This is a genomic window from Flavobacterium sp. XN-5 (genome assembly GCF_008033395.2).
GTDB lineage: Bacteria > Bacteroidota > Bacteroidia > Flavobacteriales > Flavobacteriaceae > Flavobacterium > Flavobacterium hiemivividum.
The window spans coordinates 230,686-288,356 of record NZ_VOGZ02000002.1 but is presented as its reverse complement, the minus strand read 5'-3'; the positions used below and the strand labels follow the sequence as shown (position 1 = coordinate 288,356).

Genomic DNA, 57,671 nt, shown 5'->3' with positions numbered 1-57,671 from the left:
AATCATATTTTTGCTCTTTTGTTTTTATGAAGAACTTCTTTTTCTCATTGATACTTTCATAGTTAGGATTAGTACGAATGTAATGGGTATCAATTTTAAACAGTTCAAGATTGAAAAGCATGCAATTGTTAATAAAAAAGTGTGTTTCTCTTTTAAATAAATCGAAAGCAGTTAAGGGTTCTGCGATAGAGGCATGTCCAATAAATTCGGTTAAACTTCCATCTGTGTCTTTGAAAAATCCTTCCAAAAAACGAGTAAAATGATCTAATAGTGGTAAGAATAGTAGAACCGAAAATAGATTAATGATGGTCGAGAAAGTGACTAAACCTATGAGAGGATCTTTTACATTTAGTAAGTCAGTTATCAAGAATAGTAGAGGGTATAATAGTAGGAACGCAAATAGAGTGACAAAGACATTAAAAAGAAAATTCCCGAGCACAATTCTCTTTTTGGAAGCGCTGCCGCCTATCGCGCCAAGCATTACTTTAATAGTTGTCCCAGTTTGTGAGCCCAATATTATTGCGGCGGCAATAGGTAAACTGATAGCACCAACATGGATCGCACTAAGGGTAAGTGCCATGGTAACCGAGCTGGATTGAACCAATAAGGTGATAATAAAACCAATGAGTAAAAAGACAGCAAGATGCATCGACGCATATTGAGAAAAATCAAAAAGTTTTACCTGAGCTTCCATGGCGGTTTTCATGAAAGACAATCCTATAAAAAGCAACCCAAATCCGAAAAGGAAATAGGAGATATAGCGATAGTTTTTTCGATGACCAAAAAGGATAAGAATAAAGCCGCCTACGCAAACAACAGGATAAGAAACTACTTCTATGTCCATTTTAAACCCAAGAACAGCCACGACCCAGCTATCAAGAGTAGTACCCAAATTTGCTCCAAGAATAATAGCCATCGCATTTCGCATAGTAAAAACACCAGCGCCTACAAAGGCAAGCACCATGAATGAAACCATGGAGCTGCTCTGGAGAATTCCTGTCACTATCGCTCCGCCGGTAACCGCACCAATTCTGTTCTTAGTTATGCGTTGTAAAAAGAGTTTAAAAGTGCGTCCGGAAAGATTTTTTATTGATTCTTCCAGTAAGTACATGGCAAATAGAAAGAGGCCAACCCCTGCGCTGAGTTTGAGAATATGATAGAAGATATCCATAGCAGAAAATATACCTAAAGGTAAGAGGAAAATCTTTGATATGAAAACGAAAGGATAATTTGTAATTAGCGCTATTATCTGTATTCATAATTTTGTTTTGACAAGTGCTGTCTATGATTCAACATAATTATTAGGTAACATTCAAACTAATTACTACATAACACTGGTATTAGCTTAGTTGTATTTTGTTTAGTAAATTATTAACAAGAATATATTTTGTAAAAATTTCAAAAGAAAACTAATTTTTCATTAACTTTATATTTAAGTGTAAGTAAATCAGTTGTTTAATACTTTAAATTATTTAATTATGTCTGGAGAAACTTTTTTAATGTGGTTGCTTTTAGGAGTAGTTGCAGGATGGTTAGCAGGGCTGCTTATTAATGGTGGCGGTTTTGGAATTATCGGAAATATGGTTGTTGGTATTATTGGTAGCTTTCTAGGAGGTTGGATTGGCGGAAAACTCGGTATTTCAGATGCTGTGGTTGGCGGTTTTAGTTTTGCAAGTATTGCAACTGCTGTGCTTGGAGCTATAGTATTATTGTTTGTCGTTAGTTTAGTAAGAAGAGTATAGACGGCTTTAGAAATAGTTGTAGGTTCTCGAAGTCAATAGTTTTCTATTGGCTTTTGTTTTTAATTTTTACTGATTCCAATACATGACTATGATAAATACAATTATTGCAAAAATTCCAATTAAGGAACTGATAAAAAAATTATCAACCCATTTTTCAAGCTTGATTTCTTTTTTTAATTTTTGTGTTCAAATCGAAAAAAAGGACAAAATCGATGAAATAGTTAATAGCAATGCGACTATTTAGGTAAATTCATCAATTAGAATGTTTCTAGTGGCATCAGTCATATGAAGCGACTTAATTACAAAGAGACAAAAACCGAGTGGGTTAGCTGATGTATTTAGAATATGCTGAGAAGTTTTGTTTGCCAAAGTTGGTTGATTTTTAGAGAAAGTAGTTGCACTATTTAAGGAAGATAGAACAGTTAAATTTTATAAATAAAGGGTTTGTGATTTTCTAATACTCTACAATTGAAGGTCAAGTTCTTTAATTTGTTTTTCGAACGTGAGTGCATATTGATAGCCGTAGTCTAAAATTTCATCTGCTCTTTTTAAGTTAAAAAGGCTAAACTGACTCATGTTTGGCGGTTCAATGTATAAAGTACAGCTATCGATTTTACTCTGTACCGAGCTTTTCATGGCCAAATGAAAGCAGCGGTCAACAATATTATTCATGTGTACTTGATCTACCTCTTTCTTGATGGAGTTGACATAACTACCAATTATCACGTCGCATTGCCCAACTAAAGGTTCAATAGGAAAATTATTGAGTACGCCGCCGTCCACGTACAAAGTGTTATTGTAGTTTACAGGTTGGAACAACAAAGGCATACAAGAAGTCGCCATTAGGGATTGCGATAAATTTCCAGATGATAAGTAAACTAGTTCTCCCTTTAGAATATCGGTAGCGGTTATATACAATGGTATGTTGAGATCCTCAAAAGAATTAGTGGGAAAACTTTGTTCATAAATGTCATTGAATCCTTTCATGGCAAAAAAGCCTTGCCTCTTAATAAGAATGTTAGAGAAACTAAATATTTGCCCTTTTTTTAGAATACTGACAATCTCAGCGATAGAATAACCCGCAGCATAGAAAGCACCCGCAATTGCACCCGCACTAGTCCCTGAAATATGAGAGGGAACAACTCCAAATTCTTCCAACGCTTTTAAAACCCCTAGATGAGCAATTCCTCTAGCGCCACCTCCTGATAATACAATGCCAATTTTGCTTTTCATTTGCCTATATATTCTTCTGAACTAATATAAATAAAAAAGACTGATTACCAACAATAAACGTTGACAATCAGTCTTTTTGTGTTTTTTATAAAGATTCAATCGTTTGTTAATTTAGAATAGATTTTACAAACCTTGCATTAGCTATATATTACAGCGCAATAAAGTCGGCTGTTTTAGGAATTACATTCATTACTTCCATAGCAATTGCCGGAGTTGGATTAGCTATTTTTCTAAGTTTTGTATCCATCCACGCACCATCTACTGTTATTGTGGCGCACAATTGATCTTCGCCGTTTCTTAGCTCATGTACAATTGACCAGCGAGAAGCATCAGTTCTCATTTTAGAAATTTTAGTATGCATGAATATAGTATCTGCAAGTCCTATTTCTTTTCTAAAGATACACTCTTCTCTAAAAAGAATAGGGCCAAAAGAATTTTTTTGTAAAAATCTCATTGTCAAGCCAAGGCTTTCCAAAATTTCGATACGATGCTGCGCCCCAAAATCATAGTAAGCACTGTGTCTCACATGAAAGTTGGGATCTAAATCTGACCAACGAAAGGATAATTGTTTACTGAAAGATGTCATTATAATTTTTCTATTTAATTTTTTATTTTACAAAAGTTGGTTTTAACCACAGCCAAGTCGCGAGGTGTACCTGAAAATTGCGAGTGCAAAGATAAGAAAAAAAGGAGTTTTTATGAAAAATAGCAACTTTGTATTTGATGAACAATCTTTGTGAAGGAACAAAGAGAAAAGTTTCTTGTTGTCTAAATTTAGCTGTCGAAAACCAGTGGTATAAAGAGGCTAAATCTACTGTTTAGACTATCAGAAAAAAAGCGAGAACGACAATGATTTTAAAACTATATTTGCGCTTTGGTATTTTTGCCAAGACTGATCCCCCGTTTTTTATGATGACGAAAGATGAAATAATGCCTAAGACCGCAATAACTTCAGATGAAATTGATAGATGCATCGCTATATTGGCACAATTAAATTCGAATACCGACGAGATTTTCGATATTGAAAAAGATAAAAGAACGGCTTTGATTAAAGCGGCAGGAATGTTTTCGAGACCAGATCGCGACGAACTTTCCAGACGTAAAAAAGACGGAAGATTAGTAGCTAAACGCAAAAAAGAAAAGCAAGACAAAACCGCTCGTAAAGAAACGGGAATACGTCATGCTCGTGAAGCAAGTATATTTGTTGCGCCAAAACTATTGGCACATAATGATCTTGCTAACAAAGAGCAGTTAGAACTAGAAACACCTAGAAATTGCTATGTATGTAAAACGCCATTTACTAAAATGCATCACTTTTATGATACTATGTGTACAGATTGTGGAGATTTTAATTACGCCAAACGTTTCCAAACAGCAGATGTAAAGGGACAAATTGCAATTATAACGGGTTCTAGATTAAAAATTGGATATCATATTACACTAATGCTGCTTCGTGGTGGAGCAACCGTTATAGCCACTACTCGTTTCCCGGTGGATTCGGCTTTGCGTTTTTCTAAAGAAGAAGACTTTATGGAGTGGGGACACCGCTTGAAAATTCATGGATTAGATCTACGACATATTCCTAGCGTGGAGATTTTTTGCAATTTTATAGAACAAAAATACGAGCGTCTCGATATTCTTATCAATAATGCGGCACAAACCGTGAGACGACCAGCTGGATTTTATACTCATTTAATGGCTAATGAAGAACTGCCGATAAGTGACTTGCCAAAACAAGCGCAAAATTTATTATTAGACCATACTGATTGTTTACAGGAATTAAAAGTATTGACTTCTGGAGCTTCTTCTAATCAGAATATGCCGGTTACTTGGCACGGACCGGAACCTGGTATTGGTTTACGGGCTTCCGCCAAATTGTCTCAGATTCCATATAGTTTTGATAATACATTAGTAGCCAATGAAGTATTTCCAGAAGGGGAGTTGGATGCCGATTTACAGCAAGTAGATTTAAGAAAAACGAACAGCTGGCGATTGCGATTAGGACAAATCGAAACCACAGAAATGATTGAAGTACAACTTGTCAATTCAGTAGCGCCATTTGTATTATGCAATCGACTTTCGGAAATAATGAAGAAAGACAATACAGGAAAAAAGCACATCATAAATGTTTCGGCCATGGAAGGCAAGTTCCATCGCTTTTTTAAAGAAGCTCGTCACCCTCATACTAATATGGCCAAAGCGGCTTTGAATATGCTAACACACACCGCCGCAGGGGAATTGGCAAAAGACGGAATATTCATGAACGCTGTAGATACGGGTTGGGTAACTGACGAAGATCCTGCAGAACTTGCCAAAAAGAAACAAGAACTTGAAGATTTTCAGCCACCTCTCGATATTGTTGATGGCGCTGCACGAGTAATGGATCCTTTGTTTGACGGTATAAATACAGGAAAGCATTGGTGCGGAAAATTCTTAAAAGATTACAACCCGATACCCTGGTAATAAACTAAACTTCAATTTTTTCTTGAAATTACGGACACTTTATTGCGTGTCCGTAAACTTTTGTATATAAATATTTCAGCTAATTAAATACAAGCAAGAACTTGAAATATATTCTTAGTTTGGAATTCATTTTATAAAGTCCTCTTTAATTAAAAAACACCATAAGAATCAATTTACAAAACTTAATTTTTGTTTGATTCGACTATTTGTGTCTACGGAGTGTTTTAATGACTGTTTATGTATGTAATTAGTATTAATTATAAGGGTTTCCGATATAAATGGTTAATAGATAATTTCACTTTTATTTAAATAAAAAAGTGATTTTTTAAGGTTTATTTAACAAAAAAATAATAGATTTGGAATCAATAATGTTATTAAAAACCAAAAAGACTATTTATGAGATTTAACCATTTTTTTTTAGGAGTGTTATTTATGATAATAATGCCCACAGTGCTAAATGCCCAATCAATCAAAGGGATTGTATTGGATGAGAATGGACAAGCGTTGCCGTATGCTAATGTTGTTGATAAGGTAACTTCTACTGGAGTCACTACAGACGGTAACGGTAATTTTGAAATTAAGGTAAAAGGTTTTCCAGTTACATTAATCGCAAAGTATGTTGGATTTCAAAACAAAAGTATCGAGGTGACTAGTGATGGTGCTGCTATCACTTTTAAGTTAAGCCCTAATAACAGCCTAGATGAGGTTGTTGTAACGGGAAACAGATCAAAAGTGAGAAGTGTATTAAATTCAGCTGTACCAATCGATAAGTTGTATGCAGAAGATCTTAAATCAAGTGGGCAGGTAACATTTGATAAAATGTTAGCTTATAAAATTCCGTCATTTAACTCAAGTAGTCAAGCGGTTTCTGACGCGACTGCGCATTTTGACCCAGCAGATTTACGTGGTTTAGGCCCGAGTCGTACTTTGGTATTAGTAAACGGAAAAAGAAAAAATCAAAGTGCTTTAGTGTACATCAACGATACTCCAGGTAAAGGAGAAGTAGGAACAGATATGAAAAGTATTCCTTTTTCTGCTATCGAAAGAGTAGAAGTACTTCGTGATGGAGCTTCTTCTCAATATGGTTCAGACGCCATTGCAGGAGTAGTGAATATTATCTTGAAAAAACAAACTAATTTTACTGAAGTAAATCTTACATCGGGAGTAACTTCTGAAGGAGATGGTTTCAATTTTGGAGCAGATCTTAACTCAGGATTTAAAATTGCTGACAAAGGTTTTGTGAATTTTAATATTTCTTACTTAGACCAAAATAAAACGAACAGAGCAGGGAGACCTGGAAGAGACGGTTTATTTGAAGTTGAAGCAAACGATCCAACATGGGGAGATTGGTTAAGTAGAAATCCTGACTTAGGAATGAATATTGGGCAACCAGATTCTAAAATGGGAGCCTTTGTTGTTAATGCTGAATACCCACTTTCGGATAAAACGACATTGTATGCTTTTGGAGATATAAATATTAGAAAAGGAACAAGTTTTGCTTTGTACAGAGCACCTTACTGGGTTTCAGATCCGAATAATTTATTACATGAAGCGGGTACAACTTATAATGGTTTCCAACCTACATTTAATACGGATGTATTTGATAATCTTGGATCTATTGGAATAAAATCTAACATATTAGGTTTTAATGCTGATTTCAGTTTAACAGCAGGTTCTAATAAAGTGGATTATATAGTAGGAAATACATTGAATGTATCTTTGGGCGCAAACAGTCCTATAGAATTTGAAGTCGGTGGTTATACTTTTAGTCAATTAGTAGGAAATGCTGATTTTTCTAGAACTTTTGATAAGGTAACTTTCGGTTTTGGAACTGAATTAAGAAAAGAAAGATACGAAGCTAGAGCAGGTCAACCAGAATCTTATGCTGGAGGTGGTGCACAGTCATTCCCTGGAATTCAACCTTCGAATGCATTAAATGAAGATCGTAACAACTTTGGTATCTACACTACTTTAGATTACGATATGACAGAGGCTTTTTTAATAGGAGGATCTTTAAGATATGAGAAATATTCAGATTTTGGAGATAACTTTTCTTGGAAAGTAAACTCACGTTACAAGCTTAATGATGATGTTGCTATACGTGCATCTTATAGTACAGGATTTAGAGCTCCTGCTTTACACCAAATCTATTTGAGTAACATTCAAACATTAGTTTCTGGTGGTACAATTTCTAATCAAGGAACTTTTAACAATGTGGATCCAGCAGTGAGAGGACTTGGAGTTCCTCAATTGCACGCTGAAAAATCACAAAATCTTTCAAGTGGTGTTACTTTTAGATCAGGTGCTAATTTTTCTGCTTCGGTAGATTTCTACAATATTAAAGTGAAAGACCGTGTATTGTTTTCTGGAGAAGTAGGATTTGACGGCGATGATAATACAACAAACCCAGTTGAAAGAGTATTGCTTGATAATGATATTACAAGTATGAAGTTTTTTATCAATGCAGTTAATACAATAACAAATGGTGTTGATGTTGTTTTGAATTACAAAAACCTGGAAATCGGAACGGGTAAACTTGGACTTAGTTTAGCTTCTACATTTGCTAAAACTAAAATTGACGGACAAATTGCTACGCCATCGATTTTGAAAGCGAACGGATACGATATTTTTAACCGTAAAGAGCAAGGTAGAATCTTAAGTGCTAGACCTAATACAAAAGTTTTGTTAGGAGCTAATTATGATTTGAACAAAACAACGTTTATTTTTAATAATACTTATTTTGGAGAAGTGTCATGGCAACATGCTACTGATGTCTCAAAAGATCAAACTTTTGCAGGAAAAGTTATTACAGATTTAGGAGTTGCTTACAAATTTACATCTACACTTTCAGCTAATGTGATGGTAAATAATCTATTTAATGTGTATCCAGATCAATTGGATCCAAAAGGAGATGTTGCTACTGATTTAGGAGGTCGTTTTAAATACCCATGGGAAGTTAACCAATTTGGTTACAGCGGAACAACATTTACAGCGGGTGTAAACTTTAAGTTTTAAGAATCACTTAATAGACTATAAAAAAAAACGGGATTTATTCCCGTTTTTTTATGACTGTAATTTTCTTTTTTTTAATCTAAAATAGAATTGATTGAAGTCTCGTTATAAAAATGCTTAGTATATTAAAAACAGATAATTAAGTAGGTATTTTTTCGATGACGATGGCATCTCCAGCTGTATCATAGTATGTACACGTCATTTCGATAATATCAATACGCCAGTTAGCGATTCCAGATTGAGCTGCCTGTTGGCAAAAAGTAAAATAATCACTTTGCCCGCCTTGATGCATCACTAGAAACTCGATGAAACGTTCTTTATTAGCCATTGGCGCAATTCTAAGAAGGTTGTATTTTTTATCAGTACTTACAGCATACTCCTTGCTTCCATAATAAGAAACGCGTCCGTCATTGACATGAGTATCATATCCTTTTACACCTAAATTGATTAAGTCTTGAATATAAATTGGAAAATCACTTCCTGTTTGTACTTTATCGTGTGCTAGTTTAATTTGTTCTAGGGTAAACATTAGTTTCAGTTTTTAGTTTATAAGTTTGAAAATGGATTAATTATAGTCCGTTTTTAGTAATGAGTTCATCTATATTTTCGGTAATTCCAATAACTTATTGGGAATTTGAATCTATAATTTGTCGATTACACGATCTTTATAACTTTAGGATTATTATAACTATACTTTCAACTTGTTTTTATGATTTTTTATACGACTGTAACTGCTTTTAGTAGTCAAATAAGAATCAATTTGAAGTTTATGTTGTTCTATTTGGTATTTATTAAAATTATCCCATTTTGGAGCATAGCTTGTTTTTTGACCATACAAAGAATCAATACATACATTGTCGTCTTTATATTTGTCGTGTAAAACTTCTAAAACTTTAAAGAAAAACGCGTCGAGTAATACTATAGCGTCAAATTGAGCTTTAAGATTATCATAATTAGTGTCGGCGGGATTAAGTAATTGTAGTAAATCCAACAGCTCTTTCTTTTCGGTCTCATCAATTTCTGTTAAGTAACCGTATTTTAAAGTTTTATAAACTAAATTATTCCAAGCTACGCTATCATGTCCCCATTTAACATCAGGAAGGCTTAAAGAATGCTCACAGATTAAAACAATAGCATGCAGAACATCATTTAAATAATCTGCTGGAAACTCATCAAAGCTTCTAAATTCGAAACCACTTTGATACATTTTTTCCTGATTGAAATCAAGACCAACTTCTGGAAGTAATTGGTATTCCATTTCCAATTCTATTCGGTCTCTCCACCAGATGTTATCTTCTTTGTCAAAATTTAGTAGTTTTCTAAAATCATCGACCTTGTAAGTAAGAATTTTTCCTCTTGGCATTGCCTTATTGTAAGTTCCTACGCCAATATAACGAGACATGGCATTTCGCATAGATCCCATTGTGAAATTTTCATCCATGTCATAGGTGTCGCTGATCACTCCCATAATATCTGGACTTCCTAAAGTCGCTATAAAGAAAGGCTCAAACCATTGTAATAAATAAATCGCATTAGCATGTGTTTTATCGAAAGTATCGTAATCTACAATGCGGCTATTTTCTGTAAGAGTAGGTAAAGTAATATGAAAATGGTAAGTTCCATTATTAAACAAAACAAGGTTTTCTTGATTTGTCATAAACATATTAAGACCATTATTATAATCTGGAAAAGATAATTTTTCATTTAGAACACCTGACTCATTGATTTTATCGAGAAACAACTTTTTGGTTGCTTTTAACTCATTACAAGAGCCAACGATGGTTCTGTTTTCAAAATATTTTGTTACAAATTCGATAGAATCACCATCAAAATGCACAGATCCCATAGTTTTTTCTCTTTGGGTAATCATACTTTGAATATTATACGGCTGATTTTCTAGAAAAGTTTCCATGATAGATTTTCCAAGATATTCAGGATTGTCAATGGGCTCGGGTTTTGCTTCAGTAATTTCGTTGCTGGTCGCAATTGCAAGTACTGCCGGAATTGTTTTATGCTGGAAGTTAACATCAAGCTTTTCTAAGGAATGACTATTAATCATTCTACTTACTTTGTATTCTTTGTCTAAAGTGAAAGCGTTCTTCAATAAAGGAGCTAAGCTTTCTGGCTTATAGCATTTTCTATAATCAATACTATATTTCTCAAAACCAATTTTTTCTTGTATAAATTCACCAGATACTATTAAGGATTCTTCAAATTGCATGTAGGTTTCGTTTTCTAATCCAATTCCCCAGTAATATTTTGCTGTGTGATTTACTTTCATTTATACAAGTTGTTCTTTAATGTGTTAATTAATCTTTATAGTTATTCTTTTTGACTTTAAAACAAGATTTTTTAAGGTTTAAATCCTTTAAAAACAGTGGTTTATTCTGTTTTGTTTTTTTTGAATTCGCAATTATAAATCGATTTGTACTTTTAATTTACAAGAATTGATTCCAATTCTAAAATTTTAGTGTTTATACCCCTAAAACAACCGTTGAGAAAATAAAATTTTGTACTGTAATTGTAAAATATGTACTGTATGTAATTTATTTTATATCAATGATTTAAGCAGGAGGAAAGCCGAATTATAGTTTTTGCTATTCTTGTCATTTTCCAAAGTGCAAAAGTACTTAAAAATAATGTTATTTCCAACTAGATAATTGAATGAAAAATAACGAAAAAGTAAGAAGTTTTTATTTGAATGTTATTTAAAATGAAAAATCAATTTATTTAAAGATAAAATTGGTCAATATATTGATTTTAAAATAATTAAAACAAGGTAGCAAGTTGATTTTATTTTTGTTTTCGAACTGTTTTTTACTTAAAAAGTGTCATGTCTTTTAAGAGTAGCTAGGTATTGATTTTATCCAATTATTTATAAGCTTATTTAGTCATGATAGTAAAAAACAGAGGAAGAATAAAGTGCATTATTCCACCAATCTTTTCTAGCTTTTGAGAAGTAGTTGTAATTCAATTTTCCAGCTTGTGATTGCAAAGGATACACTACAACACCGTTTTCTCGATATGCTTTTTTTGCAGCTGTTTCTGGTACAACAGGAACGATATGTCCAGAGAGTCCTTTTTGTTTTCTTTTGGCGCAAATTATTCCTACACCTCCGTTAGTATTTACTTTGTTTTGCATTTCGTCAAGGTTATATATCCTTTTCCAGCCAAAACTTTCTCCCCATTTCAAAAACCAATCGTGGATCGCACTAGAATAAATTGTTTCTACAGTTTCACCATAAACGGCTTCTACGTTTTGCCCGTCAAGTATTTTTTTGATTGCATCGTCTGTCCACCAAACTGTAGGTAGATAAACTTTAGAGAAATAACAAAAATCAAATGAGTATACGTTGCAATAAGTATCTTCGACTGTTCTTTTATATCGAATGTTTGTAGTTACATCTAGTTTATCGATTAGGCGAGCGATACTTTCTCGTTTTGTTGCCGAGTTGGTTAGGTCTCTAAATGGAATACTAGAATCGCAAATAGGCGTGTACTTCATTAAGGTAGAGTCTAAACGGGAATTTATATGAGGTAAAAAACCGGCAATCTTTATTTTGCTATCACAACTTGAGTCAGTAACTATAGACTCAAAGATGTTAGTAGTGGTATCATTATTCATTTTGACTAATTTGATATATTATCTTATAATGCTCTAATCTGGACCGTATGTTATCTTGTTTATTAGATGAGCATTTCAATTACTAATTTTTATATAAAAAAAAGCTTTCAAAGTTTCGAGCGTTCTACAAATATTTAGAACTATCTAAGATGCCGCGGACCTAAAAACCTTTCTTTAAAAATTTAAAAGTAATAAAAAAAATACTAAAATGAGGGAATAGAATGTGTTTGTAAATTAAAAATAAAGCATTAGAATCTTGGGTTTCCTAATTTTAAATTTTGTCCTGCAGGCTGTTTTAAACTTTACTCTCTCCATTTAAATCAGTTGTAAGTACAAGACTCATATAGTCAAAAAACGGTCGTACCGATTTAAATAATTCGTTTACTTTGTTTATGAAATGGGGGTCAACTACTTCTTGATCAGTAAAATGATGTCTCAAGATAAATTGCTTGTGCCGTATTAAATCGATTGCTTCATGGTCTTTTGAAAACCCTCTTGGAGACGTTAGAACTTTATCGCCAGCCAACTCTGTAAAATTTTCCTTTATTGATTTAGAGTTAAAAATTTCACGCCAGGCGTCATGATTTAGTTCGATATCTTTTCTTATTCTTTTTAGGTCATCTGGATTAGGTGAGAAAAAACCGCATGCTAGAAAACTATTTTCGGGTTGGATATTCAAATAATACCCACCTCTTTTTAAGGAGGTAGCTCGTTGTAATCCTATTGCAAAACGAGCTTTATAAGGCAATTTGTTTTTACTAAATCGAACATCATTATAGATTCGGTACAGACTTTTTTTACCATAAGTATTTTCGATGGCGTCGTGAGAATTCATTAGAAGTATAAGTTGGTCAGCAAAAGCGATAATGTTATTTTGTGCTGTAGTATATTGTGTTTTATTTTCGGTAAACCAGTCTCTATTGTTATTCTTCTCTAGATTTTTTAAAAAAGTAATGCTGCTTGTTTTTATAGTGGAGTTTTTCATTTAATTGAATTTATAGGATATTTCATGGTTTTCATCTAAAATGGCGTTCTCCAAAAATAAGCAACTTTTCTATTGTAGTAGAAAGCGAAGAGGTTAAAGTTTTCTAGTTGTTTTTGGATTAAAAAGGTTTAGTGCTGATTTTCGATAATTGTTTGAATATCAAATTAAAAATATATAAACAAGATTGTTTGCATTTTTATTATGAAAACGATAGACATCATAAAAGGAATTCATGCAGGGAAGATGGTAGGGCGGGAATTAAAGAAAAGGAACATCAATAAAAGGCAGTTTGCGCTTTCCATAGATGTACATCCTCAAACTTTGGGTGCGATTATAAAAGGCATGACGTATGAATGTTAATTTGTCGCTAAAATTGAGGAAAAGCTAGAATTTGAAAAGGTTTCTTGATGACGCTTCAAGTTTTTTATGACATAAAGGAAGCCAAGAAAGACAAAAGTTATCAACCAGATATGTCGAAATTAAGAAAGGTACCTTTTTGGGACACTACTTTTGATAGAATTGATTGGAAGCAAAATAAAATTGCAGTTGTTAAACGTGTGTTTTCGAGAGGTACTGAAATTGAACAGGAAGAGATAATTCGTTTTTATGGTAAGGACGTAGTAGAATGTATTAAATTATTAGATCGCCAATTATAGTATAAATTGAAAAATCTTCTTTAGAAAACCGTTTCGCCTTTGCTTAAAGAGATTCTTATTGATTTGATGGATGAGTCTTTGTTTTCTCCTTTCAGGTTGATGGGAGGAATGGCTTTGAGTTTGCAAATAGGTTACAGCGTGTCGGTGGATATTGATTTTTTTGAAAAAATAGATAAAAGTTATAACTCCGCTAATACATACTTAAACTGCCACTCATACTGTGTTATTTTTTCAATGTCAGTCAATTCAAAATGTCATCTTGGCAGATTATTTTCCGCCATTTTAACATAAACTGACAATTAATAAGGAGCTTTTGGCTTGGCACAAAGATTGCTTTAGAGTCATCAAGTTATAAAAACAAGTATACAATAAATTAAATATATTAAAAATGGGTAAAATAATCGGAATTGATTTAGGTACGACAAACTCTTGTGTCTCTGTAATGGAAGGTAACGAAGCAGTTGTTATCCCTAATGCAGAAGGAAAAAGAACAACACCATCTATCATCGCTTTTGTTGAAGGTGGAGAGATTAAAGTGGGAGATCCTGCAAAAAGACAAGCGGTAACAAATCCTACCAAAACAATTGCTTCTATTAAACGTTTTATGGGTCATTCTTTTTCTGAAGTTTCGGCTGAAGCAAAAAGAGTTTCTTACAAAGTAGTAAAAGGGGACAACAATACACCACGTGTTGATATTGATGGTCGTTTATATACTGCACAAGAATTGTCAGCAATGACACTTCAAAAAATGAAAAAAACTGCTGAAGACTATTTAGGTCAAACAGTTACTGAGGCAGTTATTACTGTTCCTGCTTACTTTAATGATTCACAACGTCAAGCGACTAAAGAAGCTGGTGAAATTGCAGGTCTTAAAGTTATGCGTATTATCAACGAGCCTACAGCTGCAGCTTTAGCTTACGGTCTTGATAAAAAAGGAAAAGATCAAAAAATTGCTGTTTACGATTTAGGTGGAGGTACATTTGATATCTCTGTTCTTGAATTAGGAGACGGAGTTTTTGAAGTATTGTCTACAAATGGTGATACTCACCTTGGTGGAGATGATTTTGACCACGAAATTATTGACTGGTTAGCTGCTGATTTCTTAGCTGAAGAAGGTATTGATTTACGTTTAGATCCAATGTCTTTGCAACGTTTGAAAGAAGCTGCTGAGAAAGCAAAAATTGAATTGTCTTCTTCTGCTGAAACTGAAATCAACTTACCATACGTAACTGCTACAGCTTCAGGACCAAAACACTTAGTTAAAAAATTAACTAGAGCTCAATTTGAGAAATTAACTGACGCATTAGTAAAACGTTCTATGGCACCAGTTGCTAAATCATTGAAGGATGCAGGTTTAACTGTTTCTGATATTGACGAAGTTATTCTTGTTGGAGGTTCTACTCGTATGCCAAGAATTGCTGAAGAAGTGGAAAAATTCTTTGGTAAAAAAGCGTCTAAAGGAGTTAACCCTGATGAAGTTGTTGCAATTGGAGCAGCTATTCAAGGTGGAGTTCTTTCTGGAGATGTAAAAGATGTATTGTTACTTGACGTTACACCTTTATCTTTAGGTATCGAAACTATGGGTGGTGTTATGACAACTCTTATTGAGTCTAATACTACTATTCCAACTAAAAAATCACAAGTATTCTCTACTGCTGCAGATTCTCAACCAACAGTTGAAATTCACGTATTGCAAGGAGCTAGAGCAATGGCTGCTGATAATAAAACAATTGGTCGTTTCCATTTAGATGGTTTACCACCAGCTCCAAGAGGGGTTCCACAAATTGAAGTAACTTTTGATATTGATGCTAATGGTATCATCAAAGTTTCGGCAACTGATAAAGGAACTGGAAAATCTCACGATATTCGTATCGAAGCTTCTTCTGGATTAACATCTGAAGAAATCGAAAAAATGAAACAAGATGCTGAAGCTAACGCTGAGTCTGACAAAATCGCAAGAGAAAGAGCTGAAAAATTGAACGAAGCAGATGGAATGATCTTCCAAACTGAAACTCAATTGAAAGAGTTAGGGGATAAATTATCTGACGAAAACAAAGTAGCTGTAGAATATGCATTAACTGAATTGAGAATGGCTCACCAATCTCAAGACATTCCTGCAATCCAAACTGCGCTTGATAATATCAATGCTGCTTGGAAAACTGCAACTGAAGCAATGTACGCTCAAGGAGAACAAGGTCAAGGTGCTGCACAGCCACAAGCTGAAACGCAAGGAGATGATGTTCAAGATGTAGATTACGAAGAAGTAAAATAATTATTTCCGGTAGAGATGTTCTACGGTCCATCTCTACCTATATAATACAAAAAACCGAGCTAGAAATAGCTCGGTTTTTTTATGCGCTTTTTGTATTTTTTTTATGCATCATTTTCAGAATTACTAATACGTGTGGAAATGTGATAGCTGCAAGAAAAGAAAAAAACAGAGCATTAAATATCTCCTTATCTCTAAATAGGAAATAGAGAAGTCCGATTCCTAATAATGAAGCCAGCCAATACACAAAGGCGTTCCTAGAGTAGGCTATAAAGTTGCTAAAAGTAAATGAACCATAAATAAATTTTATTTGATCTAAAATAGAAGGAATACTATGCCAAATAATAAAGTAGATTGCAAACCCCCATATTAAACTCGAAGTTTTAAATATTATGGCAAAAACCACAAGCAAAAATAATTCTGTCTGTAATTTTTTTCGAAAGGATTCAAATTTCCAATAAAAATAAGCGCTTATACTTAGGAAGATCAATCCGCTAGTCATGAAGATTTCATTTATATATAACGTAGGTATTTTAAATCGTATAATCTCAGTTACGATCACTTTGACTTCATTGGAATGAAAGAAAAATAATAAAAATAATATAACGATTCCGTAAATGAAAGGGTAAAAGGTCAGGATGTATTTTGATGCTTTAAAATTTAAATAGAACCCTTGCTGATCGCCAAAGTGAAAGGCACTAACTAGAATAAACAGAAGCAAGGCTACTATCGGTATCAAATAGAATAATAATAGTCCAAAAAGTACTGCAATAACATAATAGAGTACTATTTTTTTAGATGAAATTTTATTTTTCGAATCGTTTGTATTCTTAATTAAAAGCAAATCATTAGCGCCATGTAGAATTCCAAAGCTAAAAATGAGGGAAAAACCAATGAATATTTGTATTTCTTTAGGGAAAAAGGAGTTGAGCCATAAGCAAAAAAAGCTTGCTACGATTGCAATATTTGTATATCTAAGCATTGTTAATAATTTTGTTTAAAGTTAAGTTAAAATAGTTAAACAAAAAACATTTTGTTTGTTTAACTATTCTTATATTTATATGAACAAAAAAAAATCAACCTTAAATTTTAACTATGACAAATTTTATGTTTATTTCAGGAATGGTATCAAAGTTATCTCCTACGGACTATGTAGGGTTTACTTTTTTCGTAGGGTGCATGGCAATGATGGCCGCATCTGCATTTTTCTTTTTATCACTGAGCCAGTTTGACAAAAAGTGGCGTACTTCAGTGTTGGTTTCGGGTTTAATTACTTTTATTGCTGCAGTACATTATTTCTACATGAGAGATTATTGGGCTGCATTTGGTGAATCACCTACTTTTTTCCGCTATGTTGACTGGGTATTGACGGTGCCATTAATGTGTGTTGAGTTTTATTTAATATTAAAAATAGCAGGAGCCAAGCAATCCTTGTTATGGAAAATGATTATCTATTCTTTAATCATGTTAGTTACAGGTTACTTTGGAGAAGTTGTAGATACAGCAAATGCTTCAGTGTGGGGAGCAGTTTCAGGATTAGCTTATTTCGCAATTGTTTATGAAATATGGTTAGGAGAAGCTTCAAAACTAGCGAAAGCTGCAGGGGGAAATGTACTTGCTGCACACAAAATATTATGTTGGTTTGTACTTGTAGGTTGGTCAATCTACCCATTAGGGTATATGATGGGGACAACTGGATGGTACAACGGAATAATTCCTGCTGGTAATATTGATGTTGTTTACAATATTGCAGATGCAATCAATAAAATTGGTTTTGGATTGGTAATTTATACATTAGCTGTCAAATCACAAACGAACTAAAAAAAATAATATTTTTTGTTTATTAAAACCGAGCTAGAAATAGCTCGGTTTTTTGTTTTACTTTAAAACATGATTTATCTCATAAAACAAAAGCAGCAGTGTTAATACCTTTGTTTATTACCATTATGAACTATTAGTAATTTTCGTCAGTACGTTTTTCAAAAACGTTAAGGTAGTATTGATTGAAAAAAGTTTTTTGTAATATTACCGTATATATTATTCTGAATGAGAAAAATAAAATATAAAAAGAGTCGAAAAGCACAGCCAAATCAGCTGGAATACACGGGAAGGCATAAAAAGATGGAATCGGAGATGCAATTGTTTGCGTATGACTCGGTCGAATTTATTGAATATGAGGGTATTGATGCTTTAGATTTAAAGGCTTGTATTAATGAACAAAAAACAAATTGGCTCAATCTACATGGTTTAAATGAAATTGAAATAATTGAAGAAATTGGGGCCTTTTTTAAAATAGATAATTTTCTGCTTTCGGATATATTAAATACGACGAGGAGAACAAAGCTAGAGGAATCTCCTGACACTTTGTTTTTTAATATAAAATCGATGTTGCCTACAGAGAATTCTGATAACATCAGCGTGGAGCAGATTAGTTTTTTAATAAGAAATAATGTTCTTATATCCTTCCAAGAAAAGAGAAGTGATTTTTTTTCGCATATAAGGGAACGAATTAGAAACCAAGTTGGTAGTGTTCGTAGTAAAAAGGCTGATTTTTTACTGTATTTATTGTTAGATGCTGTTATGGAGAATTTCTACATCACTATCGAAAATGAAGAAGACAAAGTCGAAGAATTAATAAATCTTTCTAAGAATAGTGCTGATCCCAAAATTCTGGAGCGAATTGAGAAACACCGTGATAATTTTAATTTTTTAAAACGTTCGATTGTTCCACTTCGGGATTCCTTGTATGCGATTAAAAGTTTGAAAGAAGACGAAGATTTTAAAGTTATCGAATTAGAAACCTTCAGCTATTTTTCGAGATTGCATCAAAAAAGCTTAGAGCTTTTAGAGCAAATTGACTCAGATATGGGGATGTTAGAAAGTGCATCTAATTTCTTTTTCTCTTCGCAAACGCATAAGATGAATGAGATTATGAAAACATTGACCATTGTATCTGCAATATTTATTCCGCTTACTTTTATTGTTGGAATTTATGGGATGAATTTTGATAATATGCCCGAACTAAGGCAACATAATGGGTACTTTACGGTTATTGGTGTCATGATTTTAATCGTAATAGGAATGGTTTTTTATTTTAAAAAGCGTCGATGGTTTTAACTATTAAAGAAGGTAAATATTCAATTTATATTAGAATTAAATTTAAAAACAAAAAATGAACAAAGCCATATACATAGCGACTTCTGAGCACAATAGTGGCAAGTCGATTATTACTCTAGGTTTAATGAGTATGCTAATTGGTAAAACAGCCAAAGTAGGTTATTTTCGACCTATAATTGAGGATTTTGAAGATGGGAAATTAGACAATCACATCGAAACTGTAATCTCTCATTTTGGTCTGGATATTGCATTTGAAGATGCATTTGCCATTACCAAAAGCAAGCTCATAAAAAAGAAAAATCAAGGTAGAATAGGAGAAGTTCTCGATCTAATTATCGATAAATACAAACGACTGGAAGAACAATTTGATTTTGTTTTAGTTGAGGGAACGAGTTTTAGCGGTGAAGGAACCGTAATCGAACTCGATATGAACGTGTTAATCGCTAAAAACTTAGGGATTCCAACAATAATTGTGGGTTCTGGAGTTGGTAAAACATTAGATGAGTTAGTAGACAGCCTTTATTTGGCATACGATTCCTTTCGAGTAAAGGAAGTCGAAGTGTTGGGAATTATTGCTAATAAAGTACAACCTGAAAACATTCAATTAGTAACTGATGGTTTGAGAGCAAGTTTGCCAAAAGAGATTTTGGTTAATTCTATTCCAATTATTCACAGTTTGAATAATCCAACGATTAAAGAAATTGTTGATGAACTAGGTGCCAAAGTGCTTTTTGGTGGTGAATTCTTAAATAATCAAATTGGGAATTTTAGTGTTGGAGCCATGCAGCTGCGCAACTATTTGTTACACCTGAAAGAAAATGCGCTAGTAATCACTCCTGGTGATCGTGCTGATATTATTTTGGGAGCATTGCAAGCCAATGAATCTGCAAATTACCCAACGATTGCAGGAATAGTTTTAACGGGTAATATAGTCCCTGACGACAGTATTCTTAAATTAATTGAAGGACTGACTAGTATTGTTCCTATTATTTCTGTTGAAGAAGGTACCTATCGAATAACCAATAAAATAGGCGATATCAAAGCTAAGATTTATGCTGATAATAAGCAGAAAATCGAGACTTCTATAAATACTTTCGAAAAGTATGTTGATTTGGATAGTTTGGCTAAAAAACTAAGTTCTTTTGAAGCAGAAGGGATGACTCCAAAAATGTTTCAGTACAATCTTGTGAAAAGAGCCAAAAAACATAGAAAGCATATCGTTTTGCCAGAAGGGAATGACGATCGAATTATTATTGCTGCCTCTCGATTGTTAACTATGAATGTAGTTGATATTTCTATTCTCGGAAATAAAAAACAAATTGAAAATAAGGTAGCAGAATTAGGTATAGCTTTCGATTTTTCGAAAATAAAAATCATCAATCCTATTGAATCTGAGAATTATGAGGACTATGTAAATACCTATTATGAGTTGCGCAAGAACAAAAATGTAACTTTGGGAATGGCGAAGGATTTAATGGAAGACGGCTCGTATTTTGGGACAATGATGGTGTATAAAGGCCATGCGGACGGAATGGTTTCTGGAGCAGCTCATACCACCCAACATACGATTTTACCAGCCTTACAATTCATAAAAACGAAACCAGATAGTTGTATTGTTTCTTCAATATTTTTTATGTGTTTAGAAGATCGAGTATCTGTTTTTGGCGATTGCGCCATTAATCCGAATCCAACTGCAGAACAATTGGCCGAAATTGCAATTTCTTCAGCCGATTCCAGTTTAGCTTTCGGTATTGAACCAAAAGTGGCTATGCTGTCTTATTCTTCTGGTTCTTCGGGAAAAGGGGATGAAGTAGAGAAAGTGAGAAAAGCAACTGAAATAGTGCGATTAAAACGCCCTGATTTAAAAATTGAAGGACCAATACAATATGACGCCGCCGTTGATATGGCGATAGGACAAAGTAAAATGCCAAATTCAGAAGTGGCAGGACAGGCAAGTGTCCTTATTTTTCCTGATTTGAATACGGGTAACAATACTTATAAAGCAGTACAAAGAGAAACCGGAGCATTAGCTATAGGTCCTATGTTGCAAGGATTGAATAAACCCGTAAATGATTTAAGCCGTGGCTGTACAGTGGATGATATTATCAACACAGTGGTTATAACAGCGATACAGGCACAAGGTCTTTAAACTAGTTTCAGGTTTGAAGTTTTAAGTTAAAATATTGTATACAAACGATATCTACCCAGTGTTCCTCCTTCCAGTACCTATTGGATGGAGTACACCAGGGAAAGTATTACAAACAACATCCATCTAGTCTCCCTCTCCTTTGGAGAGGGGCGGGGTGAGAAAAATTTAATATAAATGAAAATAGTAATTATAAATTCAGGGAGTTCATCCATAAAATACCAATTAATTGAAATGCCTTCAAGAGCTGTTATTTGTAGCGGTATGATAGATAGAATAGGGCTAGAAACTTCAAATATTACCTATAAAACTAATACTGAATCTTTAGAAGAAAATAAACCTATTCTGAACCACAAAATAGGACTCGAAAGAATTGCACAACTGTTGATGGATCCTAGTATTGGTGTAATTAAAAGCACTCAAGAGATTGATGTCGTGGGACATCGCGTAGTTCACGGTGGTGCTAGTTTCTCTAACACGGTTCTTATTGATTCAGCGGTAAAGGAAAAAATAAAACAGCTTTCTCAGTTGGCACCTCTCCATAATCCCGCAAACTTGGAAGGAATAATTGTGGCAGAGGAGATTTTTAAAGAAGCTACGCAAGTAGCTGTTTTTGACACTGCTTTTCATCAAACGATTCCTGTTATAGCACATAAATATGCGATTCCCAATAAATTATTAACGGAGAATAAGATTAGAGTCTATGGTTTTCACGGAACGAGTCATAAATACGTTTCAGAAAGGGCTGCAGAATACTTAGAAAAAAGCGGTAAAATTATAACAATTCACTTGGGGAATGGCTGTAGTATGACCGCGATTAAAGATGGTGTTAGTATCGACCATAGTTTGGGTTTTGCACCTTCTAACGGACTTATTATGGGTACCAGAAGCGGTGATATAGATCAGTCGGTTGTGTTTTACATGGTTAATACGTTAGGTTATACTTTGGATGCAGTGAATAATCTATTGCTTAAAGAAAGCGGAATGCTAGGGCTTACCGGTTTCAGTGATTTGCGAGATATAGAATCACAAGCAGAACAAGGAAATAAGGAATGTCAGCTAGCATTAGCAATGAACGCCTACCGAATTAAAAAATTCATTGGTTCTTATACTGCGGTAATGAATGGTTTAGACGCCATTATTTTTACGGCTGGAATAGGAGAGAACTCGTCCTATATTAGAAAATTAGTTTGTACTGATATGGAGTATTTTGGACTGGATTTAGACGATGGTAAAAACGAAGTTCGTTCGAAAGAAATACGAGAAATAAACACGGTGAATTCGAAAACTAAAATTATGGTGATTCCAACTAATGAAGAAATTGAAATTGCCAATCAAGTTTATGAATTGCTATTGAGTTAAAATAAAAATATTAAAAAGCTTCTCTTTTGAGAGGCTTTTTTGTCCTTTATAATTGAATAAATGTAATTATATTTGGAGTTTAAACCACGAATTTTGAAAGCAAGAATATTTAGATTAATCCTTCTTTATTTTATATCCTCCCAACTTTACTCTCAAGAGTTGCTCCCTTTTGTCGAGAATTACAGCAAGTCCAATTATCAAGGAGATAATCAAACTTGGAATGTAGCACAAGGCAATGATGACGCTATGTATTTTGCCAATAATCATTATTTACTTAGATACGATGGTGTGAAATGGGAAAAAAACATGTTGCCTAATAAAACTATTATACGATCGATAATGGTAGATGGCGATAAAGTTTATTCGGGATCGTATAAGGAATTTGGCTACTGGTTTAGGAAAGAAGGCAAGATGCATTATGTTTCTATGTCCAATAAAAGTAACGTTTTTGACGATAGTAATAATGAGGAGATTTGGAAGATTTTTAAATTTAATAACAAAATCTATTTTCAGTCTTTTAATGGTCTTTTTCAATATGATGGCAAGACGATTAAACCCCAAAAATTCCCTTTTTTAGTATCATACTGCTTTGTGGTAAACAAGGAATTGCTAATCGCTTCTGTTGAAAAAGGGGTTTATAGGTTTAAGGATTCCAAGTTTAATAAAATTGAGGGCTGGTCTGTATTAGAGAATAATGTCATTCATGCAATTGAAAAGCAGCAAAACAGAACCTATATTTTCACAAAGAAAAATGGGGTTTACATTGAAGAAAATGGTATTCTGACGTCTTGGAACAACCCACTAAATACGATCTTGAAAGCAGCTAACATCAATGTGGCTAAGTTTATTAAAAACAATAAATTAGTCGTAGGAACTGCTAATAAAGGCATATTTATTTTTGACTTAAATTCGGGTTCTTATAAAAACATCAATCGCAATAACGTATTGATGAATAACTCGATATTGAGTATTGGCTTAGACAAAGAAAATGATTTATGGCTGGGTTTGGACAACGGTATTGCTCATATTGAGGTCAATTCTCCCGTTTCTATTTTTTATGATAATTCTGGCGCTTTGGGTTCGGTTTATTCGGTCGTAAAAACGAATAAAGGTTATTTAATGGCATCTAATCATGGTGTTTTTAAATATGAGGGAAATAATTTCTCCTTGATTCCAAATTCACAGGGACAGGCTTGGAATATTAGTAAAATTGATAGCAAGTATTTTATTGGTCATAACGAAGGGACTTTTATTTATGAAAAGCAGACTCTTTCTAAATTAAATGGAATAAACGGAGGCTGGAATTTAGTAAAAAGCAGTATTAATAACTCCTATTTACAAGCCAGCTACAGTGGTATTTTTATTTATACCGACTTAAAAAATTTAAATGATAGAATAACGATTACAGGATTATTGAAGCCCATCAAGTATGTAGCTCAAAATAAAAAAAATGAAATTTGGGCGGCTGACAATTATAGAGGTTTGTATAGGGTTCTCCATAATGATGCTTATGAAACGATAAAAGTAGAAAATATCACGCAAAAAAGTAAAATTAAAAATGACTTTGGCGTTAAGATATTTGAATTTAGAAACGAAATTCTTTTTTTGATTAATAATTCATGGTATACCTATAATTCCATTTCCAATCGATTGATTAAAAACGAGTTTTTTAGTTCAAATTTTAGGAATGTCTCTGATATTGTCAAAATTGATGAACATCATTTTATGATACTGCAAGACGGTTTGTTGTATCAGGTGTATGCCAATGAGAATAAATTTGTAAAAAATCTTATTCAAGAAAAATATTATAAAGGAAAAATCATCAATGATAATTTAAAAATATTTGAAGACAAGAAGAACTATTTGTTGAACTTGGACGATGGTTTTATCTCCTTCCAATTGAAAAACAGTACAAATTTAAAACCTAATGTGAAAATTGAGACTTTTGACAAGGATGTTTTACTGGCAAATGGCTCAAAAATAAAATACAACTCTGAGTTAAAGGTTAATGTGATTTCTGGTAAGTATGGATATAGTAAACCTAATATTTTTTACAAGTTAGATAAATCTGATGAGTTTATTGCTGTCAAGGAAGGTTTGATTGTGTTGAATAATTTAGATAATGGCGTTCACAAACTTATGGTATACGATTATAATGGAATTGAATTTAATGAAATTGCCCATTTCGGTTTTGAAGTAGCAAAACCTTGGTATTTTTCTTTTGGGATGATCGTTCTGTATCTGTTAATCATTGGAGGAGTTTTATACGTTTATTATAAATGGAATAAAATGCGGTATATTCAAAAACTGAAGTTAAAGGAAGAAGAGTTAAAGCATCAAAAGAAAATTCTTGAGATAGAATTAAAGTCCGAAAACGAATTGAATATCCAAGAATATGAGAAACACATTCTTGAATTAGAAGTACAATCAAAATCTACTGAGGTGGCCGGAAAATCTCTTTCGATTGCCAAACAAAGCGAAATGATCGAAAATATTCAAGGAATATTAGACAGTGAAACTGATTTTAACAAACTAAAAAGTGCAATTAAGAAGGCAATTAAGATTAATGCAGTGAACAAAAATGAATGGGAGACTTTTGAAACTAATCTGAACCAAATCCACAATGAATTTACCATCAATCTTTCAAAGAAATTTCCTGCTCTAACCTCAAAGGATATTAAGCTTTGCATCTACTTAAAAATGAATCTTTCTTCAAAAGAAATTGCTCCAATGATGAATATTTCTTTTAGAGGAGTAGAGTTACATCGTTATAGATTGAGAAAAAAACTGCAACTTAGTAAAGAAGAAAGTCTTTCTAAGTTTTTAATATCTATATAAAAAGCCTTTTTTTTATCAGTATCTTATTTATTTAGCTGTTTTTCTACACTATTTGTAATAGCCTTTGCTACATCATTACTACATCAATGCGCTTTGTTAAGTGGCTCCGTTTTGGTATTTATAACGCTCATTATGAATATTTTAATAGTTGTTTTTTTATTTTTGATGTACTCATGTAGTAGTGCTATTTAACGTACTACAACGTTGTATTTAACTAATTTGGCTCTTCTAACTTAAACGAAATAATAAACCTATGAAAAATTTTATTTTTAGCTTTTTAGCACTCCTTCTTTTACCAGCCTATATGTCTGGGCAAATGATAAAAGGAAAAGTTGTTGACAGTAATGGAATGGGAATTCCTGGCGCTTTGATAATTTATTCAAATTCTAAGGCCAGTACAGATACCGATTTTGATGGAGTTTTTGAAATTGATGCTGCTATTGGAGAACAATTAAAAGTATCAATGATTGGATTTACTACGGTAAACATAAAGACCTCTCAAAACATGCTGGTTACACTTATAGAATCTAAAGAAATGGATCTTAAGGAAGTTGTTGTAATTGGATATGGAACAAGAAAAAAATCCGATAACACAGGTTCAATTTCACAACTTTCTTCAGAAGAGATTACTAAGATGAAAGTCTTAAACCCTACACAAGCTATACAAGGTAAAGCGACTGGTGTTCAGGTTATTGGTAATGACAGTCCAGGAAGTACTCCATCTTTAATCATTAGAGGTATTGGTACTTTTGGAGCGGATCGCACGCCATTATATGTAGTAGACGGAGTTCCTACTAAAAATATTAATAATATTAACTCGAATGATATTGCCACATTTGATATTTTAAAAGATGCTTCATCATTAGCAATTTATGGTAATCAGGCAGCAAATGGAGTTGTAATAATAACCACGAAAAGAGGTAAGGGAGCTAAACCAACTATTGAGTACGATGGCTTTTTTGGTATAAGAACTCCTTTAAGAAAAGTAGCTATGGCTGATGCCAATAGTTTTGCCAAATATTCTAACATTGCTGGGAACAATAGCCGTTTTGCTGAAAATCAAGCTTATAACACCAATTGGTTTGACGAAATTACGCGTATTGGAACTTACAATTCTAATAATATTTCTTTATCAGGAAGTACAGAAAAAGTCAATTACTTATTGAGTGTAAATAATTACCAAGAGAAAGGTGTTTTGAATGGTTTGGATTACCAACGATTTACAGTAAGAAATAACAATGAGTATAGGATTTCGGATAAATTTAAAGTGACGCAAAATTTTAGTGTTTCGAATTCAAAATCGAATCCGAAGCCTTTTTCAGCTTTTACAAATGCATATCGTCAATCATCTATAGTTCCAGTTAGGTATCCTGATGGAAAATGGGGTGCACCAATTATTGGGACTGACGGACAAATTGCTCAGTCAGGAGCTGTTTTTAACAATGCTGGGAATGCAGTTTCACAATTGCATTATTTTACTGAAGAGCAAAAAAGTTTACTTTTACAAGCTAGTTTAGGTATCGAATATAAAATCTTACCGGAATTGAAATTTACTTCACGTGGAGGAGTTGAATATAACAATTGGAAAAAGTTTTCTTTTACGCCAAATCAAGAACTTTGGCTAGCAGCTAATCCTACAAGGCTTCCTGCCAATTATTCTCCGCTCGATCCAATTAATGAATTAGTTGTAGGAAGAAGTGATTACTTCAACTGGAATTGGGATAATTTCTTAACTTACAATAAGACTTTTGCAGATATTCATGATGTTGAAGTTACTTTAGGAGCTTCTGCCCAAGAATGGGGGAGCAGAGAGAGTTTAGATGTAAAAGGAAGAAATGTGCCAGCAAATTCAGATTACTGGAGCTTGAACTTATCAACTTCTTCTACAAACAATGTGGTAACAAATCATCAAATTGGAAACCAAAAAAATCTAATTGGATATTTTGCCAGAGTTCAATATACTTTGATGGAAAGGTATTTACTTACAGGAACCATTCGTAGAGACGGTTCGTCTCAATTTCAAGAAGGTAAAAAATGGGGTAACTTTCCATCATTTGGTTTAGGGTGGATTTTAACTAAAGAAGAATTTTTAGAAAATAGTGAGGCTATCAATTTCATGAAACTTAGAGGAGGTTGGGGTAGACTTGGTAATCAAAATGTTCCAATTAATCAACAAACATTTAATTCTGGTGCAGGGTATGCTTACGATTTTGGAGGAGCATTATATTCAGGAACGACTATTGGTTCAATTATCGACCCCAATTTAGGTTGGGAAATTACTGAAGAAGCGTCTTTAGGTCTTGATTTTAAAACATTGAATAATAGACTTTCAGGGTCTCTTGATTGGTATAACAAAGCAACAAAAAATGTTATTCTAAATGTAACACCACCTTTAACTGTAGGTACAGGTAGTACACCATCTCATGCAGGTGAAATCACCAATAAAGGTTATGAAGTTAGTTTGCGTTGGGATGATTCTATAAATGAAGATTTCAAATATTGGATTGGTGGAAACTATTCTAATAATAAAAATGAAGTTTCAAAAGTATACAATCCATTAGCAATTAAGCAATATGGTGGAGATATAGGAAATGGTCAGGTTACCAAGCAATTAGCTGAAGGCCAGCCAATAGGTAGTTTCTATTTGTTTGAAGTAGCAGGTTATGACGCAAATGGTAATTTTACTTATTATGATAAGAATGGTGCTATCACATCTAATCCAGTTGAAACAGATCGTAAATTTTTTGGGTCTTCATTACCGGTTTATTATTATGGAATTAACCTAGGTTTCGAGTACAAAAACATCGATTTTTCTGTTGATGGATATGGCGTAGGAGGTAATAAAGTTTATAATGGTAAAAAAGCACAACGTTTTGGAAATGAAAATATAGAAGCTTCAATAGCAAATAATTTTTGGGCTGTTGATAATACTAATGCCACAAATCCAAAACCATTTAATGTAGTGCCTAGGTCGTCTACATACTATTTAGAATCAGGTGATTATTTTAGAATAAACAACATTACACTAGGATATACACTTCCAAAATTTTCCGAGTCAATTCCAAGGCTTAGAATTTATGCAAGTGCAATAAACCCATTTATTAGCCAAAAGTTTTCTGGATACAGTCCTGAGTTAAACGGAAATGGTGACCCTATGGGATCGCAAGGGATTGAATTAGGGTCTTACCCTACATTGAGCTCATTTATAATTGGTGCTAACATTAAATTTTAATAAAAATGAAAAAAATATATATTCCACTAGCTTTATTTAGTTTAGCGGTGTTGTCTACAAATTGTTCTAATGATTTTATAGATGTCGCTCCAACTGAAAACATTACCGAAGAAGACTTATTGACTGTTTATAATAATAACGAAGGTGCAGAGAGTTTTGTAGCTGCTGTCTATAGTAAAATGCTTGACTGGAACATGAGCTCTTTTGCTTGGAACGGCTTAACAAGTATTACCTCTGATGATGCTGATAAAGGTTCTGACCCTGGAGATACGGGTTCTGATAAAGATAAATGTGATGCCTTGACTCTTGACCCTACCTCACCATCTGTGCAAGATGTTTTTGAAGCTAATTATCAAGGAATTAGTAGAGCGAATATAGCCTTGGCTTATCTGCCAAAATTAGATAAAGCAGACGCTACGCTAAAGGCTAGATTAACTGGAGAAGCTAAATTTTTGCGTGCATTAATGTATTTTAATTTAGTAAGATGTTATGGAGGGGTACCTATTGTAGATCATGTTCCGTCTCCATCCTCAACAGAAGATACTGAAATGACATTGACCAGAAAATCAAAAGACGAGGTTTATGCTTTTATCGAAAGTGATTTAAAAGAAGCAATTAATGTTTTGCCTGAAAAATCAACTTACACAGCTAAAAATATCGGTAGAGCTACAAAAGGTGCAGCTCATGCTTTATTGGCTAAAGTTTATTTGTATCAAAAAAATTGGGTTGGAGTTAAAGAACAAACAGCCTTGGTTCTTGGTTACGATTTAGTAACGGACTATGCAACAATTTGGAGAGAAGCAGGAGAGGATAGTATTGAATCTATTTTTGAGATTCGTGGTTTTGCAGGAACTCCATCCAAAGGGATCAATAACTATTATGTAAGCCAAGGCGCTAGAGGTACGAGCGGTTGGGGTTGGGGTTTCAATGCTCCATCAGCAAATCTTGCCGCTTCTTATGAAGCAGGAGACGTTCGTAGAGATGCAACTATTATTTTTGCTGGAGAAACGCTATGGGATGGTAGAGTAGTTTCACCATTTGTTGCTAATCCTATGTATAATGAAAAGGCTTATGTGAGTAACACTAAAGAAACATTTAACGGTGATACTAACACGAATAAAAATATTAGAGTTTTGCGTTATGCTGAAGTTTTATTGATGCAAGCTGAAGCGGCAAATGAAAGTGGTTCTGGCGATGTTACAGGGCCATTAAATAGAGTTCGGAATAGAGCTAGATTGCCAAACACCACTGCTATAGGACAAGAAGCTTTACGTACAGCAATTAGAGCTGAGCGTCGTCATGAATTGGCTTTTGAACACGACAGATGGTTTGATATTGTAAGAACAGCTCAGGCAAAAGCAGTGATGACGGCTAATGGTAAAACATTTATCGAAGGAAAACATGAATTGTTTCCTATTCCACAAAAGTTTATTACACAAGCTGCAGGAAAATCAGAGCAGAATCCAGGATATAACTAATTCATTTTTATAAAGAGTTTCGCATTTCCAAACCTTTTTTGAGGTTTGGAAATGGAAACTAAATTTTAGAGTAAAAAAACATGTTTAAATTATCAGTATTATTTATATTATTTACAATTGTAGGCTGTGATTCGGTAGGTTCAAATATTAAGAATGGATCTGCTGAGACTCCTCTACCTAAAGATCCAGTTGTAAAACTATCCGATGAGGAATTAATTGATCTTGTTCAGAAACAAACCTTCTCTTATTTTTGGGAATATGCTGAAGCCAATTCGGGAATGGCAAGAGAACGCTATTTGCCAAGTGATCCTTCATTTGAGAAAAATATAATCACGACAGGCGGATCGGGTTTTGGATTAATGGCATTGGTTTCAGGGATGTCAAGGGGTTACATTACTCAAGAGCAAGGAGTAGAAAGATTGAATAAGATTGCTGAATTTTTAGATCGAACGGATCGTTTTCATGGTGCTTGGTCGCATTGGATTGATGGGAATACTGGAAAGGTAATTCCTTTTGGTACAAAAGATAATGGAGGCGATTTGGTAGAAACTTCCTTTTTGGTAGCCGGAATGATAACGGTACGTGAATATTTGAAAAACGGTTCCGAAAAAGAAAAGGCTGTTGCCCAAAAATTTGATACTCTTTGGAAAGGAGTAGACTGGCAATGGTATACCAATAATAGTAATTCCTTATATTGGCATTGGTCTCCAAGCTATGACTGGCAAATGAATTTTCCACTGGAGGGTTATAATGAATGTCTAATTACTTACGTAATGGCTACTTCATCTCCTACGCATTCTATTGCTCCAAACATTTACCACGAAGGATGGGCAAGAAGCGGGGGAATTAAAACGGAGAAAACCAAGTTTGGTTTGCCTTTGGTATTTAAACACAATGGAGCAGAAGAGTTTGGAGGACCTTTATTTTGGGCACATTATACCCATTTAGGATTGGACCCAAATCAGTTGACAGACAAGTATGCTAATTATTGGGATTTGAATTTCAACCACACTAAGATCAACCAATTGTATTGTGTTGAGAATCCTAAGAAATTTAAAGGTTATGGTGCCGATTATTGGGGGTTGACCGCATCTTATTCTAGAAACAGTGATGGCTCTACAGGATATAATGCCCACATGCCTAGCAATGATCAAGGGGTAATTTCGCCTACAGCTGCAATAAGCTCGATCGTATACACACCTGCAGAATCGATTGCAGTAATGCGAAATTTATATGAAAATCACAAAGAGGAGACTTGGGGAGTAGCCGGATTTTATGACGCACACAGTATGGAATACAACTGGACAGCTCAACGCTATTTAGCCATTGATCAGGGACCTGAAGTGGTGATGATTGAAAATTATCGTACAGGTTTATTGTGGAAATTGTTTATGAATGCCCCAGAAATTAAAGAGGGTTTAATTAAACTTGACTTTCACTCTGCTAAATACGGTTTTTAAGAATTTGACCCAAAGTGAGTTTGGTTAATAAAGACTTTTTTTTAACAGAAGAGTTATAGAAAAGATAGAGGCAAAATATTCTGTCCAACGATTACACATAAATAATTTTAAACATTAAAACAGCTGGTATAGCATTATGCTTAGCTGTTTTTAAATAATTTTTTAATATGAGAACATGCCTTTTGTTGCTGTCTTTACTATTGAGCCAGTTATCCTTTTCTCAATCTATTGTCAGCGGGACAATAAAAACGGAGATTGTACAAAAAAAACAGTTGGAGTATTTACTGCATAAACCAGAGAGTACCAAAGAGAAAAAACCATTGATTATTTTTCTTCATGGTTCTGGAGAAAAAGGAGCCGACTTAGAGAAAGTAAAAGCTCATGGGCCATTTAAGTATTTAAAAAACAACAAAATCGATGCCTTTGTTTTGGCTCCTCAATGTCCGGATAATGAATATTGGAACGAGGAAACCTTATACCGTTTGATTTTAAAAATTCAAAAAGAAAACAACATTGATTCAAACAGGATTTATCTAACCGGTTTGAGTATGGGAGCATGGGGTGCTTGGAATTTAGCCTTTGCTCATCCAGAGATGTTTGCAGCCTTAGTGCCTATTGCAGGATTTGTAGATAGAGTTCCTATGATTGAGAATTGCAAAATAAAAGCCATTCCAATTCGAATGTTTCACGGGCTATTGGACGATGTGGTAAACGTGGATTATTCGATTTCAATGTATAAAAAATTGAAAAACTGCAATAAAGACGTAGAGTTAACGATTTTTGACGATGCTAATCACGACAGTTGGTCCAGAGTGTACGATAGCAAGGAGATTTATGACTGGATGTTACAACAAATAAAAAAATAATATAAAAATGAAGAACGCATCACTTATTGTGCTTTTGGGATTCTCAATTTTGGGGTATGGCCAAAAAAAAGAAAATGTAAAAAAAACAACAATCAAGCCCAAAATTGAGTTTGTAGCCGAGTTGATGGCAAAAATGACCATTGATGAAAAAATTGGACAGTTAAATTTACCTACTTCAGGAGATATTACAACGGGTCAGGCCAACAGTTCGAATGTGGCTAAAAATATTGAAGAAGGAAAAGTAGGTGGTTTATTCAATATTAAATCGGTCAAAAAAATCAAAGAAGTTCAGAAAATCGCCGTTGAAAAAAGCCGTTTAAAAATTCCGCTTCTTTTTGGTATGGATGTAATTCACGGTTATGAAACTACTTTTCCTATTCCATTGGGATTATCTTGTATTTGGGACATGAAACTGATTGAAAGAAGCGCTCAAATTGCCGCACAAGAAGCTAGCGCTGATGGGATCAATTGGACGTTCTCTCCAATGGTTGATATTTCCAGAGATCCACGCTGGGGAAGAGTTTCCGAAGGTTCTGGAGAAGATCCTTTTTTAGGAAGCCAAATTGCCAAAGCAATGGTCAATGGATACCAACAAAATGATTTGTCTAAGAACAACACCCTTTTGTCTTGCGTGAAACATTTTGCTTTATATGGAGCTCCTGATGGCGGTAGAGATTACAATACCGTTGATATGAGTAAGATAAAAATGTACAATGATTATTTCCCTCCATACAAAGCAGCTATTGACGCTGGAGTAGGTTCAGTTATGGCTTCTTTTAATGAAGTAGACGGTATTCCCGCTACAGGAAGTAAATGGTTGATGACTGATGTGTTAAGAAAACAATGGGGTTTTAAAGGATTTGTAGTTACGGATTATACCGGAATTCCTGAAATGATTGATCATGGTATGGGCGATTTACAAACGGTATCTGCCTTAGCATTAAATGCTGGAATCGAAATGGATATGGTAGGTGAAGGCTTTCTTACAACTTTAAAAAAATCTTTGGGTGAAAATAAAGTGAGTCTGGAACAAATTGACAATGCTGTTCGTCTTATTTTAGAAGCGAAGTACGATTTAGGATTGTTCCATGATCCATACCGTTATTGTGATGATAAAAGAGCAAAAACAGAAATTTTCACAAACAATAATAGAGCCGAAGCAAGAAAAATTTCAGCTCAGTCTTTAGTTTTATTGAAGAATAACAATCAATTGTTACCATTGAAAAAGTCAGCAACCGTTGCGGTTATAGGACCTTTGGCTGATGCCAAAGAAAATATGGCAGGAACTTGGAGCGTGGCCACTAATATGGACAGATCAATTTCATTAATTGCTGGAATTCAAGAAGTGGTAGGCAATAGGGCCAAGGTTCTTTATGCCAAAGGAAGTAACTTAGATTACGATGCGGCCTTTGAAGAGAAAGCAACGATGTTTGGTAAAACCTTGCACAGAGACAATAGAACCAAAGAGGAATTGACAGCCGAGGCATTGAAAATTGCCAATCAATCGGATGTAATTATAGCGGCTCTTGGAGAATCTGCTGAGATGAGCGGAGAAAGCAGCAGCAGAACAAACCTTGAAATTCCACAAGCGCAAAAAGATTTATTACAAACATTACTTAAAACCGGAAAACCAGTTGTTTTGGTTCTGTTTACAGGACGTCCTTTAGTATTGGTAGAAGAAAACGAAACGGTACCAGCGATTTTGAATGCTTGGTTTGCAGGAAGTGAAGCAGGATATGCTATTGCCGATGTTTTATACGGAAACGAAAATCCTTCTGGGAAATTAACCGCAACTTTCCCTAGAAATGTAGGTCAGGTGCCTATTTACTACAACCAAAAAAATACGGGAAGACCTTTGATGAATAAAGAAGGAAAGTTTGAAAAATTCAGATCTAATTATATTGATGAGAGAAACGAACCTTTGTATGCTTTTGGTTATGGATTAAGTTATACGACTTTCGACTATGCTAACCTGAAAATTTCATCTGATAAAATGAAATTTGACGATACATTAAAAGTAACTGTTGATGTTACCAATACCGGAAATTATGATGGTAAAGAGGTAATACAATTGTACATAAGAGATTTAGTAGGTTCTGTTACAAGACCACTAAAGGAATTGAAAGCTTTCCAAAAAATAAACTTTAAAAAAGGAGAAAAACAAACAGTTACTTTTGAAATCTCTGTTGAAGATTTGAAATTTTACAATTCTGATTTGGATTTTGTGGCTGAGCCAGGTACTTTTCAAGTTTTTGTAGGAACGGATTCCAATACCGATACGAATGTTAGTTTTGAGTTGATTAAATAAATTTGGTTTGTTTATTTTGAGATTCGCCCTTCGGTTGTAAAATACCGAAGGGTTTTTTTACAATAAAAAACGAGCCAAAACATTTTTAAGTCAGTTTTTCAATTGAGAGTTACGACCTGTCAGGAACTTATAATCAATGATAAAAGCTTCCAAAAATTAGTCTTTTTTGCTTGTTAAATTGCCGTTCCATTGCTTTGTGCAAGTACGATTAAAAACAATAATATTTTAAATATGATTATGAAAAACGCTAAAAATTTCTTTTGCACTGCATTTTTATTCATTTGCTTTTTCTTTCAGTCGAATGCAAATGCCCAACAAAAAACCTATTGCAATCCCATCAATATCGATTATGGATATTGCCCCATTCCTGATTTTGTTACTCAAGGAAAACATCGTACTACGGCTGATCCCGTAATCACTTTTTTTAAAGATGAATTTTATTTATTTTCCACTAATCAATGGGGATATTGGCATAGTAAAGACATGCTGGACTGGAAATTTATATCCAAAAAATTTCTTAGACCAGAGCATAAAGTATATGATGAATTATGTGCTCCATCTTTGTCTTTTGTCAATGATACGCTGATGGTGGTAGGTTCTACCCATGGTAAAGAATTTCCAATCTGGATGAGCACAAATCCGTCCAAAGGAGAATGGAAGGAATTGGTTCATAAATCAGAAGCGGCAGCCTGGGATCCTCAAATTTTTTGGGATAAGGAGAAAGACGAATTGTATGAATATTACGGATCGAGTAATTTATACCCTTTATACGGAGTGAAGCTCAACCGAAAAACATTTCAGCCAGAAGGAGAAGTAATTCCTTTGATTGCTTTAAATGATTATGAGCATGGCTGGGAGCGCTTTGGAGAGAACAATGATAATACTTTTATGCAACCCTTTATGGAAGGTGCTTTCATGACTAAGCATGATAATAAATACTATTTGCAATATGGCGGTCCGGGAACGGAGTTTAGCGGTTATGGGGACGGTGTGTACGTCAGCAAGAATCCATTGGGACCATTTGAATACCAATCACACAATCCTTTTTCATATAAACCGGGTGGTTTTGCGAGAGGCGCCGGACATGGAGCCACTTATCAAGATGCGGATTCAGCCTATTGGCATGTATCTTCGATAGTTATTGGAAGCAAAAACAATTTTGAAAGACGCCTTGGAATTTGGCCTGCAGGTTTTGATAAGGATGGTATTATGTATTCTAACACGGCTTACGGAGATTATCCTACTTTTTTGCCTTCGCAAAAGAAAGACCATCTCGACGCAAATTTTTCGGGTTGGATGTTGTTGAATTATAATAAACCAGTTCAGGTTTCATCAACTCTAGGAGGGTTTCAGGCCAATTATATGGTTAATGAAGATATTAAGACTTATTGGTCAGCTAAATCAGCCAATAAAGGAGAATGGATTATCTCTGATTTAGGCGAAAAAAGCACTATCAATGCGATCCAAATTAATTTTGCCGATCAAGATGCAGAAATAATGGGTAAACCTGAGACGACTACGGGACATAAATATGTGCTGTACTATTCGGACAATAATAAGGATTGGAAAATTCTGGTCGATAAAAGTAAAAATACCAAAGAGGTTCCTCATGATTACATTGAATTGGATAAACCCATTAAAGCACGCTATGTAAAAATGGTCAATATCCAAATGCCTACAGGGAAATTTGCTTTGAGCGGATTTAGAATTTTTGGAAAAGGAAATGGGCTGGCACCGGCTGCGGTCAATCGTTTTGTTCCTTTGCGTGCCGATCCAAGAAAAAAAGGCGAAAGACGCAATGTTTGGTTCAAATGGCAACAAGAACCTTCGGCAGATGGATATGTAATTTATTTCGGAAAATCACCTGACAAAATGTACGGTTCTATAATGGTGTACGGGAAGAACGAATATTATTTTAACGGTTTGGACAAATCAGACGCTTATTATTTCCAAATAGAGGCTTTTAATAATAATGGAATTGGGCCTAAATCTGAAATTAAAAAATCAGAATAATCAATTTGTTTTGAAAATTTAAAAAGAAAAACTGTATGATTTAATGTCATACAGTTTTTTTTATGCCTATTTATTATGGTAGAATTGGCAACTCTGTTTGTTTTTTTGAGGGACTAACCTTTTTTTTTGTTCTTTTACAAAAAATAATCTGCTTCTAGTCAGATACAGCTTTCGGAAAAGGGTTTGCTTTTTTCCGGTTTGGATCAAATGATTTTTATTTCTTTATCGAAGTGTAAAGTCAATAAATTTGGCTGTGAATCAGTTTTACAATTAAAAAACTAACCTATTAAACCATGAGAGAAACCACCTTTTTAGCTTTACTTCTTTTTAAGGGATCAGTCATTTTTGCACAAACGAATGAGGAACAAGCCATAAAGAAAATTTACAATTCTGCTTTGACCAATTCCAAATGTTATTCCTGGCTGGATCATTTGTCTAATAAAATAGGATCTCGTTTATCTGGATCTGTGGGTGCAGAAAAAGCAGTTGTATATACTAAAACCGAAATGGAAAAGCTTGGTTTTGATCGAGTTTATCTGCAAGAAGTAATGGTACCAAAATGGGTAAGAGGAGAAAAAGAAACAGCTTACATCTTAGATAATAAAACCAAAATTACAGTTCCTATTTGCGCGCTTGGCGGTTCAATTGCTACTCCTAAAAAGGGAGTTACAGCTGAAGTTATTGAAGTGAATAGTTTGAAAGAACTAGCAGAACTAGGAAAAGATAAAATTAAGGGAAAAATCGTATTCTTCAATAGAGCTATGGATGCGGCTCAAATTGAAGCTTTTCATGCTTATTCGGGAGCGGGAGATCAACGTTATGCTGGCGCTGCAGAAGCTTCTAAGTTTGGAGCTGTGGGGACCATCGTACGTTCTTTAAACTTACGATTAGATGATTTTCCTCATACTGGTGCTCAAGGATATGGTGATATTCCGGAGTCGCAATACATTCCTGCAGCAGCAATAAGCACAAACGGAGCTGAATTGTTGTCGAAAACTTTAAAATCGAATCCAAAATTAAAATTTTATTTCAAACAATCTTGCGTGCAAATGGATGACGTTTTATCCTATAACGTAATCGGAGAAATAAAAGGGAGTGAGTCGCCAGAAAATATTATGGTTGTTGGTGGGCATTTGGATTCTTGGGATTTAGCTGATGGCTCACATGATGATGGAGCAGGAGTAGTGCAAAGTATGGAAGTGGTAAATATATTTAATAATTTAGGGTATAAACCTAAAAATACCTTGCGTGTCGTTCTTTGGATGAATGAAGAAAACGGACTAAGAGGAGGCAAAAAATACGAAGAAATTTCACTTTTGAATAAGGAAAATCATATTCTTGCTTTCGAAAGTGATTCAGGAGGGTTTACACCTAGAGGTTTTTCTATTGAGGGTGACGCTGCAAATTTTGATAAAATAGTAAGCTATAAGAAATTATTCGAACCTTATTTAATACATAGTTTTGTTGTTGGACATGCTGGTTCTGACATTGGGCCATTAACTTCTAAAAAGATCATTAAAATGGGTTTAAAGCCCGACTCACAACGTTATTTCGATCATCATCATGCAGGAAATGACACATTTGATGCTGTAAATAAAAGAGAATTAGAATTAGGGGCTGGAACAATGGCTTCTATGATTTATCTAGTTGATAAATATGGTATTGTAAATTAGAAATTTTATACCAGCTTAAATAAATTAAAACCACAATCATACCGATTGTGGTTTTTTAATTATAAAGTTATTTTGTTCAAAAAAACAGATAGGAAAATGACACGCAATTTTTAGCTATTTGAAAGAGAAAAATAGGCATAAAGTATACTTTATGTAAATAGTTTAAAACATCTGATATGTAGTATTTTATGGTAAATTAAGGTTGTGTTTTATCAGGTTGTTTTATTTCTTCATCTCCTTCTCCCAATAGAACGGATAATGTTTTCAATCTACTGGAACGATCAGCAATTAGTTTTGCGATACTTGCAAACGGCACAAAGAGAATCATACCTGCAGCACCCCATAAAATTCCTCCTAGAGTAATAATGATGATGATTACTAAAGCATTTATTTTTAATCGCCTGCCTACTGCAAATGGAAAGATTATATACGCCTCTAAGGCTTGGACAATAACAAAAACAACGATAACAGCTATCGGATACCAAATAGAGTTAAATGTTATCCAAGAAACTGCAATGGGTAAAAGAGCGGATATTATGATTCCTACAAAGGGAATAAAGGTAAGTATGGAGGCTATAAAACCAAACATAAATGGATGTGGTACGCCAATTATTAAAAGACCGATACTGTTTAAAAGTCCGACGAGTAAGTAAACTAATAGCATCCCTTTGACAAAGTTGTAATAGGCGTGTATAGTTTCAACTAGAATTTCATAAATCGTTTCTTTTTTGTCTGCCGGAAAAATTAAGTACAATACTTTTACTAAAAGATGACGGTAATAAAGAATAAGGGCTGAAAGTACTGGGATAATTAAAAGAAAAAACAGGGATTCTGAGATTGAATATAGTGAACTTCGAAGGAGTGAAAAAGCTTCTTTTCCCGAATTATTTATGTAATTTTTAAAAAAGGCAGTTTGCTCTTCAGTAGTTATATCAAAGCGCTCTGCAATAGAAATACTGACTTGATTCCAAGTTTCCATAACTTTTTTACTGAACAAGTCCCACTCACTTGTGAATGCATTGATTTGTATAAATAGTAAATAAACTATAAACCCGAATAAAGAAGTTATAAGTAAAATAGAAATGCTAATAGCGCCTATTTTGTTGATTCCTTTGTTTTCCATCCACTTGCAAATGGGGAAAAGGATAAAACTGATGAGTAGTGAAAAGCTGAGTGGGATGAATAGTGTTTTTCCAAAATAAAGTATAAAGCAAATTAAGACAATATATTGAAGTATTTCAAGTGCTGAAAATTTACCAGATGAAGATTGTATTTTCGGAAATTTTATCATTACAGCTTTCTACTTTAAAAATTATCTTTTTTATCGCGCCACTATTTTTTTCCTCAAAAACAATCAAGCATAAATAAACTCCATTGTTCTAGTTTAGTCTTTGAATGTGATAATAAACTTAGCACCTTCATTTAAGCTACTTGCTACTTTAATTTTTCCCCCAAGGCTAGTAATATGGTTGTACACTAAATAGAGTCCAATGCCGTTGCTATCGCTATTGTCACTGAATTTTTGATGCAGTCCAAAAATCTTATCTTTCACATTATCCATATCAAAACCAAGTCCCTGATCTGAAAATAGTAATTGATTCATTCCATCCGCCTTTTTAGTTTGGATTGTAATAACGGGAACATGATCTATTTTTGCATATTTAATAGAATTAGTTACTAAATTCAAAAAAATACTTTTCATGTAAGCTTTATTAAAAGTAATAGTTCCAAAAGCAGAAAAGTCAATGTCAATAATTGCTTTCGAATCTTTAATTAAAGAATTTACAGAAATTAGTACTTCATCAAGAGCTTCTCTTAAATTAATTTCTTCAACTTGAGTGTTTAAATTCTCATTTACAACTAATTCATCAATCGATTTGTTTAAAGTCTCTTTTAAATTTTCACTAGTAATTTTAAGAATATTTATTAACTCTAAAGTTTCTGTATCATAGATTTTAGAAACATCTAGAAGATTAAAAACCGAAAGCATGTTGTTTACAGGTGACTTTAAATCATGTGAGGTTTTATGTGATAAGAGCGTTAGTTCCTTGTTTATTTGTGTTAATTTGGCAAGGAGTAAATTACGTTCCTCTTCCATTTCTTTTTTATGAGTGATGTTTTTGGCTATTGCATAAACTAATCTTTCAGATAATACAGGCATAGATGTCCAAGATAACCAAACTATTTTTCCGCTTTTAGTGAGATATCTATTTTCAAAGTTCAAAAGTGGCTTGTCATTATAGACTTGTTCTCTCGTTTCTATTGTACTTTTCAGGTCTGGTTTATAAACGAAATCACTTATGGGAGTGGCATATAATTCTTCATCAGAATAACCTAATAATATTGAAACCGCGGAGTTTATTCTCTTAAAATAACCATCAAATCCTGCAATACAAATTAAATCCGCGGATATGTTAAAAAAATTATCAAAGCAATAAATCCCATCAGGATCCGTATTCGTTTTGTTTTTAATCATTGGACTTTGTAGCATTAATTATTTATTTTTCAGGCTAATACTAATTTCGTGAATTCGCTAGCTGGCAAAAAAGAATTGTTTTTTCAAAATTAAATAATAATAATTTAAATATTGATACTATTTAATTCTAATTTCAAATAAAATAAGAAGTACTATTTATTAGAAATAGCTAAAAAATATTATACAAGAAGAGGCTACCAAAACATGATAGCCTCTTTTTTATGTACAGCAAAACTAAAGTATGTTTTGCTTAATTTTACTGAGATATTGTCCTTCAGATTTTTTTTAGATTCTAAAAATACCTCCAACTGCAATTATCCTTTGAAAAAAGAAAAAATCTTGTGAGGCGCTATCTTCGGTACTTTGAGTTGTACGAATATTTTGCATATTTATGTAACCGCCTTTTAACTCTCCTTGAATATAAAAGTGTTTGAAAAAGGTAATGTTCAAACCTGCTTTTAATGAAGTTCCGAATCCTGAAATATGAAAATCGTCATGGCGTTCTTTTCCCATTAGGGTTGTATTTGTCTTAGGATATAATACTCCAACACCAACACCTTCCGTTAAATTAACTTGGATTTTATCTGTATTGCCTATTTTAAAAATCGAAGAAATATCATCATGTCTAGAAAACTCTGTATTCACATAGTTCAAACCATCCGTGTGCTCATACATTAAAAACTGTTCTGTCAAAACAGTTGGTGTATTATTGTATTGTCCATCAAAAGCAGTATTTCCAGCAATGGTACCGGTAATATTAGCCGTTTGATTTTGGGTCATTACATATTTCATATGATCCACTCCTATTGCAATGCTGTAATGGTCATTGATGAAATACCCCATTCTAAAATTAGTCTGAGGAATTGTCATTTTTGCAGGGTTAATGTAATCAACATGCCAACCTTTAGGTTTGTCTTGTGCTTTCAGATTATCTATCGTGAAGTTATAGTCTTTTCCCTTAAAGGTTACATCAGATTTAGAGTAACTTTCTCTATTTCCGCCCCACGAAACAAAGAACTTGCCTTTGTTGTGGGCCGTATATTTATCTTGAATTTTGATTTCTTCTTGGGCGGTAACCGAATTAGAAAAAACGAAGGCAGTAAACGCCGCGTATAAAAATATATTTTTCAATGAACGAATTGTAAAAAATTAAAATGAATTAACCGTTTTTCTGATGGCTACAAGTTTAGTCATTAAAGCCTCAAAATAATCTAAATGCAACATATTTGCTCCATCACTTTTGGCATTAGCCGGATCAAAATGTGTTTCGATAAAAATTCCGTCAACACCTACAGCAATTCCTGCTTTGGCAATTGTTTCAATCATATCTGGTCGTCCACCCGTTACACCAGCCATTTGGTTGGGTTGTTGAAGTGAATGTGTTACATCTAAAACTGTCGTTGCATATTGCTGCATCGTAGGGATTCCTCTGTAATCAACAATCATGTCTTGGTAACCAAACATTGTTCCGCGATCTGTTACCATTACGTTTTGATTGTTGCAATCCAAAACTTTTTGTACGGCATGTTTCATGCTTTCCGGACTCATAAATTGTCCTTTTTTCAAGTTTACGACTCTTCCTGTATTGGCTGCAGCCACAACTAAATCAGTTTGACGTACCAGAAAAGCTGGGATTTGAAGTACATCCACATATTGAGCGGCCATCACTGCATCTTCATTTGTATGAATATCAGTTACCGTAGGAACATCAAAAGTTTCAGATATTTTTCTAAGAATTTTTAGTGCTTTCTCATCACCAATTCCAGAGAAACTGTCAATTCTAGAGCGATTTGCTTTCTTAAACGAACCTTTAAAAACGAAAGGAATTTGTAATTTATCAGTAATACCAATTAATTTTTCAGCAATTTGCATCGCCATTTCTTCACCTTCTATGGCACATGGCCCAGCGAGTAAAAAAAAGTTACCACTATTGGTATGTTTGATTTGAGGAATATCTTGTATGTTCATAATAGTTTTTTTGAAAGTGCAAAGATAGTTATGATTTGTAACTTAAGTTTAGATTTTATCGCTTTTTTAAGAAGCTAGTTCCTGTTCTTGATTCGTTAGAGATAACAGCTCGACGACAAGAGGTTTCTACTATTTTAAAATTTCTTTAATGCCAATCCTACAGGCACCATTAAAACTCCCTTTTCGTAGATGTTTAAATAAAGAATAACTGGTTTCTTTTGTCCCTGCCAAGTTACTTCATAAACATCCAGAAATCCAGCGCCCATTTCGCTTCTTTTAGTTGGAAACGGACAACAGCTTTCTAGTTTTTTAAAAGTGATTTTTTCTCCTTTAGGTCCAGATAAAGCATTCAAAAAGCGTTCTTGATTGATAGACTCGTTCAAAGTATTTCGATAAAAAACATTGATAGGGTAGTCCTTATTGTATCCGTATTTTGCGTCTTTACTGAATTCTGTAATCACAAAAGTATTAAGCTGCGAGATTTGTGGTATAGGAGCATTGTCATCAATATTCTGTATTGTTGATTTGGTGCTTACACAAGAAGTCGTTAAGATAATCAGTGTTATAAAAGCAACGATTTTTTTCATAAAATAGATTTTGTTGTTTTAATGTTGAATATGCTTTATCGCACAATAGGAATTAGAAACAAATATAAAAAGAAGTTTTACTCTTAGTTGTTATAGTAACTTTTTTTTATGATTGCTTAGCTTTTTGATCGAATGTAACATTTCTCACATACTTGCTAATAAATGCTTCCTATATTTGCATCAAAATTAAAAAATATGAATTTTATAACTCAAACATGGCCTTGGTATCTTTCAGGCTTTTTAATTGGCAGCATTATGCTGATCTTAATTTATTTTGGAAAGTCATTTGGAATGTCTTCAAATCTACGCTCGTTATGTTCTATGTCGGGATTAGGAAAACGTGTTGGTTTCTTTGACTTTGACTGGAAAGCACAGCGATGGAATCTTGTAGTGGTTGTAGGGGCGATGATTGGAGGCTTTGTGGCCGTTAATTATATGAATGATCCTTCAAACGTTAGTATAAATCCAGCAACTATTGAACAGTTAGCTGAATTGGGAATTGATGCGCCAGATGGTAAATTGTTACCGAATGCACTTTTTGGACCTGATGTTTTTAGTTCGCCAAAAAGCATTTTAATATTGTTAATTGGAGGCGTTTTAGTAGGTTTTGGAGCTCGTTATGCAGGCGGTTGTACTTCCGGTCACGCAATTTCTGGATTGAGTAACTTGCAAATCCCATCTTTAAAAGCCGTTATTGGATTTTTTGTCGGCGGTTTGATTATGGCTTATTTATTATTCCCCTTAATTTTTTAGAATATGAAAGTATTAAAATATTTATTGGTTGGTTTTATTTTCGGAATTGTACTTACAAAAACCGAGGCGGTTTCTTGGTACCGAATCTACGAAATGTTCAGATTTCAGTCGTTTCACATGTACGGAATTATAATGGTTGCTATTCTTACTGGAACTATTGGAATTCAGATAATGAAAAGATATAATGTAAAAGATATCAAAGGATTGCCAATTGAAATCCAAGATAAAGAAAAAGGATCGACACGCTATTATGTTGGCGGATTGTTTTTCGGATTGGGATGGGCACTTGTGGGCTCCTGTCCAGGTCCAATATTCATTTTACTAGGTGCTGGTTTCTGGAGCATTAGTATTGTTCTTTTTGGTGCGCTGTTAGGTACTTATATTTATGGCGTTTTAAAAGATAAATTACCTCATTAGTAGTAGTTACTACTTCAAAATATATAAATAGCATTTTCTAGAAATTGAAAATGCTATTTTTTTTATTTAATTCGAAAACACCCCAGACGAACAAAAATTGCGCGACAAGGTATGTTATCATAATTAGAAATGAATCTAAAACAACGGGCTGATAAAACTTGTTGAAGGCAAGAATACTATCTGAACTTACAAAAACAATAGCTCCTATCAAGATATACCTATTTCCGGGCGTATCCCATATTAAGAATCCTTTGAAAGCAAACAATAGCATCGTTGAGATAACTAATGCATATACAAAAACGGGAACAGTCAAACCATCAAGACTGGGCAATAGCAGAGACATCATTAAGCCGAGATAGACTATAATTGCAGTAACTCCTATCCAGAAAACAGCGATACTTTTGGTTTTATTAGGTTTTATTTGTTTGTTAAATAAGAGTATATAGGCGATATGAGAGAGTAAGAAAGCGATTAAACCTGCCATAAAATACATCTCATCTCTGTCAGCAAATAAAAGAATAATATCACCAATCCAAGAAAAGACTAAAGCTGTAAGTAAGAACTTTTTCGACGGAAAATCACTATGAAAATACACTCCCAATATTAAAAATGGAAGTAGAAAAGGTTTAATGTACCAAGCAATATCTTCGTGACCTAAGAGGATAATTAAAAGATAAGTAAAACTTATAAAAACATAGCTTTTTAAAAACAAAGTATTTTTCATGGTCGGTTTTTAGACGTTGATAAGAGTAGCTTTTTTTGTTTTAAATTCGAAAGAAACGAAATAAATGGACATCGCTAATGAAAGCAGGAGGTAAGAGACAACTATATAACTTCCCATCGAAAACAAGGAATTGAGTCCAAACCAATCTCCAAAATAGTACATAATACCGAGGCCAAATAAAAACCGTACGGTTTCCCAATACACAGAAAACCGACTTTCATCCATTAATTCTGTATAACTATAAATAGTGAGGAATATAAATAGGCCGTAAATAAAAATAGAAGGCAATCCTATCACGGCAATATTATTAAAAAGAAAACTGACAAATAGTAAACTTATTAATGCTTGAAAAACAGACCAATAAATAAGTTTTGATGAAGCATTAGTTCCATGCTTTTCAAAAGCATAAACATTTGTAATCTTGTTTACAGGATACTTTTCTTCAAAATTTTCAGGACGCCATCCAGTAGGTTTAAACCAAATTGTAAATTTATCCTTCCAGTTTTCTGCACGCCAAGAATCAGAAATTAGTAATCCTAAATGCTGAAAGTTAATCCGAATTGGATTCCAAGTTTGTGCTGGTCTTGTAATGCCGTAAACAGGAGGGACGGTTTCTAATTCCTCTTGGAAAGTATGGAATAATTTATCCCAAATAATAAATATCTGCGAGTGGTTCTTGTCAATATATTCTGGGTTAATAGCGTGATGCACTCTATGATGAGATGGAGTAACAAGAATATGTTCTAGAAACCCCATTTTTTTTATATGCTTGGTATGATACCAAAATTGTAAAAACAATTGAATTGGAAGCGTGATAACAATAACAGAAGTAGGCACTCCGATAATTGCTGCAGGAATTAATAAGAAAGTAAATAAATTGACGAAGCTGGAAACGGTTTGTCTTAATGCACAGGCAAGATTGAATTCCTCACTGCTGTGATGAATGGCATGTTTGTTCCAGAAAAAGTTCACCTGATGCGCGATACGATGCGTCCAGTATCCGTAAAAGTCAATGATTATAAAGGCCACGATATACGTATAAACGTTGGCTTCTAAATGAAAAACTGCAATTTTAGAAAGGATCCAATCATAGGAAATAAAAGTTATGCTTAAACCTAAGACGTCTTTTACCGCATTTGTAATTCCAGAACTAACGCTCGATACACTATCCATTAATGGGACGGTGTCTTCGCCTTTATATGCACCATAAATTTTTTCCACGATGATCAGTACCAAGAAAAAAGGCATTGCAAATAGTAATATTTTACCATATTCTTCCATAAAAGCATTCTATTTTACCCAAATATAGGATAAAATAGAATGTTTTTTGAATTATTGTAAAAAAAAAAGAATTAGGTATTTATTACCTTTATTCGTGTAGTTTAGATAATTTCTGCACTTAACCCAGCTTCTAATAAGCTGGTGCATTGTGGTTTTAATTTGTCAAGTGGCCCTGTTTTTACGGTACATTTCCCGTTGTAATGCACAATTAGCGAACATTGTTCTGCTTGTTCTGGTGTATGGTCACAAACACGCATTAAGGTGTCGATTACATGATCGAAAGTATTGACATCATCATTATAAACGATGATTTCGTTATTTTTAGAGGTCACTTCTTTAACACTGACTTTTTCTCTAATTTTTTCTTTTGTACTCATTTTTAAATAATTTAAGGGTTAGATAAAAATATAGTTTGGCTTATCAATTTTTAAAAATGCAAAATACAAAATTTTGCATAGTTTTAAAGGGCGTTCTATTATCTTCATTAATTCTAGTTTCGCAAACGCTCGCCCAATTCGTTCTCCAGTAGGATTATTGGAATGTAATTTAGTATCTAATTTACGTATTTAAGTGAAACCCAGTTGTTTCTTTCAAATTTTTTAACATAAGTTAACCCTTTCTCTGTACAGGAAGCATCGATAAATGGAATGTCTTGCGTATAGAAACCGCTTAATAAAAGCGTTCCTTTTGGGTTTAAGCAATCTACATAAGTTTGCATGTCGTTCAACAAAATATTTCTGTTGATGTTTGCAATAATTAAATCATATTTTTTGTCTTTCAACAAAGAAGCATCTCCTTCATAAACAGTAATATGTTCGCAGTTATTACGTTCCGCATTTTCGATCGAATTCAAATAACACCAGTTGTCAATATCGATGGCGTCAATAGGGCGAGCGCCTTTCATTTCGGCAAGAATAGCTAAAATAGCAGTACCGCAACCCATGTCTAAGGTTTTCATACCAGCAACTTCTGTTTCTAGCAAATGTTGAATCATCATATGAGTCGTCTCGTGATGACCTGTACCAAAACTCATTTTAGGCTCAATCAGGATATCAAATTCGGCATCCGTTTTTGGGTGAAAAGGAGCACGCACATGACAATTTCCTTCGACATCAATTGCTTCAAAGTTCTTTTCCCATTCCTCATTCCAGTTTACCTGGTCTATTTCTTCGAATGTATATTCGATTTTAAATTCCTCTGAATTTAATATTTGAATGTTCTCAAGGATATTTTTATCCCATAATTCTTTTTGTACAAATGCAGAAATTCCAGTCTCCGTTTCCGTAAAACTTTCAAAAGCAGTTTCTCCTAATTCAGCGATTAATATTTCTGAACCTAACTCTTTTGGTTCAACCGTAAAATGGTATCCTATATATATGTTTGACATCTCTATTTTTTTTGCAAAGGTACTCTTTACTTTGTATAATATAAAAATAAAAAAAGCGGTAAATTCAATTACCGCTTTTCGTGTATGTTCAGATAAGAGGTTTAGATTGCGCTTACAATCGCAACAAAATCATCTGCTTTTAATGCTGCACCACCAATAAGGCCACCGTCTACATCTGGCTTAGAGAATATTTCTTTTGCATTTTCTGGTTTTACGCTTCCGCCATAAAGTATTGAAACTTCTTCTGCGATATCGTTTCCATATGCTGTACGAACTGTTTGTCTGATGAATTCGTGCATTTCCTGAGCTTGTTCAGGAGAAGCAGTTTCACCTGTTCCAATAGCCCATACTGGCTCGTATGCCAATACAACATTCCCCCAGTCTGAAGCTTGGATATTGAATAATCCATCTTTCAATTGATTTTCAACTACGTTAAAATGATTCTTAGTTTGGCGGTCTTTTAATTCTTCGCCAAAACAAAAAATCACTGTCATGTCATGCTCTAAAGCAGTATTTACTTTACTAGCAATTAAGGCATCCGTTTCATTAAATATAGCTCTTCTTTCTGAGTGTCCAAGAATTACTGTATTCACACCTACATTTTGCAACATATCAGCAGAAATTTCTCCTGTAAACGCTCCAGCTTCTGCTTGATGCATATTTTGCGCAGCCACATCAATATTAGTGAATTCTAAATGATCAACCGCTGAAGCTAGGTTTATAAAAGTTGGCGCTACAATGACTTGTACTTTAGTTTCAAGAGGCATTTTATCGATCAATTCATTCAATAGATCTTCAGTTTGCTCAGCATTTTTATGCATTTTCCAGTTTCCTGCAACTATCTTTTTTCTCATTTCAATTTGTGTTATATTTAGTTCTTAGTTTTTTAGCTCTTTTTAAAAATGGTATTATTTTAAAGAATCTAAAGTTTCATTAATTTTATCAAAATCTGTTTCTATCGCACGATATAAAGCTATTTTACCAGTCTTATCTACGATAATGTATCTTGGAATCCAATCTAAATCTATTGCTTTTGCAAAAACACCTCCCATTTGATCATTAACCATATACTGATCTCCTACAAGTGCGTGTTTTTCAATTCCGGCTTTCCATTTATCAGCCGTTTTATCCATCGAAAGAAATACATAAGCTACGTCTGGATTATTGGCTTGCAGCTCTTTAATTTTGGGCATTGCTTTTACACAGTCTCCACACCAGGAAGCCCATACTTCTATTACAATTGTTTTTCCTTCGTGTTTCTTTAATATATCTTGAAAAGCAACTTGACTTCCGTCAGTCGATAATAATGTTTCTGTCAAAGCTTCTTTAGAAAATTCAGTTTTTTGTCCTTCAGATTTAGCGCAAGAGAAAGCAAGAAAAGCAGTTAGTAAAGTAAATATTTTTTTCATTTTTTTATTTTTAACAAAGTTAAACAAACAATCTAATTAGGGTATACACTTTAAAAAAAATTAAATAATCTCATTCGAAATAACAAAAAAACCTAGCTCCGTTATAAATTCCAGAATGAAATCGTAATAGTTGGACTTAAAATCAAATCCGGAAGAAGTTAAATTATAATTACAGTAATCAATTCGACCAAAATCCCACTTTTAGGTGTTATGAAAGTCTAATTTTAGGGTCTAAATAGGCATAAATAATATCTACTAGGATATTGATCGCTACAAATGTCGTCGAAATTACCAAAACTGAACCCATGATTACGGGCAGGTCTAGATTATTTAATGCTTCTACTATTTCTTTTCCTAATCCATTCCATCCAAAAATAAATTCAACAAATACCGCTCCGGCAAGCATCGACGCAAACCATCCTGAAATTGCAGTAACCACAGGATTTAACGAATTTTTTAAGGCGTGTTTTCTAATGATTTGAAATTCAGAGAGTCCTTTTGCTCTTGCTGTTCGAATGTAATCTTGACCAAATGTTTCCAATAGTGAGTTTCTCATTAACTGGATAACAACTGCCAGCGGACGGATTCCTAAAACCACTGCTGGTAAGATTATATTTTTCCATCGAATATAGCTTCCTTCGCCAAAATCATCTACTTCATATAAACTTCCCGTCATATTCAAGTGCGTATACTTTTGCAATACAAAACCAAAAAGCCAAGCAAACAAAATTGCACTAAAAAACGATGGAATACTCATTCCTAATGTACTTACAAAAGCAATTAAGCGATCAATCCAGCTGTCTTTATGAAGTGCTGAAATGATCCCTAATAGAACACCAAAGGCTATGGCAATGATAATTGCAAACAAGGCTAATATTGCTGTACTGGGCAAAGTATTACCAATTATCTCAGATACTTTCTTGCCGCTTTTCTGGAAACTTTCCCTTAAATACGGAGTTTTAAGTACTACAATAGAATTCGAAAAAGTAAACAACTGTGCAGCATTGTATTTGCCATCACTCAAATAAGTATAGTCTGATTGTGTTGTACTATGCAGTGAGATCGTTGAGAGATCGTTGAGATAATACAAGTATTGAGTCGCAATGGGTTTATCAAAACCATACTTTTTCTTGATCAATGCTAATTGCTCTGAATTTTCATTTTGATCCAGCATCATTCTTGCGGGATCTCCGGGTAACACATTAAATAAAAAGAAAATGACTGTAATTACCCCGAAAAGAGTAAGCAGAGCATATCCGAATTTATTTAGAAAGTATTTCAGCATTTTTATATATTCAATTGTCAAAAGCGAAAAGTGATTAAGACAAACCTAGGTTTTTCTTCTTCACTTTTCGCTTTTTAGTTATTTATAATTTCAAATCTTCGATGTCGTTGTGATGAACTTTTTGTTTAATCGTTCCTTTTTCAAGAAGTACAATACTAGGATTAGCTCTTTCGATCGTTTTTAAAGTTATTGCATCACATTTATAGAAGTCAAATGTAAGTCCGAATGTTTTCTGAGCTTTTGCAACTTCTTCCGCGCTAGAGTTTGTCATTCCTATTACTTTGTAACCCTTAGCTTTTGCTTCCTGAGCTAATTTTTCCAGCTTTTTCATTCCGTCTTCCTCTGAAATAGCTAAGTCATAAGTAACAATCATCATTAATTTAGGTTCTGCCAGCAACTCGTCTTTATGATCGTAATCGTCTTTCATCATCGTGAAATCATGAATAGGTGGAATATAACCTTCAGTGATTACTTTGTCTTTTCGCTCTACAAAGCTAGCTCCTTCAGGAAGATTCATCAAGTCGTCAGTCGTAAACTCTTTGTCCACTCCATCTACATTATAGATAAACAGCATTTCTACAACAGACTGTGGCGCACCTTCGGGGATTTTCATTCCTTTCTGGATATTAGCTTCTACCTTATAAGGACGAAAGTCTACTAAAGGCAAGTGATTAAGTACCCAAGCAGCCATAATAACACACAAGATTAGAGTGGAGTAGGTAATTATATTTTGAATACTGTTTGCAAAAAGTGGTTTTACTAATTTTTGATTAATGAATAAAATAAGGATAAAGAATAACAAAACGATATCCTTAGTGAAAGACTGCCAAGGGGTTAATTTTAAAGCATCTCCAAAACAACCACAATCTTTTACCACATCAAAATAAGCCGAATAGAATGTTAAGAATGTGAACAATACAATCATAAGCAAGAGACTTCCAATCGTAAATTTTGACTTGTAACCAATAAGAAGCATGACTCCAAGAACCACTTCGACGATGACTAAAAATAGAGCCAAGCCTAATGAAAGCGGAACTAAAAAAGGGATATTAAAAACGGGTTCACTAAAATATTCAGCTAGTTTATAAGAGAAACCTACTGGGTCGTTTAGTTTTATTAATCCCGAAATGATGAAAAGTAAGCCGACGAATAATCTAGAAAATTGAGTAATTATGTTTTTCATTTTTATCTACTGTTTATTTACCAAAATTCATTAATATTAGTGCGAAAACGGAATAGTTAATCATATCTTGATAATTAGCATCAATACCTTCGGATACGATTGTTTTTCCCTTATTGTCTTCGATTTGTTTTACGCGAAGTAGTTTTTGCAAAATCAGGTCAGTTAAAGAACTTACCCGCATTTCACGCCACGCTTCGCCATAATCATGGTTTTTGTTCTCCATTAACTCTTTGGTGAGTCGGACTTTAGCGTCATACAATTCAGTCGCTTTTTCGACATTTAAATCCGGTTGTTCTACAACTCCTAATTCCAATTGGATTAGCGCCATTATCGAATAATTGATGATCCCGATGAATTCTCCAGTTTCGTCTTCGTTTACTTTTCGAACTTCATTTTCCTGTAAACTTCTTATTCTTTGTGCTTTGATGAAGATTTGATCCGTTAAAGAAGGCAGTCGCAAGATGCGCCAAGCACTTCCATAATCGGTCATTTTATTGATAAATAGCGAACGACAAATCGCAATTACGTTATCGTATTCTTGAGAAGTATTCTTCATTATTGATGTATATTTGTCTAAAATTTCCTCAAAAATAGGGATTAATTTTAAAAGGTTTAAAGTTTCAGGTTTAAAGTTAATGGAATTGTTGAGTTTTGTAATTAAACAACTTTGATCATGAAAAATGTAAACCATAAACCATAAACAAAGAAGTAATGACAATAAACTGTAAAGGACAACTTATCGACTTATTAATTCCTAGGGTGATGGGAATTTTAAATGTAACGCCTAATTCGTTTTTTGATGGCGGAAAGTACAATGACGAGAGCGAGCTATTGATTCAAGTCGAAAAAATGATTAGAGATGGGGCTACTTTTATTGACATTGGCGCGTACTCCACTAAACCGAGTGCCGAATTCGTTTCTGAGGAAGAGGAGTTGAATAGAATAATCCCAGTAGTTCAATTAATCTTAAAACATTTTCCGGAAGCTTTGCTTTCGATCGATACATTTAGAAGTGAAGTAGCAAAAGCTTGTATAGAAAATGGTGCTGCCATTATAAACGATATTTCGGCTGGAAATCTGGATGATGCGATGTTTGAGGTTATTGCCAAATACAATGTTCCCTATATTATGATGCACATGCGTGGCACGCCACAAACGATGCAAAGCATGACAAACTATGAAGATATTGTCAAAGAAATGTTGTTCTATTTTTCAGAAAAAGTAAATAAGGCAAGGAGTTTAGGTATTAATGATTTGATTATTGATCCCGGATTTGGCTTCGCTAAAACTTTAGATCAGAATTATGAAGTACTTCGAAAAATGGAATTATTTCAGCTTTTAGAATTACCGTTATTAATAGGTATATCAAGAAAATCGATGATTTATGAGTCTCTTAATAGCAGTGCAACAGAAGCCTTAAACGGAACTACAGTTTTAAATACAATTGGCTTAACCAAAGGAGCCAGTATTCTCCGAGTTCACGATGTAAAAGAAGCGGTCGAATGTGTTCAACTCTGGAGTAAAATTAATTTATAAATAGGGAATTAAAATTCAGAATTCCTTTTAATATAAACAGATGAAATATTTAAGTTTAGTTATTGTTTTTCTTTTGCTTTTGCTTTCCTGCGGAAATAAAGAAGATATATTATTGCCAAAATCGAATGTGACCGTAGTGGCTGATGTGTTAGATCATTCACCCATTTATATTTTTTTTAGAACAAACGGCAACGATACTGTGGCGGAAGTCAATAGAAAAAATAGCATTATTACAACCAATTGGATTTTTAATATTGACAAGCGTCTGCCTTTAAGGCTTGTGATTCCAGAAGTGATGAAACTGCAGGAAAAAAAGCGAACTGAGAAATCGCATGTAAATGAAAAAGCAGAGAATTATTATTCTTATGCCGATAGTATTGGTAAGAATATGGCTTTTTTACCTTTCACAAAAGTGTTTTATAAAATGGAGAAACCTTTTTCGGGGAATCCAGTACTTTACTTTTATAAAGATAAAATTACTGTCAATAATACCGTTGTTGAAAAAACACAATTACAAGAGTATTTAAATACTATGCAAGTAGAAAATAACATTCCGTTTATATTGTATTTTGATAAAAATAGTAGTTATGGTTCTTATATTCAAAATAAGGTTTTTGTAAAAAGCATTAAATTAAATAAGAAAGGTTTGAGTTTTGATGAAAATCAAGAGTATCTATTTTAATAAATACAAAAACTGATTACGGAACACTTTTTTTATTGGTGGTGATATGGTTCATTCTTCAAGATAGTGAAGCCGCGATACACTTGCTCTATGAAAAATAAGCGCACCATTTGGTGAGAAAATGTCATTAGCGAAAGCGATATTTTACCTTGAGCTTTGGCATAAACCGTATCCGAAAAACCATAAGGCCCACCAATTACAAATACTAAAGTTTTTACGCCCGAATTCATTTTCTTTTGTAGTTCTTCAGAGAAGCCTACGCTGGAAAAGTTCTTACCGTTTTCATCTAATAAAATCAATTGGTCAGTGGAGGATATTTTGGCTAGAATCAACTCTCCTTCCTTCTCTTTTTGTTGGCTCTCAGATAAGTTTTTTACATTTTTGATATCTGGAATAATTTCTAAATCAAATTTGATATAAAAAGACAAGCGCTTGGTGTAATCATCAATTAAAGACTGTAATGCTTTATTATCGGTTTTGCCAATGGCGATGAGTTTGATGTTCATTTTAGTCTATTTTAAAGGGAAATTAGCCTCGAAAGTCTTGAAACGAGTATCTAAGTCCTTTATTAATTGTTTTTTCAGCTTTTCGTCCTGTATGAAGCTGAAGTTAATGCTGTTGTAAACATATTGTTTTATATCAGCGTAGGAAATGTCTTTGTATCTTTTGGCTAATAGAACATACTGCTCGGTCATATTTGATCTTAGTATTCCAGCATCATCAGTACTGATTACGATGGGAACTCCAAAATTTCTGTACAACGATATAGGATGGCGGTTTTCCTTGACTTTCAATATGAATTCATTACTCACTAAATTGATTTCGATAACAATCTTATTTTTTGCCATATAGCGCAACAACTCGTACGATTTTGCTTCATATGCCACACCAACACCGTGCCCAATACGATTGGCTCCCGCTGTGTAAACTGCATCGCTAATATGCCAAGTTAAGTCTTCAGGCTGAACTAGTCCTAGAGTAAGTTCGCCAGCATGCATTGAGTATTTTACATTTGGGTACTGAGAATGGCAGTAATTAAACATTATCATATGCAACCAATAATCTTTCATGGATGTTTCACCGTCCTCTGGAGAAACTATATTAACGCCTGCCATAAGCGCGCTCTTGTCTGCTGAGATAAAAGCGACCACTAAATTTTTAAACAAATCAACAGGTTCCATAAAGCGCAACACAAAATTTTGATAGCGCATCGTGAAACGCTGATCATCAATTTTTAAATCATTGTGCATTTTTTCGACAAAGTTAGAATTGAAAGCGCTAGCGTCTTTAGCAGCATCTCTTTCTAACATTTTCTTATACAAAATATCGAGTAGCGCTTTTACTCCTTTTTCGTCTCTTTTAATTGCTAATTGTCTTAATTGCTTATTAAAATCACTTAGATCTTCAGTCGTTATATTGGAAGGAATGGTTGATAATTGCGTTTCGATATAACTTACGTTTTCTGAAATGGCTCTATTTTTTAGTTCCAATAAACCTTCGCCAAAATGACCTGTAATCGCTGGGCTGAATTTATCAAAAGACTCAAAAAATAATTTATCAGATGGGTAGCTAACATGATTGTAATCTTTTACAGACCATTTTTCCATTATTTTTTGTTTGTAAATATCTAGTTCGCCACGACCTTTAATAGCAGAGAATTGTTCCCAGTTTCCAGTGGCAGGTTTTTCTTTAAGCACCTGCATGGTTGCGGTATTGAGGTAGAAATCATCGGCAATAGCATCTTCTAAAATAGGCTCGGCATAAATAGAACCACTAAAATGATGGTGTAAATCGCCTCCTTTTGGCATTTGAGAAAAGAATGCAGTTAACTGCGCTTCATTGTCTCTGATTTTTTCTAAATATTGACTTGGAGATTGTGCAGATCCAAAGTTTAGTATTGCAGAAAAAGCAAGTGTATAAATTAATTTCATAGTAGCGGTTTCTATTGGCCGACGGCTATCGGTAATTGTCCATTAGCGGAATTTATTTTGAATCGCAGAATCGTAAACAGCTGTTATTTTTTCGATTCTAAGAATGCAGTTCAGAATAAATTGGAAGCAAATATAGGTGATAAAGCGAATAAAAAAAATAGTCGCATTAATTACTCATTATTCAGCTTGATATTAAACGGAGTAGTACATTTATTTTTCGAATAGTAAAATTAGCTGTATTTTGATTATTGATCGAAAGGGAGGTTGTTTTTTGATTTTTAGCTTGTTAGTAAGGCATATAGGGATTCTGTTACGAATAATAAAAATTGTATTTTCCTATAATTGTTTGGTAAATAAACTCGCGCTCTTCAATTGATTAATATCATCTTCAAAGTCATTTGCTATTACTGCCCTTTCAAATGATTGATAGGAGTGATGTAAAGCGGCTTTTTTTATAGCAAAATTATCTATGGCGTATAAACTGGTGTAGGCTTTTTGCAGACGTAGTGTTACTTCGATATTTGCTGCACCATCTCTTGCAATGGGTCTAAAGGCATCTTCAAATAAATCACTAATAACAATTTCGGGAACTGCAATTCGATCGAATGTTATCTTTTTTTCGACAGTAATAGTACTAGCATTATTCCAAAGCGAAAATAATCTTACATGACTGCCAATAATTTGAATAGCAGTACCTGGATCGTTAATTCCAGGAGATAAAGCTCTACTCGCTATTTCAGTTAAAGTAATGAGTCCAAAACGAGGATCTTCGTCAAAATATCGGATGTGACCAATTGTAAATGCATTTATCAATTCGCTAAAAACATCTACCACAATTGGATAACTTTGCGGGCTAATGTAAAATAAAGGCTTGTCTAAGGTGACAAAGCTACCTTGAATTGCATTTATGGTAATCAAAACATCTAATTTTTCAGCGATTTCCTGTAGTCTAGACATATTAATCTGTTGTACATAGCCACTTGTTTCGCAAAATACAGCAAGACCTTTTACAGTGGAAGGGTTAACGGCAATACCCCCTAAATTAGGTAATTCCAGTCTGTTTTTTATGGCGTTGAAGGCAGCATTCTCGACCAATTTGATGGTGTGACCCATACGGCCCAATTTAGAAATGCGTTCCACCCATCTTAAAAAAGTAAGTATAACTAAGGTGAAAAACAGTAGTGTGAATACCAGTAAGGTAAAATGACCAGCTGTGCCATAATAGCCGTTTTTTAGCGCGACCATTGCAACTATACTATATATAAAAGCGCCTATAAAAACCGAAAGAGCATTTTGAGAAACATCATCGGCAATTATTAATTTAAAGGACCGAGGAGTTGCAATGCTGCTCGCCGCCGAAAATGCGGAAATCATTGATCCCACTGCGAAAATAGCAATTACTAACATGCTAGCCGAAATGGTGTTTAGCAAATCCCCTAAAGACTCCGATTTAATTTCGGGAACTATTTCATGAATAGATGTAGCATCAGCTAATTTTGCTATTAAAGCACCTAATATCGAAACAACACAAAAAATCAATGGTCTAAACCATAGTTTTTCTCTGAGTCGATTAC

47 protein-coding genes (2 of these 47 only partly in view) are annotated in these 57,671 nt (G+C 33.8%); 22 read left to right on the top strand and 25 right to left on the bottom strand.

Translation table 11 applies throughout. The features are described from left to right. On the bottom strand, positions 1 to 1,171 hold the 5' portion of the coding sequence (locus FQU23_RS06560) for a Na/Pi symporter (RefSeq protein WP_147673159.1). 512 nt of this gene lie to the left of the window's left edge; 1,171 of the gene's 1,683 nt are visible here — the first part of the coding sequence; the start codon lies at positions 1,169 to 1,171; the stop codon falls past the left edge of the window. 307 nt (positions 1,172 to 1,478) lie between these two features. Here FQU23_RS06560 and FQU23_RS06555 point away from each other — a divergent pair, with 307 nt between their 5' ends. Continuing rightward, entirely contained in the window at positions 1,479 to 1,742 is a 264-nt protein-coding gene (locus FQU23_RS06555; protein WP_147673158.1) for a GlsB/YeaQ/YmgE family stress response membrane protein, read from the top strand. Between the two features lie 462 nt (positions 1,743 to 2,204). On the opposite strand, the gene FQU23_RS06550 is transcribed toward FQU23_RS06555, so the two are convergent. Together FQU23_RS06550 and FQU23_RS06545 are read right to left on the bottom strand one after the other, a co-directional pair. Next, positions 2,205 to 2,975, bottom strand: a complete 771-nt coding sequence (locus FQU23_RS06550) for a patatin-like phospholipase family protein (protein WP_147673157.1) — start codon at positions 2,973 to 2,975, stop codon at positions 2,205 to 2,207. 148 nt (positions 2,976 to 3,123) lie between these two features. Then, positions 3,124 to 3,561, bottom strand: a complete 438-nt coding sequence (locus tag FQU23_RS06545) for an acyl-CoA thioesterase (protein ID WP_147673156.1) — start codon at positions 3,559 to 3,561, stop codon at positions 3,124 to 3,126. Positions 3,562 to 3,887: 326 nt separating this feature from the next. On the opposite strand from FQU23_RS06545, the gene FQU23_RS06540 reads away from it, so the two are divergent. Together FQU23_RS06540 and FQU23_RS06535 are read left to right on the top strand one after the other, a co-directional pair. Next, positions 3,888 to 5,438, top strand: coding sequence for an SDR family NAD(P)-dependent oxidoreductase (locus FQU23_RS06540; protein WP_147673281.1), 1,551 nt, complete (start codon positions 3,888 to 3,890; stop codon positions 5,436 to 5,438). Between the two features lie 396 nt (positions 5,439 to 5,834). After that, complete coding sequence (locus tag FQU23_RS06535) at positions 5,835 to 8,453, top strand: TonB-dependent receptor (RefSeq protein ID WP_165425736.1); 2,619 nt, start codon at positions 5,835 to 5,837, stop codon at positions 8,451 to 8,453. Between the two features lie 136 nt (positions 8,454 to 8,589). Here the strand turns inward: FQU23_RS06535 and FQU23_RS06530 are convergent, their stop codons facing one another. The 4 genes from FQU23_RS06530 to FQU23_RS06515 form a co-directional block, all read right to left on the bottom strand. After that, the gene (locus FQU23_RS06530) at positions 8,590 to 8,979 is read right to left on the bottom strand and encodes a DUF1398 domain-containing protein (RefSeq protein WP_147673155.1); all 390 of its coding nucleotides are present in this window, start codon (positions 8,977 to 8,979) and stop codon (positions 8,590 to 8,592) included. A gap of 159 nt (positions 8,980 to 9,138) precedes the next feature. After that, positions 9,139 to 10,731 carry a hypothetical protein gene (locus tag FQU23_RS06525; protein WP_147673154.1) on the bottom strand — a complete coding sequence of 531 codons (1,593 nt, stop codon included), beginning with the start codon at positions 10,729 to 10,731 and terminating at the stop codon, positions 9,139 to 9,141. A gap of 606 nt (positions 10,732 to 11,337) precedes the next feature. Further along, positions 11,338 to 12,075: a hypothetical protein gene (locus FQU23_RS06520; RefSeq protein ID WP_147673153.1), complete on the bottom strand. Its 738-nt coding sequence runs from the start codon at positions 12,073 to 12,075 to the stop codon at positions 11,338 to 11,340. 295 nt (positions 12,076 to 12,370) lie between these two features. After that, the gene (locus FQU23_RS06515; protein ID WP_147673152.1) at positions 12,371 to 13,060 is read right to left on the bottom strand and encodes a DUF2461 domain-containing protein; all 690 of its coding nucleotides are present in this window, start codon (positions 13,058 to 13,060) and stop codon (positions 12,371 to 12,373) included. Between the two features lie 201 nt (positions 13,061 to 13,261). Here FQU23_RS06515 and FQU23_RS06510 point away from each other — a divergent pair, with 201 nt between their 5' ends. From FQU23_RS06510 to dnaK, 3 genes are all read left to right on the top strand, one after another. Then, a complete protein-coding gene (locus FQU23_RS06510; RefSeq protein ID WP_165425735.1) occupies positions 13,262 to 13,420 on the top strand; it encodes a hypothetical protein in 159 nt (52 codons plus the stop codon). A 47-nt stretch (positions 13,421 to 13,467) separates the two neighbouring features. After that, positions 13,468 to 13,716 (top strand): DUF6922 domain-containing protein, encoded by a 249-nt coding sequence (locus tag FQU23_RS06505; RefSeq protein ID WP_147673151.1) that lies wholly within the window; start codon positions 13,468 to 13,470, stop codon positions 13,714 to 13,716. 388 nt (positions 13,717 to 14,104) lie between these two features. Next, a complete protein-coding gene (gene dnaK / locus FQU23_RS06500; protein ID WP_147673150.1) occupies positions 14,105 to 15,988 on the top strand; it encodes a molecular chaperone DnaK in 1,884 nt (627 codons plus the stop codon). Between the two features lie 79 nt (positions 15,989 to 16,067). On the opposite strand, the gene FQU23_RS06495 is transcribed toward dnaK, so the two are convergent. Continuing rightward, positions 16,068 to 16,967 (bottom strand): Brp/Blh family beta-carotene 15,15'-dioxygenase, encoded by a 900-nt coding sequence (locus FQU23_RS06495; RefSeq protein WP_147673149.1) that lies wholly within the window; start codon positions 16,965 to 16,967, stop codon positions 16,068 to 16,070. A 113-nt stretch (positions 16,968 to 17,080) separates the two neighbouring features. Between FQU23_RS06495 and FQU23_RS06490 the strand changes: the two genes are divergently transcribed. The 12 genes from FQU23_RS06490 to FQU23_RS06435 all read left to right on the top strand — a co-directional run bounded on the left by FQU23_RS06490 (position 17,081) and on the right by FQU23_RS06435 (position 38,478). Continuing rightward, positions 17,081 to 17,806, top strand: coding sequence for a bacteriorhodopsin-like (locus FQU23_RS06490; RefSeq protein ID WP_147673148.1), 726 nt, complete (start codon positions 17,081 to 17,083; stop codon positions 17,804 to 17,806). Between the two features lie 225 nt (positions 17,807 to 18,031). Further along, on the top strand, positions 18,032 to 19,102 hold the full coding sequence (gene corA / locus FQU23_RS06485) for a magnesium/cobalt transporter CorA (protein WP_147673147.1): 1,071 nt from the start codon (positions 18,032 to 18,034) through the stop codon (positions 19,100 to 19,102). Between the two features lie 55 nt (positions 19,103 to 19,157). After that, the gene (pta, locus tag FQU23_RS06480; protein ID WP_147673146.1) at positions 19,158 to 21,251 is read left to right on the top strand and encodes a phosphate acetyltransferase; all 2,094 of its coding nucleotides are present in this window, start codon (positions 19,158 to 19,160) and stop codon (positions 21,249 to 21,251) included. 174 nt (positions 21,252 to 21,425) lie between these two features. Beyond that, complete coding sequence (locus FQU23_RS06475) at positions 21,426 to 22,610, top strand: acetate/propionate family kinase (protein WP_147673145.1); 1,185 nt, start codon at positions 21,426 to 21,428, stop codon at positions 22,608 to 22,610. 93 nt (positions 22,611 to 22,703) lie between these two features. Further along, positions 22,704 to 25,448, top strand: coding sequence for a histidine kinase (locus FQU23_RS06470; RefSeq protein WP_245181078.1), 2,745 nt, complete (start codon positions 22,704 to 22,706; stop codon positions 25,446 to 25,448). Between the two features lie 253 nt (positions 25,449 to 25,701). Beyond that, the gene (locus FQU23_RS06465; RefSeq protein WP_147673143.1) at positions 25,702 to 28,680 is read left to right on the top strand and encodes a SusC/RagA family TonB-linked outer membrane protein; all 2,979 of its coding nucleotides are present in this window, start codon (positions 25,702 to 25,704) and stop codon (positions 28,678 to 28,680) included. A 5-nt stretch (positions 28,681 to 28,685) separates the two neighbouring features. After that, positions 28,686 to 30,158, top strand: coding sequence for a RagB/SusD family nutrient uptake outer membrane protein (locus tag FQU23_RS06460; protein WP_147673142.1), 1,473 nt, complete (start codon positions 28,686 to 28,688; stop codon positions 30,156 to 30,158). An 80-nt stretch (positions 30,159 to 30,238) separates the two neighbouring features. Further along, positions 30,239 to 31,618 (top strand): glucoamylase family protein, encoded by a 1,380-nt coding sequence (locus FQU23_RS06455; RefSeq protein ID WP_147673141.1) that lies wholly within the window; start codon positions 30,239 to 30,241, stop codon positions 31,616 to 31,618. Between the two features lie 167 nt (positions 31,619 to 31,785). Then, a complete protein-coding gene (locus FQU23_RS06450) occupies positions 31,786 to 32,484 on the top strand; it encodes a prolyl oligopeptidase family serine peptidase (protein WP_147673140.1) in 699 nt (232 codons plus the stop codon). Positions 32,485 to 32,491: 7 nt separating this feature from the next. Next, positions 32,492 to 34,792, top strand: a complete 2,301-nt coding sequence (bglX, locus tag FQU23_RS06445) for a beta-glucosidase BglX (protein WP_147673139.1) — start codon at positions 32,492 to 32,494, stop codon at positions 34,790 to 34,792. 237 nt (positions 34,793 to 35,029) lie between these two features. Continuing rightward, positions 35,030 to 36,805 (top strand): family 43 glycosylhydrolase, encoded by a 1,776-nt coding sequence (locus FQU23_RS06440; RefSeq protein WP_147673138.1) that lies wholly within the window; start codon positions 35,030 to 35,032, stop codon positions 36,803 to 36,805. 293 nt (positions 36,806 to 37,098) lie between these two features. Next, positions 37,099 to 38,478, top strand: coding sequence for a M28 family peptidase (locus tag FQU23_RS06435; protein ID WP_147673137.1), 1,380 nt, complete (start codon positions 37,099 to 37,101; stop codon positions 38,476 to 38,478). A 196-nt stretch (positions 38,479 to 38,674) separates the two neighbouring features. Here FQU23_RS06435 and FQU23_RS06430 read toward each other — a convergent pair whose 3' ends face one another. From FQU23_RS06430 to FQU23_RS06410, 5 genes are all read right to left on the bottom strand, one after another. After that, positions 38,675 to 39,769, bottom strand: a complete 1,095-nt coding sequence (locus FQU23_RS06430; protein ID WP_147673136.1) for an AI-2E family transporter — start codon at positions 39,767 to 39,769, stop codon at positions 38,675 to 38,677. Positions 39,770 to 39,862: 93 nt separating this feature from the next. After that, on the bottom strand, positions 39,863 to 40,969 hold the full coding sequence (locus FQU23_RS06425) for a PAS domain-containing sensor histidine kinase (RefSeq protein ID WP_245181077.1): 1,107 nt from the start codon (positions 40,967 to 40,969) through the stop codon (positions 39,863 to 39,865). A gap of 270 nt (positions 40,970 to 41,239) precedes the next feature. Continuing rightward, the gene (locus FQU23_RS06420; RefSeq protein ID WP_147673135.1) at positions 41,240 to 42,085 is read right to left on the bottom strand and encodes a hypothetical protein; all 846 of its coding nucleotides are present in this window, start codon (positions 42,083 to 42,085) and stop codon (positions 41,240 to 41,242) included. Positions 42,086 to 42,103: 18 nt separating this feature from the next. Beyond that, positions 42,104 to 42,922 carry a 3-deoxy-8-phosphooctulonate synthase gene (gene kdsA, locus FQU23_RS06415; protein ID WP_147673134.1) on the bottom strand — a complete coding sequence of 273 codons (819 nt, stop codon included), beginning with the start codon at positions 42,920 to 42,922 and terminating at the stop codon, positions 42,104 to 42,106. 134 nt (positions 42,923 to 43,056) lie between these two features. Then, positions 43,057 to 43,509, bottom strand: a complete 453-nt coding sequence (locus FQU23_RS06410) for a 2-dehydro-3-deoxyphosphooctonate aldolase (RefSeq protein WP_147673133.1) — start codon at positions 43,507 to 43,509, stop codon at positions 43,057 to 43,059. A gap of 195 nt (positions 43,510 to 43,704) precedes the next feature. Between FQU23_RS06410 and FQU23_RS06405 the strand changes: the two genes are divergently transcribed. Then, positions 43,705 to 44,262 (top strand): YeeE/YedE family protein, encoded by a 558-nt coding sequence (locus FQU23_RS06405; RefSeq protein ID WP_147673132.1) that lies wholly within the window; start codon positions 43,705 to 43,707, stop codon positions 44,260 to 44,262. 3 nt (positions 44,263 to 44,265) lie between these two features. Beyond that, positions 44,266 to 44,679, top strand: coding sequence for a DUF6691 family protein (locus FQU23_RS06400; RefSeq protein WP_132109478.1), 414 nt, complete (start codon positions 44,266 to 44,268; stop codon positions 44,677 to 44,679). Positions 44,680 to 44,716: 37 nt separating this feature from the next. On the opposite strand, the gene FQU23_RS06395 is transcribed toward FQU23_RS06400, so the two are convergent. From FQU23_RS06395 to FQU23_RS06355, 9 genes are all read right to left on the bottom strand, one after another. Continuing rightward, complete coding sequence (locus FQU23_RS06395; protein WP_147673131.1) at positions 44,717 to 45,403, bottom strand: lysoplasmalogenase; 687 nt, start codon at positions 45,401 to 45,403, stop codon at positions 44,717 to 44,719. Positions 45,404 to 45,412: 9 nt separating this feature from the next. Next, a complete protein-coding gene (locus FQU23_RS06390; RefSeq protein ID WP_147673130.1) occupies positions 45,413 to 46,684 on the bottom strand; it encodes a sterol desaturase family protein in 1,272 nt (423 codons plus the stop codon). Between the two features lie 101 nt (positions 46,685 to 46,785). After that, entirely contained in the window at positions 46,786 to 47,061 is a 276-nt protein-coding gene (locus FQU23_RS06385; protein WP_132109481.1) for an ATP-dependent Clp protease adaptor ClpS, read from the bottom strand. A 176-nt stretch (positions 47,062 to 47,237) separates the two neighbouring features. Beyond that, the gene (gene prmA, locus FQU23_RS06380) at positions 47,238 to 48,071 is read right to left on the bottom strand and encodes a 50S ribosomal protein L11 methyltransferase (RefSeq protein ID WP_147673129.1); all 834 of its coding nucleotides are present in this window, start codon (positions 48,069 to 48,071) and stop codon (positions 47,238 to 47,240) included. 101 nt (positions 48,072 to 48,172) lie between these two features. Beyond that, entirely contained in the window at positions 48,173 to 48,925 is a 753-nt protein-coding gene (gene tpiA / locus FQU23_RS06375; protein ID WP_147673128.1) for a triose-phosphate isomerase, read from the bottom strand. A gap of 54 nt (positions 48,926 to 48,979) precedes the next feature. Beyond that, positions 48,980 to 49,480: a TlpA family protein disulfide reductase gene (locus tag FQU23_RS06370; RefSeq protein ID WP_147673127.1), complete on the bottom strand. Its 501-nt coding sequence runs from the start codon at positions 49,478 to 49,480 to the stop codon at positions 48,980 to 48,982. Positions 49,481 to 49,688: 208 nt separating this feature from the next. Beyond that, positions 49,689 to 50,765 carry an ABC transporter permease gene (locus tag FQU23_RS06365; RefSeq protein ID WP_147673126.1) on the bottom strand — a complete coding sequence of 359 codons (1,077 nt, stop codon included), beginning with the start codon at positions 50,763 to 50,765 and terminating at the stop codon, positions 49,689 to 49,691. 82 nt (positions 50,766 to 50,847) lie between these two features. Then, a complete protein-coding gene (locus tag FQU23_RS06360; protein WP_147673125.1) occupies positions 50,848 to 51,948 on the bottom strand; it encodes a BT_3928 family protein in 1,101 nt (366 codons plus the stop codon). A 13-nt stretch (positions 51,949 to 51,961) separates the two neighbouring features. Further along, entirely contained in the window at positions 51,962 to 52,504 is a 543-nt protein-coding gene (locus FQU23_RS06355) for a DUF1599 domain-containing protein (RefSeq protein ID WP_147673124.1), read from the bottom strand. Positions 52,505 to 52,659: 155 nt separating this feature from the next. Here FQU23_RS06355 and folP point away from each other — a divergent pair, with 155 nt between their 5' ends. Beyond that, the gene (folP, locus tag FQU23_RS06350; protein ID WP_147673123.1) at positions 52,660 to 53,484 is read left to right on the top strand and encodes a dihydropteroate synthase; all 825 of its coding nucleotides are present in this window, start codon (positions 52,660 to 52,662) and stop codon (positions 53,482 to 53,484) included. Between the two features lie 40 nt (positions 53,485 to 53,524). Then, the gene (locus FQU23_RS06345) at positions 53,525 to 54,166 is read left to right on the top strand and encodes a hypothetical protein (RefSeq protein ID WP_147673122.1); all 642 of its coding nucleotides are present in this window, start codon (positions 53,525 to 53,527) and stop codon (positions 54,164 to 54,166) included. Positions 54,167 to 54,198: 32 nt separating this feature from the next. On the opposite strand, the gene rlmH is transcribed toward FQU23_RS06345, so the two are convergent. The 3 genes from rlmH to FQU23_RS06330 form a co-directional block, all read right to left on the bottom strand. Continuing rightward, complete coding sequence (gene rlmH, locus FQU23_RS06340) at positions 54,199 to 54,672, bottom strand: 23S rRNA (pseudouridine(1915)-N(3))-methyltransferase RlmH (protein ID WP_147673121.1); 474 nt, start codon at positions 54,670 to 54,672, stop codon at positions 54,199 to 54,201. 6 nt (positions 54,673 to 54,678) lie between these two features. Then, a complete protein-coding gene (locus FQU23_RS06335; protein WP_147673120.1) occupies positions 54,679 to 56,097 on the bottom strand; it encodes an adenosine deaminase in 1,419 nt (472 codons plus the stop codon). 336 nt (positions 56,098 to 56,433) lie between these two features. Beyond that, positions 56,434 to 57,671 carry the 3' portion of a DUF2254 domain-containing protein gene (locus FQU23_RS06330; protein ID WP_147673119.1) on the bottom strand. Its footprint extends 25 nt past the window's final position, so 1,238 of the gene's 1,263 nt are visible here — the last part of the coding sequence; its start codon lies beyond the right edge, outside the window — the gene reads right to left on this strand; the stop codon is at positions 56,434 to 56,436.

What these genes read in the sequence shown, in the direction of transcription:
- FQU23_RS06555 (WP_147673158.1), top strand. Translation starts at nt 1,479, where the DNA reads ATGTCTGGAGAAACTTTTTTAATGTGGTTGCTTTTAGGAGTAGTTGCA.
- FQU23_RS06550 (WP_147673157.1), bottom strand. Translation starts at nt 2,975, where the DNA reads ATGAAAAGCAAAATTGGCATTGTATTATCAGGAGGTGGCGCTAGAGGA.
- FQU23_RS06545 (WP_147673156.1), bottom strand. Translation starts at nt 3,561, where the DNA reads ATGACATCTTTCAGTAAACAATTATCCTTTCGTTGGTCAGATTTAGAT.
- FQU23_RS06540 (WP_147673281.1), top strand. Translation starts at nt 3,888, where the DNA reads ATGACGAAAGATGAAATAATGCCTAAGACCGCAATAACTTCAGATGAA.
- FQU23_RS06535 (WP_165425736.1), top strand. Translation starts at nt 5,835, where the DNA reads ATGAGATTTAACCATTTTTTTTTAGGAGTGTTATTTATGATAATAATG.
- FQU23_RS06530 (WP_147673155.1), bottom strand. Translation starts at nt 8,979, where the DNA reads ATGTTTACCCTAGAACAAATTAAACTAGCACACGATAAAGTACAAACA.
- FQU23_RS06525 (WP_147673154.1), bottom strand. Translation starts at nt 10,731, where the DNA reads ATGAAAGTAAATCACACAGCAAAATATTACTGGGGAATTGGATTAGAA.
- FQU23_RS06520 (WP_147673153.1), bottom strand. Translation starts at nt 12,075, where the DNA reads ATGAATAATGATACCACTACTAACATCTTTGAGTCTATAGTTACTGAC.
- FQU23_RS06515 (WP_147673152.1), bottom strand. Translation starts at nt 13,060, where the DNA reads ATGAAAAACTCCACTATAAAAACAAGCAGCATTACTTTTTTAAAAAAT.
- FQU23_RS06510 (WP_165425735.1), top strand. Translation starts at nt 13,262, where the DNA reads ATGAAAACGATAGACATCATAAAAGGAATTCATGCAGGGAAGATGGTA.
- FQU23_RS06505 (WP_147673151.1), top strand. Translation starts at nt 13,468, where the DNA reads ATGACGCTTCAAGTTTTTTATGACATAAAGGAAGCCAAGAAAGACAAA.
- dnaK (WP_147673150.1), top strand. Translation starts at nt 14,105, where the DNA reads ATGGGTAAAATAATCGGAATTGATTTAGGTACGACAAACTCTTGTGTC.
- FQU23_RS06495 (WP_147673149.1), bottom strand. Translation starts at nt 16,967, where the DNA reads ATGCTTAGATATACAAATATTGCAATCGTAGCAAGCTTTTTTTGCTTA.
- FQU23_RS06490 (WP_147673148.1), top strand. Translation starts at nt 17,081, where the DNA reads ATGACAAATTTTATGTTTATTTCAGGAATGGTATCAAAGTTATCTCCT.
- corA (WP_147673147.1), top strand. Translation starts at nt 18,032, where the DNA reads ATGAGAAAAATAAAATATAAAAAGAGTCGAAAAGCACAGCCAAATCAG.
- pta (WP_147673146.1), top strand. Translation starts at nt 19,158, where the DNA reads ATGAACAAAGCCATATACATAGCGACTTCTGAGCACAATAGTGGCAAG.
- FQU23_RS06475 (WP_147673145.1), top strand. Translation starts at nt 21,426, where the DNA reads ATGAAAATAGTAATTATAAATTCAGGGAGTTCATCCATAAAATACCAA.
- FQU23_RS06465 (WP_147673143.1), top strand. Translation starts at nt 25,702, where the DNA reads ATGAAAAATTTTATTTTTAGCTTTTTAGCACTCCTTCTTTTACCAGCC.
- FQU23_RS06460 (WP_147673142.1), top strand. Translation starts at nt 28,686, where the DNA reads ATGAAAAAAATATATATTCCACTAGCTTTATTTAGTTTAGCGGTGTTG.
- FQU23_RS06455 (WP_147673141.1), top strand. Translation starts at nt 30,239, where the DNA reads ATGTTTAAATTATCAGTATTATTTATATTATTTACAATTGTAGGCTGT.
- FQU23_RS06450 (WP_147673140.1), top strand. Translation starts at nt 31,786, where the DNA reads ATGAGAACATGCCTTTTGTTGCTGTCTTTACTATTGAGCCAGTTATCC.
- bglX (WP_147673139.1), top strand. Translation starts at nt 32,492, where the DNA reads ATGAAGAACGCATCACTTATTGTGCTTTTGGGATTCTCAATTTTGGGG.
- FQU23_RS06440 (WP_147673138.1), top strand. Translation starts at nt 35,030, where the DNA reads ATGAAAAACGCTAAAAATTTCTTTTGCACTGCATTTTTATTCATTTGC.
- FQU23_RS06435 (WP_147673137.1), top strand. Translation starts at nt 37,099, where the DNA reads ATGAGAGAAACCACCTTTTTAGCTTTACTTCTTTTTAAGGGATCAGTC.
- FQU23_RS06430 (WP_147673136.1), bottom strand. Translation starts at nt 39,769, where the DNA reads ATGATAAAATTTCCGAAAATACAATCTTCATCTGGTAAATTTTCAGCA.
- FQU23_RS06425 (WP_245181077.1), bottom strand. Translation starts at nt 40,969, where the DNA reads ATGCTACAAAGTCCAATGATTAAAAACAAAACGAATACGGATCCTGAT.
- kdsA (WP_147673134.1), bottom strand. Translation starts at nt 42,922, where the DNA reads ATGAACATACAAGATATTCCTCAAATCAAACATACCAATAGTGGTAAC.
- FQU23_RS06410 (WP_147673133.1), bottom strand. Translation starts at nt 43,509, where the DNA reads ATGAAAAAAATCGTTGCTTTTATAACACTGATTATCTTAACGACTTCT.
- FQU23_RS06405 (WP_147673132.1), top strand. Translation starts at nt 43,705, where the DNA reads ATGAATTTTATAACTCAAACATGGCCTTGGTATCTTTCAGGCTTTTTA.
- FQU23_RS06400 (WP_132109478.1), top strand. Translation starts at nt 44,266, where the DNA reads ATGAAAGTATTAAAATATTTATTGGTTGGTTTTATTTTCGGAATTGTA.
- FQU23_RS06395 (WP_147673131.1), bottom strand. Translation starts at nt 45,403, where the DNA reads ATGAAAAATACTTTGTTTTTAAAAAGCTATGTTTTTATAAGTTTTACT.
- FQU23_RS06390 (WP_147673130.1), bottom strand. Translation starts at nt 46,684, where the DNA reads ATGGAAGAATATGGTAAAATATTACTATTTGCAATGCCTTTTTTCTTG.
- FQU23_RS06385 (WP_132109481.1), bottom strand. Translation starts at nt 47,061, where the DNA reads ATGAGTACAAAAGAAAAAATTAGAGAAAAAGTCAGTGTTAAAGAAGTG.
- prmA (WP_147673129.1), bottom strand. Translation starts at nt 48,071, where the DNA reads ATGTCAAACATATATATAGGATACCATTTTACGGTTGAACCAAAAGAG.
- tpiA (WP_147673128.1), bottom strand. Translation starts at nt 48,925, where the DNA reads ATGAGAAAAAAGATAGTTGCAGGAAACTGGAAAATGCATAAAAATGCT.
- FQU23_RS06370 (WP_147673127.1), bottom strand. Translation starts at nt 49,480, where the DNA reads ATGAAAAAAATATTTACTTTACTAACTGCTTTTCTTGCTTTCTCTTGC.
- FQU23_RS06365 (WP_147673126.1), bottom strand. Translation starts at nt 50,765, where the DNA reads ATGCTGAAATACTTTCTAAATAAATTCGGATATGCTCTGCTTACTCTT.
- FQU23_RS06360 (WP_147673125.1), bottom strand. Translation starts at nt 51,948, where the DNA reads ATGAAAAACATAATTACTCAATTTTCTAGATTATTCGTCGGCTTACTT.
- FQU23_RS06355 (WP_147673124.1), bottom strand. Translation starts at nt 52,504, where the DNA reads ATGAAGAATACTTCTCAAGAATACGATAACGTAATTGCGATTTGTCGT.
- folP (WP_147673123.1), top strand. Translation starts at nt 52,660, where the DNA reads ATGACAATAAACTGTAAAGGACAACTTATCGACTTATTAATTCCTAGG.
- FQU23_RS06345 (WP_147673122.1), top strand. Translation starts at nt 53,525, where the DNA reads ATGAAATATTTAAGTTTAGTTATTGTTTTTCTTTTGCTTTTGCTTTCC.
- rlmH (WP_147673121.1), bottom strand. Translation starts at nt 54,672, where the DNA reads ATGAACATCAAACTCATCGCCATTGGCAAAACCGATAATAAAGCATTA.
- FQU23_RS06335 (WP_147673120.1), bottom strand. Translation starts at nt 56,097, where the DNA reads ATGAAATTAATTTATACACTTGCTTTTTCTGCAATACTAAACTTTGGA.